The sequence below is a fragment of the Candidatus Ozemobacteraceae bacterium genome, assembly GCA_035373905.1.
In the GTDB taxonomy this organism is placed as follows: domain Bacteria; phylum Muiribacteriota; class Ozemobacteria; order Ozemobacterales; family Ozemobacteraceae; genus MWAR01.
On record DAOSOK010000003.1, the window covers coordinates 1 to 57,671 of the forward strand.

A 57,671-nucleotide genomic window follows, 5' to 3' on the forward strand; every position below is an offset into this window, starting at 1 on the left:
CCCTGTGCCATCCCAACCCGCTGCTGGCGCCATTGCATATCATGGGTGATATTTCACGCACCGTCGCGCTGGCGATCCGCCTGTTCGGCAATGTGATGAGCGAGAATTTCGTCGGCGGCCTCTTGATCTCGCTGGTGCCGTTTTTCGTCCCCGTCGTCATGAAACTGTTCGGCCTGCTGACCGGGTTCGTGCAGGCCTGCATCTTCTCCCTGCTGGCCGCGGTGTTTCTCGCCGCGGCGACCGCGGAGGAAGAACCCGAAAGCTGAAAGGAGTCTCGACATGGAACCGTTGACCCTGATCGCCATAACCTCGATGATCGCGGCGGGCGCCCTGATGTTCCTCGGCACGGTGGCCCCCGCCTTTTGCGAAATGAAAGCCATTCTTGCGGCGCTGGAAGCCCTGACAAAACAGCCGGACGAAGCCGGCCCGATCACCCGCACCTTGTTCGTCGGCCTCGCGATGATCGAATCGATGGCGATCTACTGTTTCGTCATCGCAATGATCCTCCTCCTGGCGAACCCCTTCTGGAACCACTTCATCACGAAAGCGGCCCACTGACCATGCATATCGACTGGTTCACGTTCGTGGCGCAGATCGTGAATTTCTTCGTCCTGGTCTGGATCCTCAAATATGCCCTGTATCAACCGATTCTCGACGCTCTCGAAACGCGCCGACGGACGGTCGAGGCCGCCGTTTCCGACGCTGCCGCGGCCCGGGAAGCTGCTGACCGTGACCGGAAGGCGCTTTCCGAGGAACGGGACGCCTATGAGCACCAGAAAGCCGCCATGCAGCGGCAGCTCACGGAAGAGCTCGAAGCGGAGCGTGTGCGGCGGCTCGAAGAGGCGCGGCGCGAACTCGAGGAGATGAGCACCGGCTGGAAACGCCGGATCGAAGCGGAGAAAGAGACGGCCGGCCGCCTGCTCGCGGACCTGGCAGGGACGGAACTGATGAACGCCGCGCGCAAGATGATGCACGATCTCAGCGACTCGGACCTCGACGAGGCGATGGCGCGGGCGTTTCTCCGGAGATGGCGCGAGACGCCCGCCGGCGAGCGGGGACACCGTAAGGAACTGATCGACGCGTGCAGAACCCCGATCGTCATCCGGACATCGTCTTCCCTGCCCGCCGGGCTTCGAGATGATATAGCGCATACGATTCTTCAGGATGCCGAACGGCCCGACGGGAAGAACCCGGCCGTCGCGTTCACGTGGGAAACGGCCCCCGACCTGATCGGCGGCATCGAGGTGCATATCGGCGACAGGCGCATCGCCTGGACATTCTCGGACTACCTGGCGATGCTCGAAGAGCGCATCCACGAACTTCTCCAGGAACGCACGGCATGAAGCGACGCCCCGTTGCCGAGGAGATGCGGCCGATCTTCGAGCGCACCGTGACCGCCCTCGAAAAAGCCGAAAAGCTCGTGTCAGGCAGTCTGGCAGACCGCGAATCACCTCCGCCGGTTCGTCCCGACAGCGAGCTGGGCCCGATCTTCAGTCGCACGGTGACGGCCCTCACGAAAGCGAAAGAGCGGGTTTCCGGCAGTCTCGCCGTCGTCGAAACCGGCCGGCTCGAGAGCGTCTCGTCCGGCGTCGCCGTGGTGCACGGCCTTCCCGACGTGAAGCTCGACGAACTCGTGCGCTTCGGAAACGGATCGGCAGGCGTCGCCGTCAACCTCGAACCGGACCGCGTCGGCTGCATCCTGCTCGAAGAGGCCGCCGGGATCTCGGCCGGCTCGTCGGTCAGACGCCTCGACCGCGTGATGGACGTGCCCGTCGGGGACGGCCTTCTCGGAAGGATCATGACGCCCCTCGGCAGGCCGCTCGACGGCCGCGGTCCCCTTCTCTTCACCGAGCGCCTCCCCATCGAGCGGCGGGCGCCGGAGATCGCCGACCGCGAACCGGTCACCGTGCCCCTTCAGACCGGCATCAAAGTGATCGACGCGCTGATCCCGATTGGCCGAGGCCAGCGCCAGTTGATCCTCGGCGACCGGCAGACGGGCAAGACGTCGATCGCCCTCGCCGCGATGATGAACCAGCGGGACAGCGGGGTGATCTGCGTCTACTGCGCCATCGGCCAGCGCGGCGCGAGCGTCGCGAAGGCGATCGAGGACCTGCGCTCGTCGGGCTCGATGGAACACTCGATCGTCGTCGTGGCCGAGCCGGCAGGCGGTCCCGGGCTTCAATATATCGCCCCGTATGCGGCGACAAGCATCGCCGAATGGTTCATGGAGCGCGGCCGCGACGCGCTCGTCGTCTACGACGATCTAGGCTGCCACGCGCGCGCCTGGCGCGAGATTTCGCTTCTCCTGCGACGACCGCCGGGCAGGGAGGCGTTTCCCGGCGACGTGTTCTACCTTCACTCGCGCCTGCTCGAGCGCTCCACGCACCTCAGCCGGAAGCGCGGCGGCGGCTCGTTGACGGCGCTGCCGATCGTCGAAACCGAGGCGCAAAATATCTCAGCATATATACCGACAAATCTCATTTCCATCACGGACGGGCAGATATACCTGTCGCCGCTCCTGTTTCAGAAGGGGACGCTGCCGGCCGTCGACATCGGCCGCTCTGTCTCGCGCGTCGGCGGGAAGGCCCAGCTGCCCGCCTACCACGCGGCGGCGGCGGAAGTGAAACTGCGATTTTCCCAGTTCGAGGAACTGGAGATGTTCGCGAGATTCGGCACGCGACTCGATGAACCGACCCGACGAACGATCGAGCACGGCCGTCGGATACGGGAATGCCTGAAGCAAGGGCCGACCGAGCGGCTCGACGTTCTCCGGCAGATCCTGCTGCTGCTCGCTCTGACGCGCGGCCTGCTCGAGGACCAGCCGCCTGACCGCCTGCGGGAGGTTCAGCAAGCCTTGTGCGAAGCCGCGTCGGCGATACCCGGCGAGATCCGCGAGCGAATCCTGCGCCGTGAAACGCTGAGCGGGGAAGACGAAGCCGCGCTTCTCGCCATTGCCGGAAACGCTCTGCCCGCGCGAAAAACGGCCGCATGAGCCGGACGATCGCCGACATCCGGCGCCACATCCAGAGCGCCGAAGGGCTGAAATCCGTCGTGAAGACGATGAAGACGCTCGCCATGGTGAGCATCGGGCCGTATGAGCGGGCCATGCCTTTCCTCGACGAGTACGAGACGTCCGTGGAAACGGGGTTCCGGGCCCTTCTCTGGAACGCGGATGCCGCCGTCCTGGAGCGGCTCTGCGAACCCGCCCCGGGCCCGACCGGCGCCATCGTGTTCGGCACCGATCACGGCATGGCGGCCGATTTCAACGAGACGCTCGCCAGCTTCGTCGCGAAGACTCTCCGCAGCCACGCTGACGGCTGCCACATCTGGCCCGTCGGGGAACTGCTCGCGGGGCGGCTTGAAGGCTCTGGCCTGCCGATGTCGGCGCCCGTCAAGGCCCCCGAATCCGTCGACGGCATTCCCGGCCTGCTGAGCTGTCTGCTGTATGACGTCGACCGCAGAAGGGCCCGCGAGGGACTCGGCCGTATCGTGGTTTTCCACCAGGTCCCCATCTGGGGCGCGGGTTGCGAACCGGCATCGAGCGCCCTTCTCCCGCTCGACCGCGCATGGCTTGACGGCATCGTGGCCCGGGCATGGCCGTCCCGAAGGCTTCCCGAGCCGATCGACGCGTTCCTGCCGACCGTCGAGGCCCTGCTGCGCGAGCACCTGTTCGCGAGCCTGTTTCGGGCCTGCGTCAGCTCCGCCGCCGCCGAGCACGCCGTCCGGCTCGCTTCGATGCAGCGCGCCGAACGCAACATCAACGACCTCCTCGATGCGCTCGGCCGGGAGTACAACGAACAGCGCCAGACCCTCATCTCTGAGGAACTGTTCGACGTGATCGCGGGCTTCGAGGTCCTCAAGACCAGCGATCGCCCCTGTTGAACGTCAAGACCGGGACGTTTATCATCCCGGGAAAGCGACATCCATTTCTCTCCAGAAAATCCTTCCGCCCGGAGGCAGACACATGGTTTTCCGTAACGCCCGCCCCCTGAGACTCGCGCTCGTCCTCGCATGCTCCATCTTCGTGTCGCAGGCGGTGTTTGCCGCGTCCGCATCGGTCTTCGAGTTCCCGGAGGGCGCCGGCGAGGGCGAGTTCGGAGTTTCCGCCCGCCTCGCGTCCGAAGGACCGGTCGTCGGGCCGGTTTCCCTTCAGCCCATACCCGATGGAATCGCGGTTCTCGACGGCATCAATTCACGTATCGTGAAACTCGACGCCGCTGGAAAACCGGTGGGGAGCGTCATTCTGCCGAAGGGCTCCTACACCGATCTGGCGGCAACGTCCGACGGTAAACTCTGGACGATCGAGACCGATGCCCGGGCGGTCTGCTGCGCGCTTGGCGACACCGCCGAGGTGCAGTTCCGGCTGCCGTCCGAAGACGGTTTTCCGAAGCAGATCGACGGTCTCGTCGCCCTTCCCGAGGCTCTCGTCGTCGCCGATTACGCGACGGCCAAACTGTACTGGTTCGGGTTCGACGGAACGCCGATCAAAACGGTGCCGTGGCCGACCGCCCTCGGCATCGCCGCCGGTCCCGACGCGAGCCTCTGCTTCCTTGCGCTCGGAGACGACGATCTCTATGATCGGTTCGTGCGCATCGACGGAACAGGCGCCTCGTCTGAAACGGTGATTCGGGGAACGGCCCTCGACGGCGCCCGGCTTCTCGGCTTTCTTCCCGACGGGCGTGCCGCCGCCTGCGGCTATGTGTCACGGGAACCCCTTGCACGGCAGGTGTTCGCGATCGAAGCGGACGGAAATACCACGCCTCTCGAAACGATCCCGACCCCCGGCGGCCTCCTGTTCTCGAACCGCATCGGGATCGTCAGCAACGGCGCGGTGTGGCTGAACCTCTCGCCGCTCGCCGCGCCGAAGGTCGTTTTCTCCCGATACGACCTGATTCCCTGACACCCGTTCGCATTTCGGACCTGTAGGGGCGGTTCGCGAACCGCCCCTATACCTGTTTTCGGGGGGATTTCCCATGGAGGTGTGACGAGAGAAAAAAATATTCTTCAGGATCGGCGCGCTCATGCCGATGAAAATAGAGCGACAGCGTTTTTCCTCCGCTCAGCCCCGACAGGGACGTCGGAAACGCGGAGGAGCCGGAAAACCGGCAGGGTCGCAGGATACCAAAGCAAGGAGCGCGCCCCGTGTGGAATAAACTCAGAGCTCGACACTATTCGATTCTCGTCCTGCTCTCGATCGTCTCCCTGGAAACCTCCGCCATCGCCATCGACCGGTATCTGAGCAAGGGGGACGACGCCGCCTTCGAGGTCGAAGGCCGCTTCCGCAACAATGCCTTCGTGACGCGTTTCCAGCAGGCCGATGCCCAGCACGGCGCGATTCCCGCCACTCTGTCCCAGGTGGCCCAGGCCGCCCAGGCGGCGGACATCCGTCTTGCGGCTTCGAAGTCGGTCGCCTCCCAGCGCAACGTCACCTTCGGCGTGAAGCCGGCGGGCAACGAACTGGCTCCGGCGAGCAAGGCGCTTCCCGACTGCGACACCTGGATCAGTTACGCGGTCAAGAAGGGCGACTCCCTCAAGGCCATCGCCGACATGTTCGGCACGAAGGCCGCCACCCTCGCGCAGGCAAACGGCCTCAACACATCCTCCATCAAGGCCGGCCAAACGATCAGGATCCCGGCCCCCGACAACCGCATCGTCTACACTGTCCGCGCCGGCGACTCCCTGAACAAGATCGCAAGCCGCTTCGGAACGTCGATTCCCGGCCTGATCCGCGAGAACAATCTGAAGAGCCACGTCCTGATCGAGGACCAGAAGATCTACATCCCGATCCAGAAAAAGACGCAGGACCTCACGATCGCGAAAAGCGGCGACGTCCAGACCGTCATCGCCCCGCCGCTGATCAAGATCGAGAAGGAAGCCGCGAAGATCGCGAAGATCGACGGCCCCACCCTCCAGATCGCCGCGGCAACCCCCGACAAACCGAGCGTCACCATCACCCAGCATGATGCGACGTCGAAGCCCGCTCCGGTCGCGGCTCAGCCGACCGTCGCCGCAGCCCCGAAAGCCGTAGCTCCGGCTCCGGCCCCGACCCCGGTGGCTGCATCGCTGGTCAAACCCGTCGTCGCCATGGCCCCGGCGGTGAAGCCGCAGCCCGCTCCCGCGCAGGCCCCCGTCCAGATCACGCAGGCCCCCCAGCCCGCTCCTCAGGCAGCTGCGCCCGCCGTCGATGCCGACACCCGCATCGTCCAGCACACCGTGAAGAACGGCGAGAATCTCGCGACGATCGCCCGCCAGTACAAGACCTCCATCGGAAACATCCTGGCCCACAACAAGCTGTCCAACTCGGCTCTCAAAACCGGACAGCAGGTCTGCGTGCCGGTCGACAAAAAATACTACCGCGTCATGCAGGTCACTTCCCGCAAGGCGGACGTCAGCACCCGGATGGTCATGCCGGTCCGAGGCAGCCTGTCGGATTCCTACGGCTGGCGCAAGCACCCGGTGTATCGCAAGCGCCTGTTCCACGCCGGCATCGACATCTCTGCCCCCCGCGGCACCCAGATCTCCGCCGCCATGCCCGGGACCGTCGTGTACGCCGGCTGGCTTTCGGGATACGGCAAACTCGTCGTGATCCGCCATGCGAACGGCCTCTCGACCCGCTACGGCCACTGCAGCAAGATCAGCGTCCGCAAGGGCCAGACGGTCAAGGCCGGCCAGGCGATCGCCAACGTCGGCGCGACGGGAGTCGCCACCGGCAATCATCTGCACTTCGAGGTTCGCCGCAACGGTCGCACGGTCAATCCGTCGCCGCTGCTGTTCGGCCGCTGATTCAAGGAGGGCTTCCGCCGCTCGAACCGACATGCAACGCCCACCGCCGACACAGCCGGGCATCACGCCCCCGAGAAACCCCTTCATCGCCAGAGGACTCCTGGGAGCCCTGGCGGTGTCGCTCTTTTTCCTCGGCTCCGGCTTTTCGGGAAACGGCGTGCAGACCTCGCGGCGCGACGATACCCTGATCAAGCAACCCCTGTCGGGACCTTCCGTTCTGCCGGGCGTGTTCACGAATTTCAACCCCCGCAACATCCCGGAACTGCAGCAGATGCGCACCATTCCGGAAACCGGACCCGACGTTCTTCCGGAGATGCGCATGGATCGGGATGACGAGCTGTACGGTTCGCATCGGGTTCCGTTTTTCCCGGCCTCGACCGTCCGGCCGCCCGAAACAGGAACAAGCCTGCCCGTCATCGATCGCCTGCCGCCCGGCTACACCGACCTGAACGAGCGCGAAGACCAGGTCGTCTTCAGTTCGAACCTGTTCACCGACACGAGCTTCTACGCGAACTCGGTGAACAAGGCGACATTCAACTCAAGCATCGACCGTGGCACCTTCTACGAGCAGAACCTGCGGTACGAACTGTTCACCACGCGCCATAACGGCGACTCGCTCTCGCTGGTCACCGACACGACGCACACGAACGACAAGCGCGCCTATAAGGACGGCTTCACCCTGAACCAGTTCACGCTGGAATCGCGGACGCCCCGGTCCCTGCTGGCGTTCGGCCACTCGTATCCCGAGTTTTCGAATTACACGATGACGCAGCAGGTCATGGGCCTGTACGGCACGCAGAAATTCGACAACACCGAGGTCCGCGGGTTCACCGGCTACAGGGCCGTGGAAAAAGACGACATCAAGAACCCCCGGTTCATCGGCGGCGTGCGGGTCGAGCACAGTTCGGACGAGTCGGCCGTCGTCGGCCTGAACGCCGTCTCGGCCAAGGACGTCCACGAGTATCCCGGCTCGGATCAGGACCTGCCGACGCAGGCGAACAGCGTGTATTCGCTCGACGTCGCGCTTCGGCCGACGGAGAACATCTTCGTCAGCGGCGAGTATGCGGGCAGCCGCACCGACTACGACCGGCGCGACGAGACCGGCAACCGGCAGGGCGAGGCATACCGGGCCTCCGCCGCGTACGGCCGCGAAAATTACAAGGTCGAAGCCGGCGTCGAGGCCGGCGACACGGATTTTTTGAGCGTCATCGGCGAGGGGCCGCGCGACGAACGTGCCTACTACGCGCGCGTGTTCTACGAACTGAACAGATACGTTTCGACGCGGTTCGGCGACCGTTCCTCGCGTGACAATATCGCAAACTATAAACGTGCGACGCTGGTGCGCGACCAGCCGGAGTTCCAGATCACCGTGAAGCCGAGCGACTATTATCGCGACCTCCGAATCGACCTGTTCTTCCAGCCGCTCCGCGAGTATTCCGACAACGGGAACTTCGTCGACCGGTACCGCGACCTGCTCTGGATGGAGCTGAACCACAAGGCCGGCGCCCTGCGCTACTACGCGGCGCTCAGCTCGACGATCGACAAGGACAAGGTCCAGACGCTCAACGACCGCGACGTCAGCAAATACGACGCGAAGATCGTCTGGGAATACGACGCCATGCGCCATCTTTACGGCCAGGTGAGCCGCGAGCAGGTCGACTACACGAAGGCCGGCGGAAGCGACATGACGCAAATCTACGGTTTGGGCGGCCGTTCGCAGTTTCACGAGGACGTGACGCTGAACCTCGACTACACGCACGAACGGGTCGACCCGGGCCGCGCGGCCGTCGATTCGACGCACGACCGGCTGAACTTTGCCCTGACGAAGGAATACAACAACATGTCGCGCATGATCCTCAGTCTCGAAGGCTCGAACAACACGTTCGGTGCAACCGGCCTGGAATACGCCGATTATTCGGCGCGCCTGCGGTATCTGAGGTCGTTCTGATGGCACACTTCCCGACATTCCCCCCCCCCGAACCGGAGAGGCGCGGAGGCGCACAGAGCACCCGAACGGCGTTTGCGAGACCCCCGCGCCTCCCGGAAAACGCGGAACGCAATCCCGTAAAATTGTATTTGTTATTATATATCTTCGCATTGATCTGTTTCACATCCTGCCTGCGGCCGGCGGCGGCGGTTGCGGCGGAGAATCCCGACCTGGCTGCGGCGGTCAGCACCGACGGGTACGTTCGCGACCAACTGGTCCTGGTGTTCTGCGACGGGCCGGTGTTTTTCAACCACGCGGGACAGTCGGGCTGGAAGCGCGCGGCCCAGCGCCAGGTGTTCATCGACGGCGACGGGATTCGCACCGGGTCCCGCGGATACGCGGTGATTTCCTGGTCGACCGATAACCTGCTGCTGTTGAAGCCCGGTTCGGGCGTCCGGTTCAACATCAGGCCCGCCGGCTCCACCCCGCGACTTCGCGTCCGGGTGCATGCGGCGGAGATCTTCGCGGCGGCGCGGGATTCGCAGAGCGTCGAGATCGAAGGCCGGCACGGGAATGTCCAAGTGCGGAACGGAGAAGCGGCGTTCGTGTCGGACGAAACAAACGACCGCCTGCGGGTCGTCAGGGGAACTGCCGATTACCGCCCGGTGGGCGCGGTCGAGCCGACCGTGGTCCCGGAGGGATACGGCATCGACGCCGATCACCACGGCCGGATCTCGGCGCTGACAGGGTACGACGTCCGCCGTGAATATGACGACTGGCGCCGGTTCAACACCTGGCTTCGCAACTTCGACACGCTGCACCGGCAGCTCTCGACCGAGGTTTCCTACCGCGTCGACAGTGTTTTGATCAACGACCGGTTCGTGGGAACGATGGAAACGGACGCCGATGGGTACCGCATCATCGACCCGGGTGCCGACGCGGCGCCCCGGACGCTTCACGTGAAACTCAAGCTGACCCCCTACCCCCGCCCGTCCGACCGGTTCGAACTGTATATCAACAAGGACCTGGTCTACGCGCTTCGCGAGGGGCGTGACGGCTACTACGAGGTGAAGATTCCGACCCCGACGTTCCCCGAGGTGTTCGCAACGATCCATTTCATCGATTCGCTCGGGCGACGCGACCGCATTTTCCACGAGAGGTTCGTGATCTACAACCGGCACAGGAAAATCGAGGAGATCCGGGTATTCCTGAATACCCTCTCGACGGCGATGGCGCGACGGGACAACATCTACCTGCGCGATCACATCTCGCGGGAGTATCGCGACTCGTTCGGCAACACCTGGTTCGACTTCGTGAAGATGTTCGACGACTCGCTGCGCGACTACCGGGACATCCGGCTGCTCCTGCACCCGCACACGTTCAAGTTCAAGGGCGAGCACGTGCTGGTGAATATGAACTACCGGCTTACGGCCCTCACGGGCAACTGGACCTGGAGATACGAGGACGCCGGCTCGGAGTTGATGACGCTGTCGTTCGAGGACGGCGAGTGGCGCATCCGGTCGAAGGCGAAGGGGCTGTTCTTCCAGCGACTGAAGGTCGCCGTCGATCTTCGAATGGGCATCCTGCGCGGCCGCGTCACCGACGAGCGGACGGGTTCGCCCATCGTCGGAGCGACGGTGAAAATCCGGCAGCGCGGAATGAAGACGGTCACCGACGGCATGGGGGAGTATGTCATTTATAATATACCTGCCGGCACATATGACATGGAGATCTCGAAAAACGGGTATGGAACGCTCACGGCGACGCGCGTCGAGATCGTCCCGACCGGCCAGAGATACTGACATCCTTACGGATGAAGTCTGATGAGTGGCGTTTGATCCAAGATTGCCGGAGATTCGTATGACTATTCGGAACAGATTCCTCGCGCTTTCAGTGCTGATGTTGAGTCTCACGGCCCTCATGGCCGGATGCGGCGGCACCGGCGGAGGCGGAGAAAGCGCATCCGCGACGGGCATGCTGACGGGCAGGGTGCCGATTGTTACCGGAAGCGTCGTCGTGATTCGGGGAGCGGACGGAGTCGAGCGGGAAGTGGCGGTCGATGCCGACGGGAACTATGCGGCCTCGCTCAGACCCGGGGCATACAGCGTCCTGTTGAAGACGGCCGACGGGAAGCTGACGCTCGTCTCCCGGACGGTCAATATCGAGGACAATATGACGGTGAGTCTGGTCGACGTCAGGCTCGTTCCGCTCCCGCAGGTGATTTCGGTTTCGGTGCCGCTGGTGGATCATGACACGGCGACGATCGAGTGGATCAGCGACATCGACGCCGACGGCCGCATCGATTACGGAATCGATACCCGGTACGGCTACTCGACCTACACGGATACCGAGCTCAAGACGAAGCATCGAATGCAGCTCCACGACCTGAGGCCCGACACCACGTATCATTTCAGGATCGTCGCGAGCCGCTACGGACTTGAAACAGCCGAAACGTTCTCCCGGGACTACGCTTTCACCACCGAGCCGCTGCAGTAACCCCGCAACGCGTTCCGATCTTCCCTCGAGCCAGGAAAAAGCCCATCCAGGGCCAATCCCGGGCAGTTCGTGATCCGCCAATTTCGCGTCCCCGTTCGTGCTGAGCCTGTCGAAGCACGAGAGGCTCTCGCCCTTCGACACGCTCAGGGCGAACGGCTGGTTTTCATCCAGCAGGCCTCAATAGATGCGGTATTCGGCGTGGAAAGCGAGGCGGAGGAGGTCGGTGTCCGAGAGGAGGGGGTCGCTCGTGCGGGTGAGCCACCCCAAGGGCGAGCCCCGCATCATGCGGCGCGGGAGATCCCAGAAGATGCGGCGGCCGATCGTCGATACGAGTTCCGGGCCGGGATCGAAAACCGGGTCGAGCTGCAGCAGCACGCCACGCAGCGTGAACCAGGCTTTTCTGAACAGTAGCAGGTCTTTCGGGAACCGAAACCCGTCGATGACGAGCCTGTCGATCAACGTCAGCGAGGCTTCGAACGCATCGCCGGCTTTCAACGGGCGCTTCCCGAGCGAGCTGCCGAGATGACGTTCGAGACGGCCTCCCGGCGCGGATGACGAGAGAAGCAGGCGAACGGCCCCGTTCACGACGCGTGCGTCGCAGATCATGAAGCCCAGCATCAGATCGCGCAGGCCTTTGCGCTGTTTCCGGTCGAGCAGGCCGGCCTGGCTCCAGTCGATGAGACCGACGGACCAGCCGGACCGGTCTTCTGCAGGCACGGCGAGCAGGTTTCCGGCATGCGGGTCGCCGTGAACGATGGCGAATTCACGCTCCGAGAGCATCGGGCCGATGATCAGCTCGCGGAAGGCAAGGCGCGCAAGCCGTCTTTTCTCCGTTGCGTCGGCGCTCACCTCTGGAAGAGGCATTCCGTCGAGTCGTTCCATCGCCGTGACGGACGGGGTCGAGAAGGGGAACAGCGTCGGAATGCGGATATCAGGGCTTTCACGGTATTGAGCCGCCGCCGTCCGGAGGTTGCGCTGTTCCATCCGGGGATCGGTTTCCGCTGCGAGCGCCTCTCGCACATCCCTGAGAACGCCGATGTAATCGATTCCGAGATCGCCGTAGACGCCTTTCCGTGCGGCGAGCCAGAAGGCGAGCCTGTCGAGAGCCGGCAGATCTTCGTCGAGGCGCGATGTGGCGGAGGGCTTGACCAGCTTTGCGACGCCGCGCCGGCCCGGCCCGCCGGAAAGCCCGAGCCATTCGAACGGGAGAACGGCTCCGACGCTTGCTTCGGCGAGCACGGTTCCATTCCAGGCGATCTCGACGCCGATGGGGCCGCGGGCGATGTCGGCGGCTGCCGTCTCAGCCAACGTCGTCACCGAAGAGCCGCCGGCCCACGACTCGAGGCCGAGGAGCCAGGTCCGGAATCCCTCGTCGACGTGTTCGTTCCGTGCGATCATCTGGCCGAGCTTGTGCAGCACGGGAAGTTCCCTGGCCAGTTCGGCAAGCCGCCTCCCGGCCGGCGCGTCGCCGGGCAGCTGGAACTGTCGCACGAGCAGGCGGACGAGCCGCCCTTTCCCGAGATGCATCAGGGTGAACCGGACGGCGTCGAGCACGAGGGGGCGGAAGCGACCGTAGACCTCCGGCACGACGTCCCGGAGGGCGCACTCGGATATCAACTGGTCGACGATCGCCTCTCGGCGCGAGTCGAAATCCGCCTCCGCAAGAATGTTTTGCAGCGCAACAGTCTGTTCATCTCGCGTCAGGTCTCCGAATCCGGGAATGGCTATCGGGGCCAACGATCTGAGAGTCGCCAGCGGCATCGTTCCAAGATATGGGGTCACGTCCATCATGAGAAAAAATGGTATCGGTTCCGCCGCCCAATATCAACATATTATTTTTGCAATGCAAAATTTCAGATGATTCACGCGTGCCACGCCTGGCGAAGCACGCACGGCCTCTCGCCTGTTGCAGGTTCAGAGCGAACCGCTGCATTGTTCAGCGCCGGAGGACGTCGACGAAGAAGGTCTTTCCGGCAACGATGGAACGACCGCGGGAAAACCCAGGTCAGGACATGGAACCTGAGGCGTCTATTGATTCCTGCAGAATGAAAGCCACCCGTTCGCCCTGAGCCTGTCGAAGGGCGAGAGCTTGCGTGCGTCGACAGGCTCAGCACGAACGGTATCGAACGTGCAAGTGATTGTCGTGAGGTTGTGGGCGAGGAGTGATCTCAATGACGAACGAAGTGCGATCGCGATTCTCTTTCCTGGAATGTCAGGAAACAACGAGCTCGTACAGAGTCATAGTTCCCTTGCCCTTGATCGTGATCGGATTCCTGGGAACGAAAGAAAACTCGTCCTTGACCAGGTTCCAGGTTATTTCGGTTGTCAGGAGCGACATGGGCTGAGCGGCGGCCTGGACGCGGGCAGCGGTGTTGACCGCATCGCCGAAGATGTCATACAAATAGCGGCTGTGGCCGACGATCCCTCCGACGACCGGCCCCGTATGAAGGCCGATGCGAACCTGCCAGCATTTCTGCTTCTCGCGGTTGTATATGTCAAGGTATTTCAGAAAATCCTTGCCGACCCGGACCATGACGTTGGCATGATCCGGATTTGTGGTGGGCATTCCGCAGACGGCGAGATACGCGTCCCCGACGGTTTTGATCCGTTCGGCTCCGTGCCTGATCGTGATGACATCAAGGATCGAGAACATCTCGGACAATTCTTGGATCAATTGCCTGGGAGAAATCTTCTCGGCAGCGGGGGTGAATCCGACCAGATCGACAAACATGATCGTGACGGGGTCGAAAAGTTCTGGAGTGCAGGATCCATGTTCCTTGATATCCTGGATGACTTTGCGCGGCAGGATATTTTCGAGAAGCCGCTCGACCTTTTTCTGTTCCTTTTGCAAGAGGAGATGGGTATAGACCCTGGCTTTCACGACACCCGGGTGGAATGGCTTCGTGATGTAATCCATGGCTCCCAGTTCGAAGCCCTTGAGTTCATTCGCGGCATCGTTCTTCCCGGTGACGAAAATTACGGGAATATGTGCGGTATCGGTGTCCGCTTTCAGGATCTGGCACATTTCGTAGCCGTCCATTTCCGGCATCATGATATCGAGAAGGATCAGATCTGGCTGAGGCTTGCTCTTGGCGATCTCGATCCCCTTCTGGCTCCTGGTGGCAACTTTTATCTGGTAATCCTTCCGGAGGAGGTTGCAGAGAATATCGATATTGTCGGGAGAATCATCGACGACCAGAATACATTGTTTCTCATCCTCTCCCACATACATGCCATCGATACCTGGCGGGAATCCGGATATCCGATTCTGATCTTCCATTGCGCAGAGTCCTTCCTGACGCAGCTTCGAGGCTGGCCGTCCCGTTGTGATGAACGCGCCGTCTCATTGTATCTCCACTCTCACGGCCATGCAAGAAAACCACGGTTTCCGGTGCCGGGGCGCCTCAGAAATTGTGCAATCAATAGATAACACGGTATAATGAGGCAAATTCGAGGCAATCGATAGATGTGTTGCCGATGAAATAAGGATCGATCACCGTGAGAGACTTGCGCCGTCGTTTCCCGTGGCGGACATTCCTGATCATCGTTTGTACCGGAGTGTTTTTTCATGCATCACACGTGCTGGCCCGCGAAAAACGCACCGCCAACGCAACCGACGTTCCGAGAACGACGGAATCCGGCAGGGTGAAGGATCTTCCCATCCACGCGTTCGTCTCGAGCATAAGCCTCGAAAAGTTACAGGATCTCGTCGTCACGGAATCCAAAATTTTCCAGTCCAGGGAAACCGTTACGCAGAAACTGGAAACGTTCAATGCGGAAAGCATATCCCGGGCTCCTGCCAACACCGGAAATATAGCAGAAATTATCCAATACTCTTCCGGACAGTTCGTAAACCCCCTTTCCCGCAACGACGCCAACTGGGGATCTTTCGGCGGCCTGGGTCCCAAATACAATGGCTACCTGCTCGACGGCCTCGGCATCGACTCTTTCGTCGACGGAATGAGTCTCGATCCTTGGGCTTTCGAGCGCATCGAGCTTCACAAAGGCCCTGCTTCCGTAATGTATTCCAACTATCTGACCATGGACTTCGCCGGGAATGAAACGCCCCTGGCCGGCATCACCAATTTCATTCTGAAGGACCGGATCGAACGACCTCTCACCCGCCTTTCGATCGGCGGCGGGACATACAGAACATTCCAGAACCGTCTGTATCACCAGAACCGCCGGGGAAACCTCCATTACTTTTTTGGAATCAACAAAGAAACTTCCAACTATACGAATTACGGCACCACCGGCTCCTGGCTGAATATGCTCGACAATCCCGGCTACCAGAGAACCAGGAGGTATGCCAAGCTGAGCTATCAGTTCGGCGGGGAAGACCACAACCTGTCGGTGTTCCTGCATCAAACCCGCCATGAAGGCGATTTCGGCCGTCCCAACCGCGACTTTGACAACGCGTATGATACCGTGAATGTGGATTACAGCAATCAGTTGTCCGACACCCTCAATCTCCGGTTCAAAACCGGCTATCGCGATAACGACCGCGAATGGGGAGAGGACGCATTCAATCCCGGCGCGACTCCCGTCGATCTGAGCCTGCGCGAGAAAGATGGGGTCGAACAGTCCATTCATCCGTCGGATCTGACCTTCAACCTGAAACATCATGAGCGCGGCCTTATAACCTTCGGCGCCGATTCACAAACCGCGACGTATAAAACGTATGCGCGGACGACCGGGGCAAAGACCTTCGGATCGTTTGTGAAAGCGGATTCCACCGGCTTCTTTCTCCAGGAAAAATACACCGTCGGGAAATGGGTTTTCAGAGCGGGAGGCCGACACAACACGGAGAATCATTCGTATGATCTCCTGAGCGGCATCATTCCGGAAACAACGGCGAAATCATGGAATAAAACCCTCTGGAGCATCGGCACCCGCTGGAATTACCGCCCCAAAGCGGCATTCTACGCCAATATGGGAACGAGCTTCGTGACGCCGACCGCCAAACAGCTCGGCGGGACGATACAGACAAAAGATGCGGGTGTTGCCGGAAAAAACGGTCAACTGCCTAATTTCCAGTTGAATCCGGAAACGGGCATCGGCATGGATCTCGGCGTGGATTTCCGCTTCTCGGACACCCTTTCCCTCAACATTCGCGGCTTTTCGAACCAGGTCGAAGATGCCATCGTGGAGAACATCGTCAGCACGACCCCCTCTCAAACCAAGTCCGAAAACGCAGCGAAAGCCGTTTCCAGGGGTATCGAAATCGACGTGGAGAACCAGGTCAGCGAGCGATTTCAATGGTTTTCCAACCTGACCTATACGAAATGCACCGTTGAAAGCGCTCTCGATCCTGACCAGAACGGGGTCGAAATCTCATTCGTCCCCCGGTATGTCGGCAATCTCGGTGCGACCATGCAAAGTCACGGAAACCTGATGGTTTCGCCCTATGTCCAGTTCGTCGGGGCATATTACGACAGCATTTCCAGAAAAGGCCGAACGAGATTTCCAGCCTACCAGGTGCTGAATATCCGGATACAGAGGAAGATCCTCGAGACTTCCGACCGTTCCGTGAACGGAATCATCGACTTGAACAATCTTACAGACAAGAAGTATGAAATGCCCTGGCAGTTCGGAAACCCCGGGTTCAATTTTTCAGGAAGCCTGGAAATGAACTTCTGAAAATGGACAAGAGAGTATTGTTTCCGGCCGTTTTCGCGGCTTTCCTTTGCATCGCGTTTCTTCAGACTCCATCTTTCTGCGATGGCAATCTCGATGCGAAGGTGAAAACCGCTTATATTTTCAACATTCTCAAGTTCATCACCTGGCCTGGCGCGACGGTTGAAGACAAGACCACTCCCGTCCGCATCGTCGTCGTAGGACAAGACCCGGTGGGCGATCTCCTGGAGGAGCTGGCCAAGTCAGCTTTGGAAGGCCGGACTCTGAAGGTCGAGCATTGCACGGATGAAACGAATCTCGCGTCAGAGGCTCACATCGTTTTCATCAGCCGTTCCATGGAACAGCATCTTCCCGACATCGTGCAGAACTACCAGGGAAAAATCGTTTTGACCATCAGCGATATCAGGCAATTTTCCAGGAGAGGCGGAATCATCGGTTTTTTCCAGGATCGGGGAAGGATCAAGATCGAAATCAATCTGCGGATGGCCAGGGAACTCGGATTCAAAATCGACGCCCGACTGCTTGAAATAGCACGCATTATTCAATAACTGGTTCGACTGGGACACGCGCAATGATGAGAAATCTATCCATCAGAAGGAAACTGATTCTGATTTCCATGGTGCCGAGCATCATCAGTCTCGTTTTTATCAGTTTCACGTTCTTCGCATGGGAGAAAAACTATACCCGCCAAGCCCTTTTGCAAGACATGACGGTCCTGGGAAAGCTCATCGCGGAGCGAAGTACCGCGGCGCTTTCATTCGACGATGCAAATCTTGCCGAAGAAAATCTGGCTGCGCTGCGCGTGAAGGACGCTATTTCCGCAGCCTGTATCTACGACAAAACCGGCTCGGTGATCGCTTCCTACTCGGCGAGAAAGAACATCGCCGTTTCCTTTCCGCCTTTTCGGAAAGAGAGTTGCAGCGAATTCGGGCCCAGCGAACTGCTTCTGTTCGAGCCGATTCTGCTGGATGGCAAAATATTGGGAACGGTCTATATCCAGGTCAGCCTCGATCAGCTCAACCTCCTCATGAAACGGCACTTCCTGTCGGCGCTCCTCCTGGTCATTTTCACCATGCTCGTCGTGTATCTCCTGGCTTCAAGGCTCCAGGGTCTCGTTTCCACTCCCATTTTCGGTCTTACGAAAATCGCGGAACATGTGTCCATCCAGAAAGACTATTCCGTGCGGGCCGTTCAAACCAGCAACGACGAACTCGGCATTCTGGTTCGTTCCTTCAATGGAATGCTGGATACCATCGAAGCCCAGAATACAAAGCTTCTGGAGAACAACAGGCTTCTCGAACAACACGTCGCGGAACGCACCCTCGAGCTGTCAGAGGCCAAGGAGCGCGCCGAATCGGCCACCCAGGCGAAATCAAACTTCCTGGCGAACATGTCGCACGAGATTCGAACCCCCATGAACGCCATTCTCGGCATGTCTCAGCTCGCGCTGATGACCAACCTCGATGCCCGGCAACGGAATTACATCGAAAACGTCCACCGCGCCGCGGAAAATCTGCTGGGCATCATCAACGACATCCTCGACTTTTCCAAGATCGAAGCCGGCAAACTGGCCTTGGAGGCGACGAACTTCTGGCTCGATGACGTGCTGGACAACGTCGCCAGCCTGATCGCCCTGAAAGCCGAAGAAAAAGGGCTCGAGCTGCTCTTCAGCGCCCCCCCGGACCTGCCCACCTCCCTGGTGGGCGACCCGCTGCGGATCGGGCAGGTCATCAGCAACCTGGGAAACAACGCCGTCAAGTTCACCGAACGGGGGGAAATCATCATCGGCGTTGAGCCGCAGTCGCAGACTGAGCACGCCGTTGAACTGCATTTCTGGGTTCGCGATACGGGGATCGGGATGACCGCCGAACAGCAGGCGAAGCTGTTCCAGTCGTTCAGTCAGGCGGATACATCCACGACCCGGAAATACGGGGGATCAGGACTCGGCCTGGCGATATCCAAGCATTTCGTCGAAATGATGGGCGGAACGATCTGGCTGGAAAGCGAGGCGGGAAAGGGATCGACCTTCCATTTCACGGCGCGATTCGGCCTGCAGGCAACCCCGCAGCGACGATGCGCATTCCCGGCCGAGGAGCTGGAAGGCCGGCGCCTGCTCGTGGTGGATGACAATGCCAGTGCCCGGGAAATACTGACGAACATCGCCCAGGGCTTTCACCTGGACGTCGAAACGGCCCCCGATGGCCCCCAGGCCCTGAAACTGACCGAATCCGCCTCGCGACAGGGCCGCCCCTTCGATATCATTCTGATGGACTGGAAGCTCCCCGACATGAGCGGCATCGAGTGCGTCCGGCATATCGAGCAGGAGCAGCACGCAAAAGCTCCGGTCGTGATCATGGTGACCGCCTATAGCCGGGAAGAGGTGCTCGCTGATGCCGTTCATTTCGGGGTAGCCGCCCCCAGGATTCTTTCCAAGCCCGTCACCCCATCGACCCTGCTCAACGCCATCGGGGAAGTATTGGGAAAGCGCCTGCCGATCGACATCACCCCAAAAAACAGGGTAGCAGATATATCATTTATTATGGATAAACTCGCCGGAGCCAGAGTTCTTCTGGTGGAAGACAACGCGATGAACCAGGAACTGGCCCGGGAGCTGCTGCAGAAAGCCGGCATCGAGACCGTTCTTGCCGCCGACGGCCGGGAAGCGCTCGAGATTCTGGCGCAGGACAAGCGGTTCGACGGCATCCTGATGGACTGCCAGATGCCGGTGATGGACGGCTACGAAGCGACCAGGGAAATCAGACGGAACTCCGATTTCGCGGATATTCCCATCATCGCCATGACGGCCAGCGCAATGGTTGGCGATCGGGAGAAGGTTCTGGCCGCAGGAATGAACGATCACATCGCGAAACCGCTGATGGTGCAGCCGATGTTCTCCACCATGGCCCGATGGATCAAACCGAAGGCGACACCTGAAAAAACAGCCCGGACTCCCCCTCGTTCCGAACCCGCCGCTGCATTGCCCGCCCTCTCGGGAATCGATGTCCAGCGGGCCCTTGCCGCCATGATGGGCGATGTCGGTCTTTATCGACACCTGGCGATCAGGTTTTGTCACGACCTGAAGGATTTCCGGGCCGAGTTCGTAACCGCTCAGACTTCGATCGACCGGACGGCGGCGACCAGGTGCGCCCACACGCTGAAAGGGACCGCCGGCAATCTCGGCGCAACCGATCTCCACGACTTGGCCGCCAGGCTGGAACAGGCCTGTCAGACCGGAGCCGAACCGGCCGCGGTAGCACCCCTGCTCGACCAGACGGTTCAGGAGCTGTCACGCGTGGTAAAGGAGCTGGAAAAACTCGGAGAGTTCCCGGCCAAGGTTTCGGAGAGGGCGGGACGTCAGCCTGACGAGGCCTCTCTGACCTCGGTTTGTGGCCAGTTGCGAAAACTTCTGCAGGAAGCCGATGCCGATGCCGTCGGACTGTTCGATGAACATGCCGAACTGCTGAACATGGCGTTCCCCGGGCAGTTTTCCTCACTGGACAAGGCCATTCGGGCCTACGACTTCAGCGAGGCGCTGACCACTCTGGATCGCATGCTTCCCGAAAAGAAGAACTCATGAAAAAATGAAGGGCTGGGTCGGGATCGAGCGCGATACGTGTTTCGACCGGGTCGACGCGAGATGCCGGGCGAAGTCGTCTTGTTTTTCGGCAGGCCCAGGACGATTCAACGACGGAGCCGGCCGATGGAGAAGAGCCTGAGGGGCTCGGTCTTTCCCTTCAGGGTGATGGGCTCCAGCGGCTCGAGGGATATTTCCGACTCCAGGCGGTCGACGACGGCCTCGGAAATGATGATCGAAGGGCCGGGACGGGCGGCGGCGGTCGTGCAGAGACGGGCGGCCGTATTCACCGAATCGCCGATGACGGTGTAGTCGATGCGTCCCTCGCGCGAACCGACTTTCCCGGAAATGGCGGGACCGTAATGGATGCCGATGTCGGTGCGAAGCGGTGCGAGACCCGCACCGGCGCGCTCGCCGTTCATCGTCTCCTGGGCCGCCATCATGTCCCGAGCAGCGGCGACGGCCCGTTCGGCCGGGTGGGGCGCGCCCTCTCGCGCGAAGAAGACGGCCATGACGGCGTCGCCGATCAGCTTGTCGATGCTTCCCTCGTTGGCCCTGATGACGGGGTCGAGCCGGGAGAAATACCCGTTCAGCAGGTCGATCACCGCTTCGGGAGAGATGCGTTCGAGGAGCGCGTCGAAGCCGTGGAGGTGGGAAAAGAGAATCGCCACGTCGCGCCGTTCCCCGCCGAGCTCGAGACTTTCCGAATCGTCTTTGCGCACCTCGTCCCATACCTGGTCGGAAACGAGCCGGCGCATGCGCTCGCGATGCCCCAGCTTCTCGGCCATCTGATTGAAGGTCGCGGCGAGCCTGCCAAGCTCGTCGTCGGAAGTGACGGGCGTCCGAGCGTCGTAGTTTCCGCGGGCGATGTCGCCGACGAACGCCGTGAGCGCGCCCACCTGGTCGACGAGGCGCCTCGACAGGAAGAGGGCGCAGCCGATCATCCAGATGACGCTCCAGGCCAGCATCAGCCCCAGGAACTGGAGAATGGTGCGGCGGCCTTCGTCGAGCAGGGCCGCATCGACCCAGCCCGCCAGCAGGTAGCCGCCGATCTGCTCGGGGAAAAAGCCCGTGACCAGCGCCTGCTTCCGGCTCAGGCTGCAGAAAGCCGTCTCGTGGGCCCTGAAGGACTGGACTCTGTAGAACAGGTTCATGAGCTCCGGATCGCGCCGCATGCCGGCGGGCAGGAGAGTCCCGTCGCTCCTGAGCACGCAAACACGCACGGCCCCGTATTCCCCCGCTTTCGAACGCCCGATCATCCGCTCGATGAACGGACGAGCGAACTCGGTTTCATCGAACGCATAACCGATGAGGCCGAGGATTCGCCCGCCCCTGTCGGCAAGCCAGGCATACCTTGCGACCATGTTCCGCTTGCCGATGCGCATCTTGTTGAATTCGCCGATCTCCCTGGAGGCGTTCGCCAGGGCGCGTTCGAGGTCGTCGCCCTGGACCAGCGGCTGGCTGCGATACAGCGCGTCCGGCGCCTTTCTCCCCGTTGCCTCGATCATGCGCGCGAGGAGAAGGCGAAGAATGACCGGATAGTCCCCTCCCTTATGGATCGGCGGAATCCCCCTGCCCCGGTGAATCTCCCTGCCGTCCGCCAGGATGACGAGCATTTCGTAACGCCGGAGCTCCGACGCGAACGATGCCACGCGGCCCTCGACTGAATTTTTAGATATAATATCGTTTACAATAACAGACTCGAATGCTTCGAGTTCGTGTCTGCGACTTTTCTGGAATTCCCGATAGGAGGAGTCGATCGAGGAGAGGCTGCTCTTGAGCAGACCCTCCCATCTGTTCTTTTCGAGCCGGGCCGTTTCCCGGGATCGTTCCCAGCCGAAGCCGCACAGCATGACGACGGGCAGAACCGCCGTGACGAGGAACATGATGACCACCTGGGTCCGAAGCGACAAAACGGGCGGATGCTCCCGCATCCAGCTCATCCAGCCGGCGAAAGTGGCACTCGCCGCGATCAGGCACGCCAGGAACCTGATCGCTCCGGCCCATTCCGCAAGCCGGCCATCGATGCGGTCCCGGCGGATTCCCACGAGGGCGTATCGACCGTTTTCGTGGGGGATGTAGCGCGCCATCCATAATCCGTCGGGTGTTTCGATCTCGGTCTGGTTCCAGAGCAGCCGCGAGACCACCTGCTCCGGAGGGCGGAGCCGGGTGAGGCGGGCCTCGCAGACAATGCCGCGGGGAGATTTTCTGACGATCATCGCCTGGTCGGGGACGAAGGAGAGACGCGAGATGGAATCACGGGCGATACGGCGCGAGGGAAGCTTCAGCGGGTCGATGAACAGCCAGAGGCCGCCGCTGCCTCCGGAGCCGCACGGAATGGCCCAGGAGAGGCGGAGCCGGTACCGGTCGAGGAAATACTGCGGCATCCCGTCCGAGCCCGCCAGGTCCTGCGGGGACGTGAAGCTTCCGTGCATGCTCCGGCAGATCCGCTGCGCCCGGTCGCCGCGCGCGGCAGAGGCCTCCTCGCCGGATTCCCCGGTGACGAGCGCCACGACCTCGGCCCAGAGCATTTCCCGGGTCCGGGCCGGCTCGTTGCCGGACTGCCAGGCGATCCGACCGGCCGCATCGAACGCGAACACGTCGGCAGCGGGAAACAGGCGTTTCATCGCCCTGCCCGCGGTCCTCGCGGTCTTCGCATCCCACGGCCGCGCCCGGGCCGCCCGGAGCACCGGTTCCGCGCTTTGCCGCATCCAGCGGTTCCGGTTGAACCGCTCGGCCATGTCGAGAACCGTCGATGTCAGCGAGGCCGCCATATCGTCGCGGTTCTCCCGCATGGCGCGGTCGAGATACAGGTTGAACGCGCCCCAGAACACCGCAAGACCAGTCAGGACGACGACGACGCAGGCGGCGAAGATCCAGGGTCTCCGCCGGCTCGAACCTGCAACAGTCATGTCGTTCATACGTCCGCCTCAGTATACCCCACCGGGTCGCGGGCGATTTCATATGCCCGCCCGTCCTCGACCCCTTCGAGCGGTTCGCAGGGGAATTCACGTGCGATGAGGGCGGCGGTTTCCGCAGAAACGATGACCTTCGTGCGCTCTCCCCAGCGACTCACGGCCTCGAGTTTCGCCGCGAAGGCGACCGCGGAACCGATGACGGTGAAATCCTGCCGGCCGCCGGCAGCGCCGACCTTGCCCGAGATCATCTTTCCGAAATGAATGCCGACGCCGTTCTCGATGGGAAACTCGCTACGAAGCACCCTGGCGCGATTGAGCTCGACGAGCATCCGCCGCATCGCCAGGCCTGCGCGCGCCGCGCGTATCGCGGGATGTTCGATTCCCACACCGTCCTTGAACACCGCCTGGATGGCGTCTCCCACGAGCTTGTCGATCTCGCCGCCGAAACCGCGTATGACGCCGTCCATCGCCGTGAAGTATTCGTTCAGCATCGCCGTCACCTTCGCCGGCGGCTGTCGTTCCGAGATGCCCGTGAAGTTTCGGATGTCGGAACATAATATAGCCGCATAAATATATTTACTCCCGTCCCTCTCTCCTGTCCGCTCCGCCTCGGTCCCGGCCCAGGCCGATTCGGACAGGAACCGGCGCATCCGCTCGCGCTGCTTCAATCCATCGGTCATATCGAGGAACGAACGGCCGAGCATGGCCAGCTCGTCCCGGCCGCGGACAGGAAGGCGGATGTCGAGATTGCCTTCTCCGACGGTTTCCGCCGCCTTCTGCAGCATCCGGATCGGTTCGAGCAGTCGTCTGGAAAGATACATGCCGACGCCGACCGCCGTCGCGAGGGCGATGAGGACGCCGGCGCAGGCGAGCGCGAACATCCACGCCGTCTCCCTTTTCAGGTTCCGAACGGGGATCCTCGCTGCCAGGACGCCAAGACGGAGATAGCTCGGCCGGCTCGTCTGAACGATGTACGGCCCGTCGGAGAAATCGACCCGGGCCGAGACGGCCGATCCTGTCTGCTGCGTGCGAACGGCAAGCCGGAGAAACTCCCTCGGAATGAAGGGAAGCTTCGGATCGACGACGGTCTTGTTGACGCGGAACAGGTCCCAGCCGGGGGCGTTCCAGCGACCGGGAACCACGTTCCGGTCGAAATACTCGCTCGAGTCGATGCCGAGCGTCGTTCCGCCGGCGAGCATCCCCGCCACCGCTTCCCCGCGCAGGGAATATGGCAGGCAGAACAGCAAAACCGTCTTTTCGGCAAGCATCATGTACGTGATGCGGCCGACGTTGTTGAACAGCTCTTTCAAGGGAACGGCATCGCCGATCAGCTCATGGATCGGCAGCTCGAGTTTTTCTTTTCGTGAGGAGCCTCCCGCCAGGGCCGGGAACCCCGCCGCGGTGCGCAGTTCCTGAAACACCCCCTGCATCGCCTTGCGTACGACGGGAATCATGATCAGTCTCTGCCCTTCGGTCGACCTGATGACGACCTCCTGGGAAGTCGTCGCAGCCGGGTCGCTCGCCTCGATGACGAGGATTTCCGTGCAACTGGCGATCTTCGCCGCGATGTCCGCGACATTCCGTTCCGGTTTCCCGGCGACGGTGCGCGCGACCGATGTGAATACTTCCTGATATCGTTCGAGGGTATCGCGAAATCCGCGATCGAGAGCGGTCATGAGCCGCAACGCTTCGTTCTGCCACTCGATCCGACGAACCGTTTCGAGGTCGAGAAGCCGCATGACGCCCTGCATCAGGGAGAAACCGACGGGGACCATCCCGGCAAGCAGAAAGACCACCGCCGTCCGCGTGCGAAGCGAGCCCGACAGCCCAACCGCACTCCCCGGGGTCGGGGTCGTGTCGGTTTCCGCCGCGCCGGAGCCGGCCAGGAACCCGGCCAGCAGCCAGGAAAAGCCGCCTGCAAGGACGACAAGCCCGGCGGCGAGAAGGCGGAGGCCGGCCCCTCCACCCGTCCAGAACGATTCGGGGCGGAAGAGCACCAGCTTTCCCGAGGCATGGGGCGGCAGGTTCCGAAGCAGGGCATATCCGCCCGGTACGGGCAAGACCCGGCCTGGCTGTTCCAGTAGCGCTGGAAGGGCGAAGCCGGGCAGGTCGCCGGCGCGGTCAAGCCAGGTCGTTCCGGATGCGTCGAGGATTCCCAGGCCCGAAACCTCTTCCTCGGATGGTCGGCTGAGGATCGCCCATCGATGATAGGAGGCCGGCGGTATCGCTTCGAGCGGTATTCGGAACAGCACGCCGAACTTATAGACGCTCTTCGTCTTGGCGACGGTGGGGCGGGACACCGCGACCGCAGTCGGCCGGCCCCTGTCGTCAGGCACCGTGAGGGCGAACATGGCCGCGGTTTCGAGTTCGTCCAGTGTTGCACCGCTTCCGAACCAGCGGAACAGGGCGGCGGAGGCGCTGGCGAGAACGGCGGGGTCGGCTGGCCGCGACTCTTCGATGCTGTCGGTCCGAATCTTCTCGTTCAGACCGTTCCAGATGGCGCGTCCAATGTCGGGATCTTCGTCGGGAGGCCAGCAGAAAGGCCGGCCGGATTTCGAGAAGAGGTTGATCCGAACAACCAGGGGATCCTGGGCCGCAGGAATCACTTGTTCGAACGCTTTCCGGACGATACTCTCGACCCTGTCGACGTCATAGCCGTAGCAGTTGCTCATTTCCTCGGAGAGGATTGATTCGAGAGGGGCTGTCGGGGCGATCGAGGCTTCCACCCGGTCGGCGGCCATGGCTAGGATCTGTCTGGCATCCTCGAGCTCGCGGCCGCGCGCCTCGCCTCGATACGAGACGAACCAGCCGAGCATGACGAAGACCGGCAGCATCGCAAAAAACGCGAGAAGCGGCCGCATGGTTCCAGAACCGGGGCGTTTTCGGTTCATGGCAGTCCCTCCAGTTCGAACAGGTCCGCCCCCGCTTCCTGCACGGCGAGCCTGTTCCACGTGAATCCGGACCGTAACCGATCTGCGACGCCTGGGGAGACGACGATCTTCGTCGCCGCCCCGAACCTGCTCGCGGCTTCGCACGCGGCGGATCGGGCCATGATGTTTCCGATGATGGTGATATCGCGCCGTCCTTCGGCGGCGCCGACGAGACCGCGCACGGCAACGCCGACATCGACGCCGACGCCGTTTTCGATCGTGAACAGCCCCGCCGCCTTCCGCGCAGCGTTGAAGCCCGCCAGCGCAGAACGCATTTCGGCGCCGGCCAGGACGGCGCGCCGGATGTGTCCGGCCTCGTCTTCGCCGGCCGTCCGGGTGAACACCGCCGTGATCGCATCGCCGACGAACCGGTCGACATCCCCGCCGTGACGCCGGATTACCCGCTCCATTCCGGTGAAGTAGTCGTTCAGCATCGCGACGATCTCGCCCGCCGGATGTCGCTCGGAAATCGTCGTGAAGCCGCGGATATCGCTCGACAGCACGGCCACCTCGACCTGCTCGGCCGTGACGCCGCCGGCCGAGGCCTCCCAGGCTGCCGCAGAGAGATACCGTCGCATGCGCTCACGCTGGCGAAGTCCCTCGACCATGACGTTGAAAGAGGTCGCAAGCGTCGACAGCTCTGCGGGTCCCCCGATCGGCAACGGAGGCGCATCATTGCCGGCCGCCACCATTTTGCCTGCTTTCGTCAGGGCCGAAATGGGGCCGGCGATTCGCCGGTTCAGAAAAACCGCGATCACTACGACCGGCAGCAGGGCAAGCATGAGTCCCTGGAGGATCGCACCGGAACTGCGTCGGAAGCTTTGCTCCACCGTTTCATACGAAACCATGCTCAGGAGCGCCATGTTGGAGTTGAACGACGAGGGCCTCACGGCAACAAGATTTTTCCCATCTCCGCCATCTCCAACGATGCCCGCACCGTCACAGCCCCTTCTGATGAGATCCTGGCACATTCGGATCAGGTCGGGAGAGTTGCCTCTGTTGTCGGGATACAACACCGAATTGTACATCTGCTTCACCCGGATGCCGTCCGCATCACGATGCCTCGTCAGAGTATTTCCGAAGCGGAGAGACTCGTCATCCACCATGATATTGACGAAAAGAATGCCGATGGCCCGTCCGGCCGCGTCCCTGAGGAGCTCCCAGAAAATCGAGGTTTCTCGGGAGAACAGGTTGCCCCTCATGACTCTTCCGCGGCCATGAAGCCCGTGCAGGAGGGGATGCCCTTCCCCGACGATGTCCGCCGCGTCCAGCCTGACCGTCTGCTCCTGCTTCGCCGGCTGATCCGGCTCTCCACGAGCGGCTTCGATGATGCGTTTGAAGACGAGTTTTCCGAACGCCTGCATCGCTTTGTCGAGCCCCCCCGTGTCCTGCCGTTTGATCTCCTTGCGCCAGATCTGCCCGTCGGCCCCGAAACAGACGGCGAAGTTGCCATGCGTCTCTTCCGCCAGGATCCGGCGAAGGGCGCTCCAATCGCCTGCGGCAAGATGACCCGCAACGCGCACGGCAAGGTCCGACATGTCTCTCTGCACGCTTTCGAGCTGGTTTCTGAACCGGCGGTCCGCCGCATCCACGCGTTGGAACAGGCGCGAACGCCAGAGCCGCAGGGACGCGTCCTTCGAATCGGCGGCTTCAGACAGGCCTATTCCAAGAAATGCGGTGAATGGCACCCACGAGGCCAGGAAAAACATGGCGAATATCTTGACCTGCAGTCCGATTCCGGAGGCCTGTCGGGCGGTGAGGAGACGTGCGAGGCCGCGACCGCCGACCAGGGCGAAGGCGATGCAGCAGCAGCCTGCGGCGAGCCGCAGCCAGCCTGGGATCGATGCGATACGCCCCGGTTTGCAGCCGAGCGCCAGAATATGGCCTTCGCCAAGCCGGAATGCGGCAAACGTACCGAACCGGTTCGTCAGAATCGTTCCGTCACTGCGCGGGAGCCGCAGATCCCGCCAGCTCGTTCCACTCAGGCGCTTCGACGCGGGAACCATGAGACGCGTTCGATACTGAATGGCACAGTAATCGACATTTTCGTAGGAAAGCACTGAAGCGATCCGGCGCTCGACGAACAGCGGATCGAAGGCGTCCTCCCGAACGTATCCCATCCATCCGCTCCTGGCCGGGCTCATTTCATCGAGGGTTTGCCTGAGGAAGGAGAACCGGAATTTCCGCCCCTCCGCATCGACTCCTCCGAGGAGAAACGTCGATGAATGCCAGATGTCCTCGAGATTCATGAAGGGCGAAAGGCGGCTCTTGGCGGCGTTCGAACCCCTTTGTATCAGGGCAAGTTCCTCGGGCGACATCTTCCTGCCGTTGCACTGCCAGGTTTTCAGGATCGTCGCATTCCAGACGTGCTCGATATCCTCGGCTTCGGAAGCCGGACCATGGAAATCCATCAACCGGCCGTCCTCATCGAACCGCCAGACCCGGACTGATTCGGAGGAGTGATCCGCCCACGGTCGCCAGGGGTGGCCGAGGATTTTTTCGAGACCGATGAAGAACCTGTCCTTCTCGTTCTGTGCGAACGTGGCCTGGGAAATGGATGTGAAAAATCGTTTTTGATCCGTCGCGTTCTGGAGCCGGGTCGCAGCTTCGGCGATACGGACGGCGGCCTCGTAGGCTTCATTCCGGGCCGCATTTCCGATGGCCCATTCCGCCAGCCAGAGAAAACACAGGGTGACGAGCAGGATGCCCGCCCAAATCACGGTTCCTGCCAACCGATGGTCTGGCCGACCGTCGCCGGTGATGGCCGGATCGGCCGCGTCCTGCGCGGAATCGCCGGGTTCATTGTTCAAGATCATCGCCGACAATTCTACCCCGCGCCGGTCCGTTCGTCATTTCCGTGGAAACGGCCTTCAACACCGCACCACAGGTTGCGGCTCAGGGCCGGGGGCGGATCGGCCGATACTAGGATAAGGAAGTCCGACATCCCGTCGGTCTTCCTCAGACACTTTTTCCGGAGGCAGACACAGCTATGAACGCATTCTTCGTCGGCATCGGCGGTATGGGCATGAGCGGCCTGGCCAAGATCCTCCATACGGCAGGGAACAGGGTTGCCGGCTCGGATCGCGCGCTCGACGGAGACTACTGCCGCCGGCTCCGGGATCTGGGCGTCACGATCTATCCGCAGGATGGAAACGGCCCCCGCCGCTTCCTCGAGGAAGCCGGGCTGAAGGCCGAAGACGTCGTCATCGTCAAGTCCACCGCCGTCGAGGACAAGGTGCCTGACATCGTCACCGCGCGGGAATTGGGCATCCGCGAGATCATGCGTTCCGATCTGCTCGCCGACATGGTCAACACGACCCGCGGCATCGCCGTCGGCGGGACGGCGGGCAAGACGACCACCACCGGCCTGATCGCCTGGGTGCTGAAGCACGCCGGTCTCGACCCCTCCTGCGCCGTCGGCGGCATCATGTCGGGCCTCGAAACCAACGCGTTCCGCGGCGCCGGGCCCCACTTCGTCATCGAGGCCGACGAATCGGACGGCTCGATCGTCAAATACACGCCATATATATCGATTATTACAAATATATCGCGCGACCACAAGTCGCTCGACGAACTCAAGGAGCTGTTCGGCCAGTTTCTGGCGAACACCGATCCGGCCGGCGCCTGCATCATCTGCGGCGACGACCCGTACCTGCCGGAACTCGCCGGCAGGGCCGCCGGTCGCGTGATCAAATACGGCCTGGGAGCGGGCAACGACCTTCGGGCGGACCATATCATCGTCGGAGCCGGGAAGGTGACGTTCACGGTCGACGGAACGCATTTCGAGATCAGGCTTCCTGGTCAGCACAACGTTTTGAACGCGCTCGCCGTGATCGCCGTCGCTCGGTTCGCCGGCGTTTCCGACGAGAAGACGGCCGAGGCAATGAAGGCGTTTCCCGGCATGAAGCGGCGGTTCGAGCACGTCGGAACGGCGCGCGGCGTCACGATCATCGATGACTTCGCCCACAATCCCGCCGAGATCGCCGCGGCGATCCGAACGGCGCGTCAGGCGTCGCGCCGGCGATTCATCGTCTATCAGCCGCACGGATTCGGTCCGACCAGATTCACCCGCGACGACCTCGTGCGCGTCTTCACCGATCTCACTCACGACGAGTATCTGTATCTCGACGACATCTTTTACGGCGGCGGAACAGTAGAGAAGGATATCTCGTCGAAAGACATCATCGACGAGGTCCGGCGGCGGTTTTCCAACGCCTATTATCACGGGAGCCGAGATAAGATAGTTAGCGATATTGTAAAAGAGGCCCGGGACGGCGACATGGTTCTCGTCATGGGTGCGCGCGACGTGAACACGATCTGTCGCCGCATCCTGGACTGCCTTCAATAAGGCCGAACACGCGATGGAAGGATCGAACATGTCTCTCTCCCTCCTGTTCGCCCTCCCGCCCGGCCCCCTGCGGATCGGTCTCGTCGAAGCGGACGGCGTATGCGTCGGCGCGTCGCGCCCCGAATACCTGCGGTCCGTCTCCGAGGAGATAGGCGACCGCATCGATCCCGGCTATGTCTATCCCGATCCGCTTCAAAAAGGCATCCGAAGCCTTCTGAAGACGTACGGGTTCCACCCGTCCGGACGCAACAGGCCGGCCTCCGAGTTCCTGGTCAAGGATCTCCAGGTCCGCGGCGAGTTCCATCCGATCAACGTCGTGGCCGACATCAACAACCATCTGTCGCTCGTGTCGCACCTCCCGATCAGCATCTTCGACCGGGACAAGGCCGGCGACAAGCTGTCCGTTCGTCTGGGCATGGAGAACGAGTCCTATGTCTTCAACAGGGAAGGACAGGAACTCGCTCTCAAGCACCTGATCGTCGTCGCTCGCTCCGACGGGAACCTGCAGGCAATCGCAAGCCCGGTCAAGGATTCCCAGGAGACGAAGGTGTTCGAATCGACGAAACGGGTGACGGGCATTGTCTATACTACACGCAATATTTCACCCGACGAGGAGTTCGAGCCGTTCCTCGAACGGTTCTGTCGCCTTCTCCGCGCCGAAGCGGGGGCGTCCGCCGCATCCTGGCGGATTCTGGACCAGCCGCGATGATGCGGCACACAGATCGATCTGCATGGGAGACTACACCGTGAAACGAAAACTCGGGGCCCTGTTCCTGTCGTTCCTTCTCGCGTTGGCGACGTCCGGCTGCACCGAAGAGGGCCGCCTGGAAGACCGGATGAACTCGAAGGATCCGTCGGTCCGAAAGGAAGCCGCGCTGAAACTGGGCGATCGGGGCACGCCAAACGCCCTTCGCATTCTCCAGCTTCACGAGGACGATCCCGACTTCACCGTCCGCAACGTCGTCATCGAGCAGGTCAAGCGGATCAACAAGCAGACGTTCATGAAGTGACGCCCGTTCGGAGGATCAGAAGCGGATCTCGAACCCTCCCGCCGACGGAAGTTCGATGAACTCGTCTTTCAGGATCGCGACCTGTTCCACCTCGGAGTAGCCCGGCCCGCGCCGCATCGCGGTCAGATACTCGTCGACGGCGGCAACGCTGCCTTCGGCACAGAACTCGACCGCTCCGTCGGCCCGGTTCCTGACCCAGCCCGAAACCCCGCATGTAGCCGCCTGCCGGCGCGCGTATGCGCGGAAGCCGACCCCCTGGACGAAGCCGTGGACGACCCCGTGAACGCGGCGAAGCCGCTCCGCCGACATGGTCAGGGCCGCCCGATCGGCATCGACGGGCCGTCCCAGAACCGGATCAGGTCGCGCTGGTAGAGGAACAGCAGCGCCGACCGGGTTCCGGTGCGCGTGTGCAGAAGCCGTGCGAGGCAGTAGGTGTCGTTCCGGTGCCGCACGCCGGCCGCGGCCTGATACAGCCGCTTTTCGAGCGAATCGGCCACAGCCGGATCGACCTTTCCCTGAGACATCGCGAGGAACTTCCGGAGATTGATCCGTTCGGTCGTCAGGTGCAGGATCGAATCGGAAACCCCCTGCCATCGCGAAAGCAGATCGAGATCGACCGCGTCGATGAGGTGCGGCCGCTGGATCTGCGCCGCCGGAACGTGCGCGGACGCCAGGACGGTGAACCGCTGGGCGGCCGCCCGATGACGCAACTCCTCGAGAAACCGTCCGAGGCGTTCACCGGCTTCGGATGCGAGGGACTCGACGACGAGCACACGGCCGGCCCCTGCGGGGATCATCTTCATCAGTTCGGTGAGGGCATCCGCATCGTAGGGCGGAATCGCGCTGTCGGATCCGCGAAGGTACAGCGAATCCCGGACGGCGTTCGCCACGGCCTCGTAGAGGCTTTTCAGTTTCGGCCGGGCGGTGTCGCCTTCCGGCCCCTGGAGCGACGCTCCGGCGGCCAGTTCCGCCGCCGGCACCCGGCCGAGCCAGGAGGCGACCCGGGTCATCAGCTCTGCCGCCGTGTGTTCCATCGATATATATAGAACGCCATATTTCGACGAGAGATGAAGCGCCTGCTGCAGCAGGAACGCGCCTTTTCCCTCTTCCCGGGCGCCGGCGACCAGGTGCACCCGGTTCGGCTGCCAGCCGCCCCCGAGTTTCCGGTTGAGTTCGGTCCAGGGGGTGGCCAGCGCGCCGTCGGCGGAAACGCCCGCCGCGGCCCGTTCCGTCGCCTCGACCTTGAAGGGCCGGAACTCCGCCGGTCGTTTCCCGGCATCGAGAACCTGCGGCGCAGCCGGCCGCTCCGGTCTCGGCGCGGGAGCAATGCCGAGGCCCGTTTCGAAGCCCGCGGCAAAGCCGCCGCTCCCCGGGGGGGGAGGGAGCGGGGTTCCGCTTTCCACCGTCGCCTTCGCTTCGTCGAGGGCCTGTTTCGCCGCCGGAACGACGGCGACCTTCGCATCGACGAACTTCAGCCAGGTCTTCACTTCGCGCACGCACTCGTCGAGCGTCCGCTTCTTCCCGCAGAAGTCCGAGAACGCCGCGGTCCCGTAGGCGAAGTGCGAGGGGCCGACCCCGACCTTCGGCCGGTGAAGCGCGGGATGCACCGCGCCGGGAAGGAGGACGGGGATATCCCAGGAACAGGTCGTAAGCAGTAGCGTCCGGTCGACGGTCCTGACCAAACGGCCGTCTCCTCCGCGGATGCCGCCGATATTCAGAAGAAACTGGCGGTACCAGCTGGGCAACGCCGTGTCGAACGCCGAGCCGAAGACGCCGGGGTGCACTTCAATGCTGATCTCCTCGGGCGTCGCGAGAATCGCCATCGCCTCCTGCGGGACGCCAAGCTTCTTCAGGCTGTCGATGAACCGCACCGTGTCGTCATACACCGTCTGAAACCCGAGGACCTCGCCGGCCGGCTTGTAAGCCTTGCCGTCGACGACGATGAGCGTCCGCTCGTCACGTAGCAACCCCTCGAGCTCGGCGCGGGCCGGAAGTTCGGGAAGCCGTTTCCCGGCGGCCTCCAGCTGGATCGTCATCCCGTCGCAGGCGCACTCGTCGAGAAGCAGGTCGGACGCCCGCCGGACGGCGTGGGTCACGATCAGCGGCCCCCCGAGCGGGAGGATACCCGCTTTCAGGTCGAGCTCGACCTTGCTCTGATCGTCTTCCTCGAACCAGAAGGGGCTTCTGCAGAGGCCCTCCTGGTGCACTTTCAGCAGGTCGGGCAGCGTTTTGAGCTCGAAAACTTCCGGCTGTTTGCCGGATTCGGCCTTGAACGATACGAGACAGTGCAGAGACATCATCCCCTCCCGTCGTTACGGAAATTTTATTCCGATCGCTATACCAATTCTCCTGGGTATCTCCCAGCTCCGCAGCACGCCGCCGAACAGGTTCTGGTGGGCGCCCATGGCGTGGATGAACAGGTCCTCCCCGGTGTGGCCGTGGGTGTCTTGCATCGCATCCTCCACTTCGGGAGCGTGGAAGGTCAACCCGAACTTGGCGAAAACCACCGAGCCGAGCTGCAATTCGAACGTCCGCGACTCGTGGGCGGCGACGAGCCGGTCCAGCTCCGCCTTCGAAAAATCCACGCCGGGAAATGCGGCTTTCAGCCGCCCCGGAATCGCGTCCCCCTTCCCCTTGAGCTCGGCCGCGAGGGCGATCGTCGAGGTGGCGAGCGCGTTGAAGCGCGCGGGATCGAACGTTTCGATCACCTGCAGGCCGCCCGTCGCGTGGTCGGAAACCACGACGAGAAGGGCATCGTGGTTCGTCTTGACGAACTCGACCATCTTTCGAAGCGCCTCGTCCATCGCCCGCATCTGGGCTACGCCTTCGGCAGCGTCATGGGCGTGCATCGTGGCGTCGATTTTTCCGGCTTCGACCATCAGCAGAAACCCTTTGTCCCCGCGGTCGAGCAGGGAAACGGCCGCCGCCGCCATCTCGCTCAGCGTGGGCGTTTCGTCGCCCTTCCGCTCGAAGGAATACGGCAGGTAGGAGTCGGCGAACAGCCCCAGGAGCTTCGCGGAACGCCCGGCGACCGCCGAGAGCAATTCGCGCCGGTTGCTCACGACCCGGTATCCGCGCTTCACCGCCTCGTCGAGCTCCTTGCCGAACTTCTTCCGGCCGCCGCTCAGGAGCACCTCATACTCGCTGCGCACCTGTTGGGCGGCGATCGCTTCCTCCTCGTCACGGTCGTTCTGGTGTGCGGAAAACGCGGCCGGGGTGGCGTGCGTCAGGCGGGTGTCCGAGACGACGCCTACGCGGAACCCCCGCTTGCGCGCGGCCTCGAAGATCGTCTCGAGCGGCTTGTACTGGTCGTCGACGGCAATGCGGCCGTTGATCGTCTCACGCCCGGTCGAGAACTGGGAACCGGCCGCAGCGGAATCGTTCACCTGGCCGCCCTTGGGATAGCCGATCATGCGGCCCACGACGGGCAGCTTGTCGAGCGCCAGCATACCGTCGCGACCATGGAGGGCGGCGCGGCCGAGCGTGAGCATCGATGCGCTCATTCCGTCGCAGACGAACAGAATCACCTTCCGGGCAGGCTTGCCGATGATGCCCACGCGCCGCCGGATCGCCTCGTCGATCGTGATCGGCTCGGGATTCACCGGTGTGATCAGATCCGCAGGTCGGGCCTCCACGGGCGCCACAGTCGGTATCGCCTGCTGCCCAAGAACCGGTTGGAAAAATGCGAAAAGAAAGGCCCCCGCCAGAACGTATCGAATGGTTCGAAGCATGATTGTTTCCTTTCCTGTATCCCCGGGAGGATGATGTCCGGTAGATGATACCACAAGCCATCCCTCCGGCCGATTCCCGCTTCGAACCGGTGCAATCCATCCCCGCCCGTCCTTCGTTTTGCTCATCCGAATCGTGCCGCTGCTCGTCCGCCTGACTGCCCAAAAGTGATATACTTCCGGACAAGCCCGCTCGATATCAGGGCATTGCGACGCAAGGAGGGTCTTCTCTCATGCACACTTCGCGTTTCCCGTCATCCGGATTTCGGACATGGCTGCTGATCCCGTTCCTCACGCTGCTCCTCGCGGCAGTCATGGCCGGAACGGCCCATGCCGCACCTCTCGAGGTCACATGGAAACTCGTCCAGGAAGGCGATCTTCAACCCCTCGACTGGCGCCTGACCCTCGATTTCAGCAGGCCCGTCTCGGTACTCGAGCTGTCGAAGAAGATCAAATGTCTCACGGCGTCGGCCACGACCATGTTCACCGTCATCAACGCGACGGATACCGGGGCCCCCCTGCTGTCGCAGCCCCTGCCGAGCGAGCGGACTCGCTTCATTCTCGGTCCGAAACAGCCGGCGAAAAATCTCAATGACTGCCTGATCACCATCGCCCAGGGGCTTGCAGCCCCCGGAGGCGAGCCTCTCGAATCCGCCGTCCAGATCAAATTCGAGTGCCGCGAGACGGTGGACGTGCTCTCGGTGGAACCCTTCTACTCGCCCAGCGAGGGCCGAGGCATCGCCGTGACGGTTTCACGGCCGATCAATGCCGCCGCTCTCAAGCGCAAGCTCAGAATCCTCCCGCCCGTCGGCCGCATCCGGGTTCGAAAGACGGATGACGAAACGGCCAACGTATTCCACGTCACCGGCGGCCTCGAAACGGGAAAAACCTACCAGGCCGAGATTCGCGGCGGCGAAATCGAAGGCGACTCTTACATCTTCAACAAAGTCTCCGTCCCCTTCACCGCGAAAGGCCCGGCGGCGGACATCCGCTTCGAAGCCGACCGCTCCGTCATCGAGCTGCACAGCCGCCAGTTGGTGCCGGTCTCCGTCACCAACCTGTCCGGCGTGAGATGCCAGCTGACCCGAATCCCCCCGCTGTTCGCCCCGGAGTTCGCCGATCTGACGGCCCTGGCGCTCAATGACGCCAGACGGCCCCGCACGAGCTCCGCCATGCGCGCATCGGACGAGGTCGAAGAGGGAATCGCCTCCGCGGCCGTATTCGCCGAGCAGAAGATGGTCGAAGGCGTGGCCCGCCTCGAGGAAATGCGGACGCTGACCGCCCCCGCCGGAAGCAACACGAACCTCGCCTGGTTCACCGGCGATTTCGCCCAGTCGTCCGAGCCGTTCTTCGCGAACGGCGCCCCCGACAAGGTGCACCGACTCTCCCTTCCGCTCTCCTTCCGGAAGGAGGCAGCGAAGGGCGGCGCGTTCCTCGTCCAGCTGCTCGATCCCGAGCGGCCGGAGCTGAAGCACGCGACGCGCCTCTTCCAGATCACCGACCTTTCGATCACCTACAAGTTCAGTGCGACGCAGCTCCTGGTCTGGGTCACGTCGGTCGAAACCGGCAAACCGGTTCCCGATGCGGCTATTCTCCTGTTCACGCGCGACGACAAGCGGCTCGTTCTCGGCGCGACCGACCGCGACGGCCTTCTGGTCGCGACGAACGGGGCGAACTTCCCCGCCATCGACCTGTCCAGCGGGCCGGCGCATCTGACCGTCTTCCCCTTCAACGTCGCAGACTCGGCGATCGTCGTCGCGGCAAACGGCGACGACGCCGCGTTCATGCAGCTCGACACGAACCGGTTCCGCCCTTACAGCGTCACCCAGGCCCCCCCCGGCAACGTCACGCTCAAGTCCCGCAACGCGCATGCGTTCACCGAGCGCGGCATCTACAAGCCCGGCGAAACGGTCCACTTCAAGGCGACCCTCCGCGCCTACCGCGACAACGCGATCGTAGCCCCCCAAGGCGAAACCGTGACGATCGTCGTCACCGATGCCCGCGACGAGAAAATCCTCGATACCGACCTGGTCCTGAACGAGTACGGCACCTGTTCCGGCAGTCTGAAACTCAAGGAGTTCGCACCTCTCGGCCAGTACAATCTCAAGGTCATTCACACCCCTCCGGCGGCGCTCCCCACCGCCGCGTCCCTGACGGCGTCCGTCTGGAACTGGTTCTTCGGCGACAAAGAGGAAAAGACGACCGAAACGAAGCCGGGAAAGACCGAACTGGTCTCGGTCGGCTTCCAGGTCCAGCAGTTCGAGCCGCCGCGCCACTTCGTCGAAATCGAAACCGAGACGAAGAGCCGCGAGATCGAGCGCGTTCCCGGACGGCGTGAGACCGAAGAGTATCTGGAAGCGCGGATCGTCGGGAAATACTACACCGGCGGCGTCCTGCGCCACGCGAAAGTCCGCTGGACCGCGCGCATGGTCACGATCGAGCCGTTCGTCGAAGGCTACGGCGGCTACCATTTCGGCGGTTCCGGAAATGATTCGACCCTGATCGAGTCGGGCGAATCCCTGCTCGACAAGGAAGGGAGGCTCGCCGTTTCCCTGCCCGTCGACCGCGCGTTGATGAACGGCCCCTACGGCATCGAGATCAGCGCCACCGTCATGGACGTCGACGCCCGGCCGGCCACCCAGGTGACGACCTGGGAACCGAAAACGGCCATTCATGTCGGCATGACGAGGCTTCCCGATCTGAACGAACGCGACGAGGCGTCGCTCGACGTCATCGCGATCGGCGCCGACGGCAACCGCCGGGATTCCGGCTCCGTCAGGCTCGACATCCTCCGCAAGCGCTGGTTCTACACGCAGAAGCGCGACGAGGACGGCAACATCTTCTACCGCTGGGACCAGGGTTGGATCCGGACCCTGACGACGACCCAGCCGATGTCGGGCGGCAAGGCCACGTTCGACCTGTCGTTCGACGATTCCGGCGAGTATAAATTCGAAGCGATATATATTTGCGATGACGGTGAGTTCAAATGCAGCCAGGTCGCCGAGGTCGGCTACGTGTATGAGAGCGGCGATGACGACGAGGACAGCCGCACCCGGCGCCGCAGCGACAGCGAGCTGGTCCTCTCGGTCGACCGCGCGGCGCTCAAGGTCGATGAGTCGGCCCGTGTCGACTTTTCCCTGCCGCGCGCGGCTTCGCATGCGCTCATCACCTGCGAGCGCGACCGCATTTTCGAATGGCGCGTGGTGCCCCTGAACGGGCGTCGCGGCTCCTTCGAGATGAAGTTCGGCGCCGACTGCCGGCCGAACGCGTTCGTCACCCTGACGGTGCCGTGCGGCCGCACCTCGATGACCACCTACCGCAGCCAGCTCGACGTGGGAGCTCCCCGCATCTTCTACGGCGTCGCCTCCGTCGATGTCCGCAACGCGGTCGAAGGGTTGAAAGCGATCATCGCCCCCGACGAGACCGAGGGTAAGGGCGACCTGCGCGGCCGGCCCGGCGAACCCCGGCGCCTGACGTTCCGCGTCACCGACGAGAAGGGTCAGGGAACGACGTGCGAGATGGCCGTCTGCGTCGTCGACGAAGCGGTTCTCGCGCTGACGGGCTACGTCACGCCGGTCCTCTCGCGCCTGCTCAACTTCTCGCTCCCCCTCTCCGTCTTCACGGGCGACCTGCGCCTGTCCCTCCTGACCCAGGAACTGTTCAAACTGTTCGCGACGAATCCGCTCACGGGCGGCGACATGGGCAGCGGTGCGCTTGCCTCCGACATGGCCCTGCGCAAAGATTTCCGGCCGGTCGCCTACTGGAACCCCGCGTTGTATACCGATGAATCCGGAAACGCGGCGATCGACTTCACCCTCCCCGACTCGACGACGGCCTACCGCGTCTACGTCGTGGCGCTGAGCACAGGCACCGCGTTCTGCACGGCCCAGCGCAACATGATCGTCACGAAGGAGTTCTACCTCCAGCCCGGGATGCCGCGCTTCCTGACGGCGGGCGACGAGGCGTTCTTCCCCCTGTCGGCCTGCAACAAGACCGATACCGCGGGCAAGGCGAGCCTGGCCGTCGCCGAGACGACCAACCTGACGGCGACGCTCGATGCGCCCGAAGCCGACCTGGCACCGCTGACCAACACCGTTGTGCGCACCCGCCTGGCCGCCGAGAACGGCCCCGGTGAGGGGGCGATCACCCTCAGCGGCCGGTACGGCGATTACAAGGATGCAATCCGGCTGCCGCTGCCGATCGTTTCGAAACACACGGTCCTCACGAAAACCCAGCAGGGCTCGGGCACCGGGAAACAGGAAATCGGATTCGACCCGCCCGCCGGCGTCGCCGAGATGCCCGCCCAGGAACGGAAAAACACGCTCCGGGCAACGCTGACCCTTACGACGACCCAGCTGTCGCGCCTGACCCCCGGCATCAAATATCTGCTGCAATATCCCTACGGCTGCATCGAGCAGACCAGCTCGGGCATCATCCCCCTCGCGGCGATCCGCGCCCTGGTGAACCAGGGACTGATGCCGGGAATCACCATCGCGGAAGTCGACAAGTTCCTCCAGAGCGGCGTCGACCGCGTCCTGCGCATGCAGACGCCGGGCGGCCTCTTCGCCTACTGGCCCGGCGAACGCACGGGAAGCTGGTGGGGCACCCACTACGCGATGTTCGCCCTGTCCCTCGCGAAACAGGTCGGCTTCGACGTCCCCCAGGAGCGGCTCGACAAGGCCGTCAAGGCGGTTCGCGACCTGCTTCTCGGCAAGGAGCAGAGCGGATGGCGCAACTACAGCATGAACGACCTCGCGGCCGTCAATCTCGCCCGAAACGGGGCCCTGTCGGCGGATGAACTGACGTCGCTCATGACCGGAATGACGAACCGCGAATTCGAGTCCCAGGCCCTGCTGCTCTGGGCATCGGCGATCGTCAAGAACCAATCGGTCGACCAGCTGAAGAAACAGCTCAAAAAACTCACTCCTACGATCTCCGACAGCTACAGGGACTGGACGAACTCGAGCGTCCGCGAGGTCGCGGCGACCCTGCTCGCGACGCTGATCATCGAAGGCGCCACGAAAAAGGCCGACGAACTGGCCGGCATGCTCCTCAGATCGGTCAGCACCGAGGGCCGCTGGAACTCCACCGCCGACACCGGCTGGGCGCTCTTCGCCTTGGCCCAGTATTTCGAGAAGAAGGACGTGATGTCCGACAGGGAACTCCCGGTCAGGATCCTCCACGCCGGCAAGCCCGCGATCGAAGCGACCGTCGGGAAAACCGGCGCAGAACTCGTGCTCGACGCCGAGGCCCTGCTGGCGACCCCGTCCATCGTGCTCGAGGGGCCGGAAAAGGCTCTCCTTCACTGGGCGTTCCGATTCGAACATCCGGACCCCGCCTCGCGATCCGAAGACCTCGACAAGGGCTTCCGCGTCGTCAAACGCGTCGTGAACCTCACGGGCAGCGAAACCATCCGGGTCGGCGATCTCCTCAAGATCGTCGTCGAGTTCGAAGATTCGTTTCACCGGTCCAACCGATGGTGCGACTTCCAGTATGTGGCCCTCGAGGATCCCCTGCCGGCTGGTTTTATAGCGATCAATACGGCGCTTCGCACCGAAACCCCGGCGAGATCCTCGTCCGACGACGAGGAAGAGTCGGACGCCGATGACGACAACCCCGAGTGGTATTCCGCCTGGGAGGACGGCTGCTACAAGCTCCAGCCGGACCATTTCGAAATGCGAAACGACAAGGTCCTCGCCTTCAAAAACCGACTCTGGAGCAACCGGTTCAGGTTCACCTACTTCGCCCGGGCGGTCTGCGAAGGCACGTTCTGGATGCGCCCGACCCACGTCTCGCTGATGTACGAGCCGGATTATTTCGGCATGACGACCGGCGAGAGCATCCGCATCGAGCCCGCCGCGAAATGAGGCGGGCGGCGTTCTGAACGTTCGGGCCGGCCGCCTCAGGGCGGCCGGCCGTTCTTTTGCCCGAACCATGCGTTTCCTCGAACCTCCGCAGGAACGGCCCCCCGTTCCGTTCGCCCTGAGCCTGTCGAAGGGCGAGAACCCGTTCGTGCTTCGACAGGCTCAGCACGAACGGAGTCCAAAAACCTGACGGGGATATAGTATCTTTTGAAATATATCAAATATATTTTATTCATCGCCGTCGCATGTTTTCTTTTCGCGGCGATCTGCTGGAAACCGGCCGTGCGCCTGCTCGTTCCGGACGCCGCCGGCTTCGTCCGGGCGGCGCTGGCGGCCGACGGCGGTGCCTTTCTCGCGCGCGACGGCACCCTGCTGCGCCTGTTCACCAGCCCGTCGGGAGACATCCGGCTCGACACCCCGCTGGCGAGTTGTTCCCCGCTGCTGATCGACGCTCTGCTGGCCGCGGAGGACCGCTCGTTCTTCCGTCACGGAGGCTTCGACCTCGCGGCAATATGCCGGGCCGCATGGGACAATCTCCTCGAGCGACGCATCGTTTCGGGAGCGAGCACGATCACCCAGCAGGTGATGCGCATTTCCCGGCCGCGCCCGAGGACCCTGGCGGCGAAGGTATCCGAACTGTTTCTCGCCGCGCGCCTCGAGCAGCAGATGAGCAAGCGGGAGATCCTCTCCGCCTACCTGAACCTGGCCCCGATGGCAGGCAATCTGCGCGGCAGCTGGGCCGGCGCATACCTGCTGTTCGGCAGGGAACCGGCGGCTCTCGATCTCGCCCAAGCCGCGACGCTCGCCGCCCTACCCCAGTCTCCTTCGCGCCTCAATCCGTGGCGTCCGGAAGGCGCAAAGCGGCTGAAAGCGAGACGAAACTGGGTCCTTTCGCGCATGGCGAAGCTGAATCTCGCCGATCCGAAAACGTGCGCGGCGGCGGCCCGAAAGCCCCTCGGCATCCGTCCCTGGAAACTCCCCCTCGCCTGCCCGCATTTCACGGACTGGCTGTTCGCCGAGACCGGCACGCCGACCGGCCGCCTGACGACGTCCATCGACGTCGACGTCCAGCGCCGTCTCGAAAACGTGCTGAAATCCCACCGGAGCCGGCTGGCCCGGTCGGGCGCCCGCCAGGCGGCGGGGCTCGTCATCGACACCCCGACCATGTCGGTGCTCGCGATGGCCGGCTCTCAGCAGTGGGGCCCGGAAACGGGCGGGTTCAACAACGGCTGCACGGCCCGCCGATCGGGCGGCTCGATTCTCAAGCCATTCCTGTACGCACTCGCGCTCGAAAAAGGGTTTTCCGCCTCGTCGGTCATCTCGGACACCCTCCAGACCTTCCGGACGCCGCAGGGCGATTATCTCCCCGTCAACGCCGACCGCCGTTCGTACGGCCCCATCACCGTGCGAAGCGCCCTCGGCAACTCGCTGAACATCACCGCCGTCAAGATGCTGAACGCCCTGGGAGGCAGGACGTTTTACCGTCTGCTCGCCAGCCTCGGCCTCCTTCCGCCCGATGAAGCGCTGGCAGACGTTTACGGCCTCGGTCTCGCCATCGGGAACCCTGAACTGTCGATGACCTCCGTCGCGGCCGCCTACGGCATGCTGGCACATGCCGGCCGCCGGGTCGCGCTGCGGGCGACGCCGGGGCCGGCTTCTATATCTTTCGAAATTGTATCTGCCGCTACAGCCTGGATCACCCTCGAAATGCTCGCCGATCCATCGGCCAGGCTTCTCACGTTCGGCAATCCGCAGTTCTTCTCCTACCCCTTTCCCGTCGCCATCAAGACCGGTACGAGCACCAATTATCGCGATGCGTGGCTGTTCGGCGTCACCCCGCGGTATATCGTGGGGCTGTGGGCGGGCAACTTCGACGGCGCGCCGACCTACGGCCTTTCCGGGGCGACCGCCTGCGGCCCGATGGCGCACGATCTCCTGACGGAACTTCAGTCCGGCGGCATGAGCGGCTGGTTCCGGCAACCGTCCTCCGTCGTGACGGCCCCCGTCTGCGGCATCTCTGGGAAACGCCCGACCCGCTTCTGCCCCGTCAGAACGACCGAACTCTTCGTCCGCGGCTCGGAGCCATTCGAGGACTGCAGGTTCCACGAGCGCCAGGGCCGCTTCCACGAACTCCCCCCCGAGTATGCCGGCTGGCTCCAGGCCCGCGGCATCTCCCGGACGGCTGATCCGTTCGTGCTCGCCGGCGGCCTTGAGCTCGGAGATCCCCTCGCCCCCCTTCCGGGCAGCCACCCCGACGGCCCGGGCGTTCATCTCAGAAACTCAGCGTCCGGCTCTTCCGAGATCGCCTCTTCGGCGATAATTCCGGCGCCGCCGGTCGCCGCGACCGCCGCGGGGATCCTCCGCGTCTCCCGCCCGGATACAGACGCCGTCGGCTGGGGACGAATCAGCATCGTCTCGCCGCACGACGGCGACCGGTTCGTCCGCTCCACGGACGAGGACAACCTCGTCCGCCTGCGGGCGATTCCCGAGGCCCCCCTGACCGAAGTCATCTGGCTCGTCGACGGCCTCGAAACCGCCCGGGTCGGCCCGCCTTACGAAGCGTTCTGGCCGATGCAGCCCGGCGCTCACACGATCACCGTCCTCTCGCCCGGCGAGGAGGCCGCCCAGATCCGCATCACCGTCGAGTGAAACACCCCCGCCCGTTCCTGTATAATGGGTACACGTTCAAGCAGGGACGAACTCGATCTGCCGGAGCACGCACATGGATTATATGCATAAATATATAACTCCGTCCGTTTTTCTGTTCATCGTCTTTTCGTGTTTCCTTCTTCCGTTCTTCGGCGGCGTGGAAACCAGCGCGGAGTCATCGAATGAAGCCGGATCGCCGAAAACCGCTCGCGCGCGGAAGGCGCCGCTTCCCTCCGGCTGGATGGAAGTCGCCTTCATCGATGTCGGCAAGGGCGACGCGGCCATCGTCCGGCTGCCGGACGGGAGAACGTGCCTGATCGACACGGGCTACGCAAAATCGGCCGACACGCTCGTCGGGAATCTCGAGAAACGCGGCATCCGCACGCTCGACCTGGTCGTACTCACGCATCGGCACAAAGACCACGCGGGCGGCTATCCGGCGATCGCGGAAGCGTTCCCCATCGCCAGGGTTGTCGAGCCGTATGATCCGCGCGACCCTTCTCGGACGCTCCGCGTCAAGCCCGGAAACGTCCTCATCGAAGGCAAGGGATACAAGCTCACCGCGCTCGGTCCGTCGCGGTCGCATCCCGACGAGAACGAAGGCTCTCTCGTGCTGAAGCTCGAGTTCGCCAATGTCTCTTTTCTCTTCGCAGCCGACGTACTCGCGGCCGGGCAGGAGGATCTGCTGAGGCGGGGCATCGACCTGCGCGCCGACGTTCTCAAGGTTCCCCATCACGGCACGTATAAAGGCGGGTCGGCGACTCCCTTCTTCATGGCCGTCCGGCCGAAATACGCGATCATCACCTGCGACGCGGGAGAGGGCGACGTCCCCGACGACGGCGTCGTGGAAAAGCTCCAGAATGTCGGCGCCACAGTCCTTCGGACCGACGAAACCGGGAACGTCGTGTTCCGCAGCGACGGCAGCGATCTGCTGATGAAGCCCTGACGGCTACGACCACGAACCGGGCTCCCGCCTCGCAGACGGGAGCCCGGTTCGTTTCAGCCGAGCGTCTCGAGGTAGGCCATCAGCAGGTCGCGCGTGGCCTTCAGTCCCGTTTCGTGGGTGCGCTCGCAGCCGTGCGAGGCCGAGACGCCAGGGCCGATCAGCCCGACGCGCAGGTCGTGACCGGCGCGAAGCGCTGCCGAACCGTCCGAGCCATAGAACGGAAATACGTCGACCTTGTGAGGAATCTTGCGTTCTCTGGCCAACGCGACGAGCTTGCGACGCATGCCGAGATCGTAGGGCCCCGACGAGTCCTTCGCGCAGATCGAGACCGAGTATTCGTCGCCCGCGACGCGGTCGCCCACGACGCCCATGTCGACGACCAGCATCTCGCGCACCGGCGCCGGAATCCCGGCGCAGGCGCCATGACCGACCTCTTCGTAGGTCGTGAAAAAGAAGCAGACCGGCAGTTTCTTCAGCTTCGTCGGGCCGAGCTCGAGCAGGGTCGACAACATGACGGCCGAGCCGGCCTTGTCGTCGAGAAAGTGCGCCTTCACGAAGCCCGTGTCGGTGCGCTCAAACCTGGCGTCGAAACAGACGAAGTCGCCCACCCCGATGCCGAGCTTCTCGACGTCGGCCGCTCGCCGCACCTGAGCGTCGAGCCGCACATGCATGCTCTCGGGCTTCCGCTCGGTCGTCTCGGCGGCCCGATTCACGTGGGCGGCCGGGTTATTCAGCAGGAGCGTCCCGCGGTACCGCTTTCCGCCGTCGGTGCAGACCGTCAGGTAGTTCCCCTCGAACGACGGCAGGAGCGGGCCGCCGATCTTCGTGATGGCGAGGGTGCCGTCCCCGTTGACGTGGGTGACCATCGCCCCCAGCGTATCCACGTGGCCCGACACCAGGAGGGTCGGCGCCGCGTGACAGCCAATGAGAACCCCGCCCTTATTGGTCAGACGCCCCGGAATGCCATTTTTCGCGGCGGTTTCCAGGAGCCAGCGGGCGATCTCTTCGGTGAACCCAGAAGGTGAGGGAATCTCCTCGAGTTTCTGGAGAAGGGAAACGATATGTGCCGGTTCACTCGTGATGCGAGCCATGCTTCAATCTCCGCGATGCTGATGAGATGTTGTTCCTGAAACAACGTCACTTCTTATTGAATACTTCAGGATATATCTTTTTGGCGCACTCGGGGCAGATGCCGTGGCTGAAATCCGCACCCGAGTGTTTGGCAATATACTCTTCGATATGCTCCCAGTATCCCGTGTCGTTGCGGATTTTCTTGCAGGCGGAGCAGATCGGCAGAAGACCGCTCAGCGTCCTGACGTTCGCCAAGGCATCCTGGAGTTCCCTGATCAGCTTTTCGCGCTCCGCTTCCGCCTGTTTCTGGAAGGTGATATCGCTGATGGTCGAAAGGAGCGAGTCCTGGCCATGGATCGTCAATTTCTCGGACGAAAGCAGGATCGTCCGGAGCTCCCCCGACTTTCGCCGCATCGTCACCACGAAATCATGCACGGCGCCCTTCGCCTCAATTTTCTGGACGAAAGCAACCCGCTCGCTTTCCGACAGCCAGAGGTTCAATTCCAGCGTCGTCTTGCCGATCATCTCCTCCGGAAGATAGCCGCTCATCTTCGCGTATCCTTCGTTGACCTCGAAGATCCGGCCGTCCTCGATCCTGGTCAGCATGACGCCGTTGGGCGACGAGTGAAACGCTTTGGAAAACTTTTCTTCCTGCAGGGTCACGTCGATGAGCAACCGCTTGTTCACCATGAGCATAAGCGTATAGGTAAGAAGAATGAGAATGAGCTTATAGAATAACAATATATATTCTTCAAACGCCCCCGCGCGCAGCCAGTCCTGTCCAACGCTTCCAAACGCGAGGGCATGCACGATCCGGCAGAAATTGAGCAGGTTCAGCGCCCCGTAGACAAGTCCGACGCCCAGCGTCACGGATCTCATTTCCTTCTCCACCCGGAATATCAGCAACCAGGAACACTGAAGGCCGATGATCAGCCAGAAAGTGCAGAGATTCAGATTTCTCATGTTCAGATCGGGCTGAACAGCGGTAAACCAGGCATGGATCACCGCGAATATGCCGATCAGGACGACGTTGTGACCATGCCGGCCCGGCTTCCCGGCGAATCGTTCCAGGCCGATGAATCCGAGCAGGGTTCCGATCAGAAAGATGGCATTCGTCACGACGAGGGTCACCCAGCTGACGGTTGAGCCTCTCGTGAAGAGAAGAATCAGCCCGCCGGTCTGGCAGAGAAAATCCAGTACGTTGAAGAAAAGGCCGTCATACCGCTGCCGGTTCCGGTACCACAGCAAGCCGACGATCCCGGTGCAGATGCAGTTGGTGATCAGCGTCGTGAAGACGATCGTTCGCATGTCGAGAAGGCTCATGGATCACTCTTTTCCCTAACACGCCTGCGGCGAGATGCCAAAAATCCCGACCGCTTCAGCCCTGCCCTTCACCTGAACGGCTCCGAGCCCGGCGAACCGGCTTTTCATCTCGTCAGAAAGCCTCGAAAGCACCGCTTCGGAAATGACGATCGGCCGGTCGTGCTCTTTCGTGAGGGTCTCGAGCCGCGACGCCGTGTTGACGACGTCGCCGATGACGGTGAACTCTCGTCGCTGCTCGCTGCCGACCGGGCCCAGCAGGACCGGCCCGTGATGGATGCCGATTCCCGACCGGAGCAGGGGCAGCTGCCGGAGCGTCCATTCGGAACGCAGGATCGCCAGTTCCTGCTGCATGCGCAGAGCCGCTTTCACGGCCGCCTCGCACGGAGATGCCAGCGGCGTGAGACCGCCGAACGTGGCCATGATCGCGTCTCCGATGAACTTGTCGACCACCCCGCCCTCGGCCTGGATGCAGCCGACCATCTCGTCGAGATACCGGTTGAGGTGGTCGACGACGGCGGCCGGCGCCATGCTTTCGCAGAGGGTCGTGAACGATCGGATGTCGCAGAACAGAACGGTCACGTCGCGCGTCTCGCCGCGCACGGCTTCGGACGACATCAGCCGGTCGCGCACTTCCGGGCTGACATACTGGCCGAACAGCCGGTCGAGATAGGCGCGCTCGCGTTCTTTCTCGATCATCCGCCCGATCATGCGCCGCACCGACCTGGACAGCACGCCGACGGCGATCCCGGTCAGCACGAGCATCATCGCCTTGAACCCCCACAGGAGAGGGTCCTTCAGGTCCTGCAGGAACAGCGCGTCTGGCCCGGTCACATGCTGGAGATGCGCCCGCGCGAACTGGTAGGCGGCGAAAAACTGGCCGGCGGCAAATATACTTGACAGAATAGATACTCGCGCCTGCATCCAGAACCCGGTCAGCACGACCAGGAAGAAGTACAGGTACGACGGCGGCCCGGTGAGATACGTGGCGGTGCCGGCCGGCAGCAGGGCCCACGAAACGACGAAGATGATCGTCGGAAGCGAAACCAGCGGCAGAACGACCATCCAGGGTTTCTCCGCCGGAATGGCGTCGCGCCGGGCGAGCAGATACAGACAGAACACCGCGAAGCCGCAGATGAACGCCCAGACCGCCGGAATCATCATGCCAGGCACGAGACCGAAGTGTCCGGCACCCGCCAGCACCCCCCCGGCCATGAACCCGAACAACGCCCCGGCCAGAAACGCCGGCCTCAGCGTCGCATTGATCTCCCGCCGCACCTCCGGCAGCAAGGTATCGCCCGACAGGCACAGGCTCTCGGGGCCGCGCTCAATCGAAGCGGTCTCACCCGTCATACCGAAATCCTCATCACCGCCCCATCATACCACACCCGCCCCAAGCCGATGATTCGCAGGGGAACCCCGCATTTCTTCTGTAGGGGCGGGTTTCAAACCCGCCCTCCCCGGATCACCTCATCATCCGCCGCTGATCAGGTGGATGATGTCGATGGCAGCCCCGTCCGGGACGGGGGTGACGTCGTAGTTTTCGCGCGGGATGTAAACCCCGTCGATCTTCACGATGAGCAGCGGAAACGAGTATTTCTTCGCCTTGATGACGTCCGAAACGGTCATGTCTTTCACGTATTTCAGCGGTTCGCCGTTGACTTTCAGCATGTTTCGTCGAATCTCCCCGTTACGAGTTTTGGACCGAGACCTTCATCCGGCCCCAGCAGCAGTTCCATGACACGATTGGCCTGCATGTGCGCGACGATGCCCACGCGCGGGGCCATCAACCCGCGGCCGGGGACGGCCTCGCTCGTCTCGTCGCCGCAGACGGTCATGCTCCCGGAAACGCGGGTGCGCAGCCGGTCGTTCCCGCCCCACCCCGCCATGCCCGAGCCCAGCACGATCGGCTTGTCGGGAAACGCCTTCATCGCCGCATCGACGAGCATCGCCTTCTGATCGGCCCGGTCGAACGCCTCGACCAGCACGTCGACGCCGACGAACACGGACGCCACGGTCCCAGGAACGAGCTTCTCGCCCCAGGTTTCGACCCGGACCGCCGGGTTCACCCGGGCGATCGTCGCCTTGAGCGCCTCGACTTTCGGCATGCCGAGCTGATCGATAAAATATTGCTGTCTATTCAGATTGGTCGGCTCGACGATATCGAAATCCGCCAGGACGAGCCGCCCCACTCCCACGCGGGCGAGCGCCAGCGCAACCGTCGAGCCCAGCCCGCCGCAGCCCGCGATGCCGACCGAGCCCTTCTTCAGCTTCGCATGCACCCGCGGCGTATGTCGCGCCGCGAGCAACGCATCGAGCCGTTCCGGCGTCGGCACGATCCCGCGCCTGACGAACACGATCGAATCGCCTTCTTCGGGAACCGTCTCCCCACTCACAGGATACCCGTTCAAGACGAACAGATCCGCACCCGGGCAATACGCCTCGGAGATGCGTTTCAGGTTCATCCCGCGTTCGATATCCGCATTCTGCTCATTGACGATGCATTTCATATCCCGCCCCTTCAAACCATACCGTAAGGGCGGGTTTCAAACCCGCCCCTACACATGCGCTATTCAGGAAAAGATCTTCTTATCGCCATCGATCGCGAACAACTCCCCGAAAACCACCTCGTTCTCCTCGTCGAGTTCATACGGCAGGAAAACGATCACCGAGTAGTCATCCACATGATCGAGCGCGAACGCCACACAGTCCCGCTCCTTCTTTTTCCCGGGCGGCACCGCCCGCACATCGCTGACGATCGCCGTAGCGACAGCCTTGTTCGCATCCGCAAACCCCTGCATCTTCTCCTCGAGAAACGCCGTCAGCACATCCTGGTCGCTCTCCTCATCCGCCTTGGCCGCAACCTTCTTCACCCGCCGCGCCTTGTCGAGATACGCCCCAAACGGAAGAAATCCCCCCTCCTCCCGAAGCATCTCCCGCACCGGCTCGATCAACGCCTTCATCAACAACTCCACATCCGCCTGCGTATCGCCCATGCAATCCCTCCCCTGCAACGTTTTCCAACACCCCTCCATCATACTCCCCGGCGCCGCCGAGAGAAAGCAACCTTGTCTTTGCCAGCGTCCCTGCTATCAATATCAGAAAAAAATATGACCGTTTTGATATATATATTTATATATATTTCATACCACTAAGGCTTGTGTCATGCATTTGAAAATGCCAGGCAGGGATTGCCAGGGAAGCGCGATGACGCGGTGGCTCAGCTTCAGTTTTCGAGGTGCGCGGCAGATCACAAATTCTTCTTTCGCCAACGGGTATTCGTCGAGGAAATCCTCGAGATGCCGGATATCCGCGGCGGGATGTAGCGCATACGCGCAATTTTCGCCGAAAATGGAGTCTATGTCCACGAAATTCCATCCTCAGACCTGGTTCGACATCTTCACACGATACTATACTGATACACATATAACATTCCATCATTTTCGTATTGATCGATCACAAATGGGAAAAAAGTTCGTCGAATCCACTGGTATTCGGGATCGTTGCTTAGGCGCTATTTTTGAACAGGGTCTTTCCGGGCGTGGCGGTTGAGCATGGCGACGAGCTCTTCTTTTCGGTATGGCTTGCGGATGCTGTCGGTGAAGCCGTATTCGGCGGGCACGGCCATGACGGGGTCGTCCGAGTAGCCGCTCGAGGCGTAGACCGGCATCTCGGGATACGCTTTCCGGAGCCGGACGATCGCCTCTTTGGTGTCCATTCCGCCCGGAACGGTCAGGTCGAAGAACGCCCCGTCGACGGGGGCGCCGTTTTTCGCGGCCTCGGCACAGATCTGCAGGGCTTCTTCGCCGTCTTTCGCCTCGAGAATCGTGTAGCCCATTCCCTCGAGGAAACGGCCGAGGATCTCCCTGATGGAGGGCTCGTCATCCATGATCAGTATTCTTCCCCTGCCCTGATGGGAAACCGCGGTCTGGACCGCTTCGGTAACGACGTTCTGTTGCGAGGCGGGCAGGAACACATGGAACGTCGATCCTTTTCCCACCACGGATTCCACCTCGATACATCCGTCGTGCTTCTGGACAATGGCGTAACAGGTCGCCAGTCCCAGCCCATGTCCCTTCTGCTTCGTGGTGAAGAAGGGATCGAAGATGCATTTGAGGTGTTCGGGCGGGATGCCGACCCCGGTATCGGCAACGGAGAGCCTGATGAACTTTCCGGGCTTGAGAAGCCTGTTCTCACGCTCTTTCACGACGCAATTCTTCGCGGATATGACGATGCGCCCGCCCGCCGGCATGGCCTGCTGGGCATTGATCACGATGTTGTCTATCACCTGCCCGATCTGGCTCTTGTCGAAATCGGCCAGCCAGAGGTTTTCATCGATGTCATAATCGCAGGCGATTTTGGATCCTGCGAGAGCGAACGAGGCGCTTTCCCTGATGAGAGGCCCGAGTTCGGCCGTTTTGCGCTGGGGCGAACCGCCCTTGGAAAACGCGAGCAACTGCCGGGTGAGGTCCTTGGCGCGGCTGAAGGCGGCCATCGATTTTTCGAGATACAGGGCAACCGTCTTGTCGGCCGTCATCTCGCGGGCAAGATCGATGTATCCGAAAATCCCGGCCAGCATATTGTTGAAATCATGGGCGATGCCGCCGGCAAGCACGCCGAGAGAGTCGAGCTTGTCCGTGCGCTGAAGGACGTCGAGCAGTTTCTGCTTTTCCGTCATATCGCGGAACACCAGCACCACGCCGATGGTCACGCCGTTCTGATCCATGATCGGGGCGCCACTGTCTGCGACAACCCGCTCAGTTCCGTCGCGAGCGATGAGAAGCGTGTGGTTGGCGAGCTCGATGATCCGGCCGGTCGCCAGCACTCGTTCGGCCGGGTTTTCGCACGGCTGGCGGGTTCCCTCGTTGATGATCCGAAAAACCGTCGACAGCGGGCGCCCCTGGGCCTCGCTCTGAAGCCAGCCGGTAAGCTCTTCCGCCACCTTGTTCATGATGACGACGTTACCCTGCGTGTCGGTGGTGATGACCCCGTCGCCGATGCTCCGCAGGGTCACCGCGAGACGCTCCTTCTCGGCGGCGAGCGCCGCTTCGGCCACCATGCGTTCGGTGATGTCCTGCGCGATCTCGACGACGCCGACGACGTTGCCTTCGGTGTCGAAAACCGGCTCGCCGCCTTCCTGCCAGATCTTTCCGTTCGGGCTGTGCACGATGATATGCTCCGACTTGCCGGTCTGAATCGCCTTGAGCGAAGGGCAATTGGCGCACGGCCTGACGGAGTCGCCCCAGATCGAGTAGCACGGGCGGCCAACCATATCCTCGGGCCGCTTGTTGACGGACTCGGCGGCGGCCTTGTTCGCCCAGAGGATCTTCAGCCCCTTGTCGACGAGGGCGATATTCGTGGTGATGCCGTTCAGAATCGCATTTTTCTGGGCTTCGCTCGCCCGCAAAGCCTCTTCGGCCTGCTTGCGCTCGGTGATGTCGATGAAGCTGGTGACGATTTCGACGATTTCACCCGCGCCGTCAAGGGCCGGAAAGCCGTTGAGAGCGATCCATACGATTTCCTGAGCGCCGCCTTTGGAAATACCCATCAGGAGGTTATGAATCGGCTGTTTTGTGCGTGAAATGCGGTTCACGGGATACTCTTCGAGCGGCAGGGGCAATCCCGCCTCATTCACAAATTTCCATGCCGGATCGAGAGCCGTTTTCCCTCTCATCTGGTCATCGGTCAATCCGAGTAATTCCGATGCCCTCGGATTGCTCATGATAATCGAGGTATCGGGCGCATGGACGACGACTCCGGCTTCGAGACTCGACAACAGGGTGCGATACCGCTCTTCGCTCTTGCGCAACGCCTCTTCCGCCCGTTTGCGCTCGGTGACATCCGAGAAAATGCCGCACACGCCGGTTACCAGGCCGTTCGCGTCCCGAATCGCACTTTTGATCGTCCGTATCCAGGTCTCCTGGCCGCCCAGCAGGTATTTCTCGATCAATTCTTCCGATTGTCCGGTACGGATGATTCTCAGATCATCAGCCCGATACTTTGCGGCGAGCTCCGGGGAAAACAGATCCTCGTCGGTTTTTCCCACCACGTCTTCCGGCCGCACCCCGAGATCGCCGGCCAGGTTGGCGTTGATAAAGATATAGCGGGAGTCCAGATCCTTCATGAAAATCTTTTGCGGAATGTTCTCCAGCAGGGTGCGATATCTGGCTTCGCTTTGTCGTAAAGCCTCTTCCGCCAGTTTTCGCGTCGCTTCCGATTGTTCCAGTTCCTGAATTTTTCGCATCAGGAGGGTGTTTTCCTCGAGCAGTTCCTGGTTCGTTCGGTGTAGCCCCTGCATCTGGTTCTCCTGTAACGGACAAAATCATCGGTGCGGTTCACTATACCACAGAGTTTCATGCCCCCCGCTTCGGCATCACCATTCGGCCCGCACCAGCATTTTTATTGAGTCCTGCTGAATGAAAACCAACCGTTCGCCCTGAGCATGTCGAAGGGCGAAATGAGGAACCATCGGCAAGTGGCTGTTCGTGCTTCGACAAGCTCAGCACGAACGGAGACACGAAGCTGGTTTTTGATATGCAGGACTCAATAACAGTCCCGCGCATCGGCCGCACCCGTGCGAGCCGGGCGAAGCCCTGGAAACGAAAAGCGGGAGAGGAGCGGTTTCAGCCGTCCCCTCCCGCTTTCCTTCGTTTTCTAGAGGAACTTTTTGACGACGTCGACGACCTCGGGGAAATCGATGCCGAGTTTTTTCAGCGTTTCGAGAGTCGGGACGGCATCCTTTGTCCAGCCGCGGCGTTTGTAGACGGCGTCGCATAGTTTCTGATATCGATCTTCGCGCCATTTCCGGTGAAGGGCGATCTTCTCATCGACCGACTTTCCGGACGGATCGACGCCGATCTGCTCTTTCAGCTGCTTGTCGTAGCGCTCGGCGCGCGACTCGTACTCCTCGCGGGTGACGGGGCCGGTCGAGCGGTACGGCGCCTGGTCGAACTTGCGGAGGCCCTTTCCCATGCGCAGGTTGAAGACGCGCTGGAAGTTGTAGACGCGCTCGGACATGAAGACCAGCTCGTCACGGTTCATCTCGCGGCCGGTGATGCCCGAGAAAAGATCGCAGTAGTTCTGCAGGTGAGAGGGCACTTTCGCGGCCTCCATCGGGCTGTTCGCCTTGCGGTTGTCCTCGGGCTCGACGTCGTTCCATGGCAGTTTGCACAGCCCGTTCAGGCCGAACCAGGTGCGGAACATTGGGAAATAGTGCAGAGCCTCGGCCTTGTCCTCGAAGGTCGGCAACTGGTTGTTCACCATATCCATGAAGATCAGCCAGGCTTCGTCGTGCTGGGGCCCCTTGTTGGTGAGCGCGTAGCCGCCCTGCTGGGCCAGCGACTCCTTCGACAAATACTGCGAGTATTCGAGGCCTTTCGCTTCCATGCCGATATCTGCAAGCAGTTTCGGGTCGCCCCACCCCTTTTCGGCGAACAGTTTTTTCATGCGGGCTACGCCCTGACCGACGATCGCGCCGAACCCTTCGTTGCGGGCCATCTGATGCAGCAGCTCCATCTGCGCCGCGCCATTGCCCCACGTCAGTTCGATGCCGCCGGTGCGTTCGGCGTTCAGGATTCCGCGTTGCCAGCATTCCATCACGAAACTACAACTGGTGCCGAACGAGATCGTGTCGATACCATAGGTATCGCAATAGAAATTGCCCTCGAGGATCCAGTCCCGGTCGAAAATGCCGCAGTTCGAGCCGAGGCCGGCCGCGGTCTCGTATTCGGGGCCGTCGACCGTGACCGAGTGGCCCTTGTAGGGACCGGTTTTCACGATATGACCGTCGGCGCCCTTCGAACATCCCATCGAACAACCCAACCAGCAACCGTCGGGGATGCCCTGCGTGAACCGTTCGCCCCATGTGTATGATGCGATATTCTTCACGTCTTCATGCGAGCCATACTGGAAGTTGCAGACGGGCAGAAGGTCGTAATCGCTCATCACTTCGACGAGGTGCGCCGTGCCCTGCGTCCGCATGTGGCACTGTTTGTCGTCGTTGTCGTGGATCTCGCGATGCAGGCGGATGCCGGTGTTGCGCACGCGGTCAATGTCGGCCGGGCGGTTCATGTCGCCCTTCACGGTCGGACCCCGAACGACGACGGCCTTCACCTTCTTATCGCGGAACACAGTCCCGATGCCGCCGCGGCCGGCCTGTTTCAGGCGGGCGACGCCGCGCCGGATGTCATACCACGAAAAGTTCAGACAGCCCATCAGCGCGTGGTCAGCTCCCTTGCCGGAGGCGATGACCGAGATATTCCGCCGGTCGAACTCGTCGGCAGCATACATATGTGTAAATATATCGGCTGCGATATGGCTGTCGACGCTCTCGAGCGGCGCTTCCTCGACGCGGATGATTCCCTTCTGGCCGTCGATGAAGATGACCACGTCTGACTCGGCCTTCCCCTGAATTTCCAGCGCGTCGAAACCGCTGAACTTCATCAGCGGCCCGAAGTGGCCGCCGACGTTGCTGTCGATCGGGATGTCGGTCAGGGGCGACAGCGACACGACGAGCGACTTGCCGGAGCCGGGATACTGGGTGTTCCCGCCGAGCGGGCCGGGGCTGATGATGATCTCGTTCTCGGGGTCGTTCCATTTCGTCGTCGGCTTGACCGCGTTCCAGAGATACCAGAGGCCGAAGCCGCGGCCGCCGATGAAGATCTCCTTCATCTGCTCCGTGACCGGCTTTTCCTTGATGGTGCGGGTCGACAGGTTGATATACAGCGTGCGGTTATTGTAGCCGCGCTCGGGAAGGCCGGGGTTGAAACTGCCTTCGAAGACCAGCTTGTGGGCACTGCGCTGTTTTTCGAGGTCGCCGAGATAGGAGGTGCGCTTGGTATAGTCGATCATATCGTTCATTCCTCTCCGTTTCGTCCGCGTCAGGCCGGCAGATTCGCGTGGTCGCTCTCGGTCAGCGCCAGAGCGCAGCTCCGGCAAGCCTTCGCGCACGCGCCGCAGGAAACGCACTTGAACGGTTCGCGGGCACCGGGCGCCACCCGCATCGACAACGTCGGGCAGAAGCCGACGCACATGAAACAGCCGACGCAGGCGGCCTTGTCGATCATGACCGTGCCGGCCTTGTTGCGATAGAGGGCCTTCGCCGGGCAGATCTCGATGCATTTGCCGCACTGGTTGCAGACGTTGATATCCCATCCCTCTTTCCTGCGGGTGATGCGGATCGCCGAGTAGGCGACATCCTCGTTTTTGAAGAACGTCTTCGCGCACACCTTCTCACAGCTTTTCGCGCCGACGCATTTCAGCGGATCGGGCTTGATGAATTTCATGTTCGACTCCTGGCAGAAATTTCCGGGGTACACGAACCTTCCCTGGATTGTGCCCGACCAGTATCGTGCAAGTCAAGCATCAGTCCACATGCAGGATTCTCATTCGTGATTCTTCATGAGCATGGATCATGCGCCGTTACGCGTTCCGCAGCATCGCGAATTTTTCCAACGCCCCTTCCCTGTGATACACTCACCTTCTCGAGATGGGAGGACACAAGATGACACGTTCCATTCTGAGGCTGCTTTTTGCCGCTTGCGCGGCCGTCCTATGCGTCACCCTTCCGCCCCCCGGATACGCAGCCGATGCCGGCTTTTCATCCGTCGTCGAGCATGTCACGGCGATCGATTTCCCGAAGGTGCGCGTCACCATGCGGGTCTATACGCCCGATGCGACGGAACTGACGTTCGATGCGTTCAGGTTGAGCGAGCGACAGAGCCCCATCGCCACGTTCACGGTCGAACTCGTCCGGAAGGAGCCGTACGTCGCCCTTCTCCTCGACCGTTCCTCGAGCATGGAACCGGTCGTCGGAACGGTGAAGGAGTCAGCGGCGGCGTTCGTGAAGGGCATGAACGGCCCGGCCCGGATTTCCCTGATCACCTTCGCCAGCGATATCGATCTCGTCACCGAGTTCACGCGCGAGCAGGGGAAGCTCCTGGAAGGCATCCGGAAGATGCGCCCCTGGGGCGGAACGGCCCTGTTCGACGCCCTGTATCAGAGTTGCGAGCAGCTCCGCTCGGCCGCCCAGCTCGACGACCGCAAAACGATCGTCCTGCTGACGGACGGGCGCGACGAGAGCCCGCAGGGAACGCCGGGTTTCTCGACGCACAAGGCGGACGAGGTCATCGAGCACGCCCGGAAGAACAACATCCGCGTCATCTGCGTCGCCCTCGGCACCAACATCGACGAGACCTTCCTCAAACAGATCGCCGGGGAAACGAAAGGCGCCCTGCTCCGCGCGCCGTCGGCCGATCAGCTCGCGGGCATTTTCCAGGCGATCAGCGCACGGATGATGCTCGAGCGAAGATATAAAATAAGCTATACGACTCCTTCGCCCGAGCGCGACGGCTCGCGTCGAGAGTTGACCGTCACGAGCGAGCTGAAGGGCAGAAAAGACCAGGGAACCGGGTTCTACGTGGCACCCGTCGATCCCGTCAAAGCCGAGGCGCCGACGACCGCCTCACGCAA

Annotated in this window: 38 protein-coding genes (1 of these 38 running past the window's edge); 20 read left to right on the plus strand and 18 right to left on the minus strand. The window is 62.2% G+C overall.

Going from position 1 to position 57,671, the window contains the following annotated elements; genetic code table 11:
* The 10 genes from PLU72_01765 to PLU72_01810 all read left to right on the plus strand — a co-directional run.
* The coding region (locus tag PLU72_01765) for a F0F1 ATP synthase subunit A (protein ID HOT26883.1) at positions 1-266 on the plus strand (266 nt) is incomplete at its 5' end.
* A 13-nt stretch (positions 267-279) separates the two neighbouring features.
* Positions 280-558: a F0F1 ATP synthase subunit C gene (locus tag PLU72_01770; protein ID HOT26884.1), complete on the plus strand. Its 279-nt coding sequence runs from the start codon at positions 280-282 to the stop codon at positions 556-558.
* A gap of 2 nt (positions 559-560) precedes the next feature.
* Complete coding sequence (locus PLU72_01775) at positions 561-1,343, plus strand: hypothetical protein (protein ID HOT26885.1); 783 nt, start codon at positions 561-563, stop codon at positions 1,341-1,343.
* The gene (locus PLU72_01780) at positions 1,340-2,992 is read left to right on the plus strand and encodes an alternate F1F0 ATPase, F1 subunit alpha (GenBank protein HOT26886.1); all 1,653 of its coding nucleotides are present in this window, start codon (positions 1,340-1,342) and stop codon (positions 2,990-2,992) included. The genes PLU72_01775 and PLU72_01780 overlap by 4 nt, the downstream gene beginning before the upstream one ends.
* The gene (locus tag PLU72_01785; GenBank protein HOT26887.1) at positions 2,989-3,882 is read left to right on the plus strand and encodes a F0F1 ATP synthase subunit gamma; all 894 of its coding nucleotides are present in this window, start codon (positions 2,989-2,991) and stop codon (positions 3,880-3,882) included. Before PLU72_01780 ends, PLU72_01785 begins: the two co-directional genes overlap by 4 nt.
* Positions 3,883-3,964: 82 nt before the next feature.
* Complete coding sequence (locus PLU72_01790; GenBank protein ID HOT26888.1) at positions 3,965-4,900, plus strand: hypothetical protein; 936 nt, start codon at positions 3,965-3,967, stop codon at positions 4,898-4,900.
* A gap of 242 nt (positions 4,901-5,142) precedes the next feature.
* Positions 5,143-6,783 (plus strand): LysM peptidoglycan-binding domain-containing protein, encoded by a 1,641-nt coding sequence (locus tag PLU72_01795; protein ID HOT26889.1) that lies wholly within the window; start codon positions 5,143-5,145, stop codon positions 6,781-6,783.
* Positions 6,784-6,814: 31 nt separating this feature from the next.
* Positions 6,815-8,731 carry a hypothetical protein gene (locus PLU72_01800; GenBank protein ID HOT26890.1) on the plus strand — a complete coding sequence of 639 codons (1,917 nt, stop codon included), beginning with the start codon at positions 6,815-6,817 and terminating at the stop codon, positions 8,729-8,731.
* Positions 8,732-8,880: 149 nt separating this feature from the next.
* Entirely contained in the window at positions 8,881-10,512 is a 1,632-nt protein-coding gene (locus PLU72_01805; protein ID HOT26891.1) for a carboxypeptidase-like regulatory domain-containing protein, read from the plus strand.
* Between the two features lie 58 nt (positions 10,513-10,570).
* Positions 10,571-11,206, plus strand: a complete 636-nt coding sequence (locus PLU72_01810) for a hypothetical protein (protein ID HOT26892.1) — start codon at positions 10,571-10,573, stop codon at positions 11,204-11,206.
* A gap of 177 nt (positions 11,207-11,383) precedes the next feature.
* On the opposite strand, the gene PLU72_01815 is transcribed toward PLU72_01810, so the two are convergent.
* Complete coding sequence (locus PLU72_01815) at positions 11,384-12,988, minus strand: AarF/UbiB family protein (GenBank protein ID HOT26893.1); 1,605 nt, start codon at positions 12,986-12,988, stop codon at positions 11,384-11,386.
* Positions 12,989-13,418: 430 nt separating this feature from the next.
* On the minus strand, positions 13,419-14,486 hold the full coding sequence (locus tag PLU72_01820; protein HOT26894.1) for an adenylate/guanylate cyclase domain-containing protein: 1,068 nt from the start codon (positions 14,484-14,486) through the stop codon (positions 13,419-13,421).
* A gap of 218 nt (positions 14,487-14,704) precedes the next feature.
* Here PLU72_01820 and PLU72_01825 point away from each other — a divergent pair, with 218 nt between their 5' ends.
* The 3 genes from PLU72_01825 (at position 14,705) to PLU72_01835 (ending at position 20,420) form a co-directional block, all read left to right on the plus strand.
* A complete protein-coding gene (locus PLU72_01825) occupies positions 14,705-16,846 on the plus strand; it encodes a TonB-dependent receptor (GenBank protein ID HOT26895.1) in 2,142 nt (713 codons plus the stop codon).
* 101 nt (positions 16,847-16,947) lie between these two features.
* Positions 16,948-17,391: a YfiR family protein gene (locus tag PLU72_01830; GenBank protein ID HOT26896.1), complete on the plus strand. Its 444-nt coding sequence runs from the start codon at positions 16,948-16,950 to the stop codon at positions 17,389-17,391.
* 23 nt (positions 17,392-17,414) lie between these two features.
* A complete protein-coding gene (locus PLU72_01835; protein HOT26897.1) occupies positions 17,415-20,420 on the plus strand; it encodes a response regulator in 3,006 nt (1,001 codons plus the stop codon).
* Positions 20,421-20,524: 104 nt separating this feature from the next.
* Here PLU72_01835 and PLU72_01840 read toward each other — a convergent pair whose 3' ends face one another.
* Genes PLU72_01840 through PLU72_01850 form a run of 3 tightly spaced genes read right to left on the minus strand, consistent with a single transcriptional unit; the run spans position 20,525 to position 29,081 of the window.
* Positions 20,525-23,338 (minus strand): adenylate/guanylate cyclase domain-containing protein, encoded by a 2,814-nt coding sequence (locus PLU72_01840; protein ID HOT26898.1) that lies wholly within the window; start codon positions 23,336-23,338, stop codon positions 20,525-20,527.
* On the minus strand, positions 23,335-26,226 hold the full coding sequence (locus tag PLU72_01845) for an adenylate/guanylate cyclase domain-containing protein (protein HOT26899.1): 2,892 nt from the start codon (positions 26,224-26,226) through the stop codon (positions 23,335-23,337). Before PLU72_01845 ends, PLU72_01840 begins: the two co-directional genes overlap by 4 nt.
* Positions 26,223-29,081 carry an adenylate/guanylate cyclase domain-containing protein gene (locus PLU72_01850; GenBank protein HOT26900.1) on the minus strand — a complete coding sequence of 953 codons (2,859 nt, stop codon included), beginning with the start codon at positions 29,079-29,081 and terminating at the stop codon, positions 26,223-26,225. Before PLU72_01850 ends, PLU72_01845 begins: the two co-directional genes overlap by 4 nt.
* A gap of 173 nt (positions 29,082-29,254) precedes the next feature.
* Between PLU72_01850 and murC the strand changes: the two genes are divergently transcribed.
* The 3 genes from murC to PLU72_01865 are packed head-to-tail and all read left to right on the plus strand — an operon-like array spanning position 29,255 to position 31,623.
* On the plus strand, positions 29,255-30,613 hold the full coding sequence (gene murC / locus PLU72_01855; protein HOT26901.1) for a UDP-N-acetylmuramate--L-alanine ligase: 1,359 nt from the start codon (positions 29,255-29,257) through the stop codon (positions 30,611-30,613).
* Between the two features lie 28 nt (positions 30,614-30,641).
* Positions 30,642-31,322, plus strand: a complete 681-nt coding sequence (locus tag PLU72_01860) for a phenylalanine--tRNA ligase beta subunit-related protein (GenBank protein HOT26902.1) — start codon at positions 30,642-30,644, stop codon at positions 31,320-31,322.
* 37 nt (positions 31,323-31,359) lie between these two features.
* Positions 31,360-31,623 carry a HEAT repeat domain-containing protein gene (locus tag PLU72_01865; GenBank protein HOT26903.1) on the plus strand — a complete coding sequence of 88 codons (264 nt, stop codon included), beginning with the start codon at positions 31,360-31,362 and terminating at the stop codon, positions 31,621-31,623.
* A gap of 15 nt (positions 31,624-31,638) precedes the next feature.
* Here the strand turns inward: PLU72_01865 and PLU72_01870 are convergent, their stop codons facing one another.
* From PLU72_01870 to PLU72_01880, 3 genes are read right to left on the minus strand one after another with little or no spacing between them, the layout of a single operon-like run.
* Positions 31,639-31,932 carry an acylphosphatase gene (locus PLU72_01870; GenBank protein ID HOT26904.1) on the minus strand — a complete coding sequence of 98 codons (294 nt, stop codon included), beginning with the start codon at positions 31,930-31,932 and terminating at the stop codon, positions 31,639-31,641.
* A 2-nt stretch (positions 31,933-31,934) separates the two neighbouring features.
* On the minus strand, positions 31,935-33,920 hold the full coding sequence (locus tag PLU72_01875; GenBank protein ID HOT26905.1) for a DnaB-like helicase C-terminal domain-containing protein: 1,986 nt from the start codon (positions 33,918-33,920) through the stop codon (positions 31,935-31,937).
* A gap of 15 nt (positions 33,921-33,935) precedes the next feature.
* Complete coding sequence (locus PLU72_01880; protein ID HOT26906.1) at positions 33,936-35,354, minus strand: alkaline phosphatase; 1,419 nt, start codon at positions 35,352-35,354, stop codon at positions 33,936-33,938.
* A 230-nt stretch (positions 35,355-35,584) separates the two neighbouring features.
* Here PLU72_01880 and PLU72_01885 point away from each other — a divergent pair, with 230 nt between their 5' ends.
* The 3 genes from PLU72_01885 to PLU72_01895 all read left to right on the plus strand — a co-directional run bounded on the left by PLU72_01885 (position 35,585) and on the right by PLU72_01895 (position 44,810).
* Positions 35,585-41,218, plus strand: a complete 5,634-nt coding sequence (locus PLU72_01885) for an alpha-2-macroglobulin family protein (GenBank protein HOT26907.1) — start codon at positions 35,585-35,587, stop codon at positions 41,216-41,218.
* 204 nt (positions 41,219-41,422) lie between these two features.
* Positions 41,423-43,864: a transglycosylase domain-containing protein gene (locus PLU72_01890; protein ID HOT26908.1), complete on the plus strand. Its 2,442-nt coding sequence runs from the start codon at positions 41,423-41,425 to the stop codon at positions 43,862-43,864.
* A gap of 73 nt (positions 43,865-43,937) precedes the next feature.
* The gene (locus PLU72_01895) at positions 43,938-44,810 is read left to right on the plus strand and encodes an MBL fold metallo-hydrolase (GenBank protein ID HOT26909.1); all 873 of its coding nucleotides are present in this window, start codon (positions 43,938-43,940) and stop codon (positions 44,808-44,810) included.
* A 53-nt stretch (positions 44,811-44,863) separates the two neighbouring features.
* Here the strand turns inward: PLU72_01895 and PLU72_01900 are convergent, their stop codons facing one another.
* The 10 genes from PLU72_01900 to PLU72_01945 all read right to left on the minus strand — a co-directional run bounded on the left by PLU72_01900 (position 44,864) and on the right by PLU72_01945 (position 56,485).
* Positions 44,864-45,901, minus strand: a complete 1,038-nt coding sequence (locus PLU72_01900; protein ID HOT26910.1) for a M42 family metallopeptidase — start codon at positions 45,899-45,901, stop codon at positions 44,864-44,866.
* 46 nt (positions 45,902-45,947) lie between these two features.
* Positions 45,948-47,204 (minus strand): PAS domain S-box protein, encoded by a 1,257-nt coding sequence (locus PLU72_01905; protein ID HOT26911.1) that lies wholly within the window; start codon positions 47,202-47,204, stop codon positions 45,948-45,950.
* A 15-nt stretch (positions 47,205-47,219) separates the two neighbouring features.
* Positions 47,220-48,554, minus strand: coding sequence for an adenylate/guanylate cyclase domain-containing protein (locus tag PLU72_01910; GenBank protein HOT26912.1), 1,335 nt, complete (start codon positions 48,552-48,554; stop codon positions 47,220-47,222).
* A gap of 120 nt (positions 48,555-48,674) precedes the next feature.
* Positions 48,675-48,872, minus strand: coding sequence for a sulfur carrier protein ThiS (gene thiS, locus PLU72_01915; GenBank protein ID HOT26913.1), 198 nt, complete (start codon positions 48,870-48,872; stop codon positions 48,675-48,677).
* Complete coding sequence (gene thiF, locus PLU72_01920; protein HOT26914.1) at positions 48,866-49,711, minus strand: sulfur carrier protein ThiS adenylyltransferase ThiF; 846 nt, start codon at positions 49,709-49,711, stop codon at positions 48,866-48,868. Before thiF ends, thiS begins: the two co-directional genes overlap by 7 nt.
* Positions 49,712-49,774: 63 nt before the next feature.
* Positions 49,775-50,197, minus strand: a complete 423-nt coding sequence (locus PLU72_01925; protein HOT26915.1) for a hypothetical protein — start codon at positions 50,195-50,197, stop codon at positions 49,775-49,777.
* 147 nt (positions 50,198-50,344) lie between these two features.
* Positions 50,345-50,569: a hypothetical protein gene (locus PLU72_01930; GenBank protein ID HOT26916.1), complete on the minus strand. Its 225-nt coding sequence runs from the start codon at positions 50,567-50,569 to the stop codon at positions 50,345-50,347.
* Between the two features lie 146 nt (positions 50,570-50,715).
* Positions 50,716-53,499 carry a PAS domain-containing protein gene (locus PLU72_01935; protein ID HOT26917.1) on the minus strand — a complete coding sequence of 928 codons (2,784 nt, stop codon included), beginning with the start codon at positions 53,497-53,499 and terminating at the stop codon, positions 50,716-50,718.
* Between the two features lie 356 nt (positions 53,500-53,855).
* On the minus strand, positions 53,856-56,060 hold the full coding sequence (locus PLU72_01940) for an aldehyde ferredoxin oxidoreductase C-terminal domain-containing protein (protein HOT26918.1): 2,205 nt from the start codon (positions 56,058-56,060) through the stop codon (positions 53,856-53,858).
* Between the two features lie 20 nt (positions 56,061-56,080).
* Positions 56,081-56,485 (minus strand): 4Fe-4S binding protein, encoded by a 405-nt coding sequence (locus tag PLU72_01945; GenBank protein HOT26919.1) that lies wholly within the window; start codon positions 56,483-56,485, stop codon positions 56,081-56,083.
* A 218-nt stretch (positions 56,486-56,703) separates the two neighbouring features.
* Here PLU72_01945 and PLU72_01950 point away from each other — a divergent pair, with 218 nt between their 5' ends.
* Positions 56,704-57,671, plus strand: the 5' portion of a protein-coding gene (locus PLU72_01950; protein HOT26920.1) for a VWA domain-containing protein. The gene runs 640 nt beyond the window's last position; only the first 968 of its 1,608 coding nucleotides appear in the window; the start codon lies at positions 56,704-56,706; its stop codon lies beyond the right edge, outside the window.

Excerpts from the sequence above, each read along its gene's own strand:
- PLU72_01770 (HOT26884.1), top strand. The coding sequence starts at position 280 with ATGGAACCGTTGACCCTGATCGCCATAACCTCGATGATCGCGGCGGGC.
- PLU72_01775 (HOT26885.1), top strand. The coding sequence starts at position 561 with ATGCATATCGACTGGTTCACGTTCGTGGCGCAGATCGTGAATTTCTTC.
- PLU72_01780 (HOT26886.1), top strand. The coding sequence starts at position 1,340 with ATGAAGCGACGCCCCGTTGCCGAGGAGATGCGGCCGATCTTCGAGCGC.
- PLU72_01785 (HOT26887.1), top strand. The coding sequence starts at position 2,989 with ATGAGCCGGACGATCGCCGACATCCGGCGCCACATCCAGAGCGCCGAA.
- PLU72_01790 (HOT26888.1), top strand. The coding sequence starts at position 3,965 with ATGGTTTTCCGTAACGCCCGCCCCCTGAGACTCGCGCTCGTCCTCGCA.
- PLU72_01800 (HOT26890.1), top strand. The coding sequence starts at position 6,815 with ATGCAACGCCCACCGCCGACACAGCCGGGCATCACGCCCCCGAGAAAC.
- PLU72_01810 (HOT26892.1), top strand. The coding sequence starts at position 10,571 with ATGACTATTCGGAACAGATTCCTCGCGCTTTCAGTGCTGATGTTGAGT.
- PLU72_01820 (HOT26894.1), bottom strand. The coding sequence starts at position 14,486 with ATGGAAGATCAGAATCGGATATCCGGATTCCCGCCAGGTATCGATGGC.
- PLU72_01835 (HOT26897.1), top strand. The coding sequence starts at position 17,415 with ATGATGAGAAATCTATCCATCAGAAGGAAACTGATTCTGATTTCCATG.
- PLU72_01840 (HOT26898.1), bottom strand. The coding sequence starts at position 23,338 with ATGAACGACATGACTGTTGCAGGTTCGAGCCGGCGGAGACCCTGGATC.
- PLU72_01845 (HOT26899.1), bottom strand. The coding sequence starts at position 26,226 with ATGAACCGAAAACGCCCCGGTTCTGGAACCATGCGGCCGCTTCTCGCG.
- PLU72_01850 (HOT26900.1), bottom strand. The coding sequence starts at position 29,081 with ATGATCTTGAACAATGAACCCGGCGATTCCGCGCAGGACGCGGCCGAT.
- murC (HOT26901.1), top strand. The coding sequence starts at position 29,255 with ATGAACGCATTCTTCGTCGGCATCGGCGGTATGGGCATGAGCGGCCTG.
- PLU72_01860 (HOT26902.1), top strand. The coding sequence starts at position 30,642 with ATGTCTCTCTCCCTCCTGTTCGCCCTCCCGCCCGGCCCCCTGCGGATC.
- PLU72_01870 (HOT26904.1), bottom strand. The coding sequence starts at position 31,932 with ATGTCGGCGGAGCGGCTTCGCCGCGTTCACGGGGTCGTCCACGGCTTC.
- PLU72_01875 (HOT26905.1), bottom strand. The coding sequence starts at position 33,920 with ATGTCTCTGCACTGTCTCGTATCGTTCAAGGCCGAATCCGGCAAACAG.
- PLU72_01880 (HOT26906.1), bottom strand. The coding sequence starts at position 35,354 with ATGCTTCGAACCATTCGATACGTTCTGGCGGGGGCCTTTCTTTTCGCA.
- PLU72_01885 (HOT26907.1), top strand. The coding sequence starts at position 35,585 with ATGCACACTTCGCGTTTCCCGTCATCCGGATTTCGGACATGGCTGCTG.
- PLU72_01895 (HOT26909.1), top strand. The coding sequence starts at position 43,938 with ATGGATTATATGCATAAATATATAACTCCGTCCGTTTTTCTGTTCATC.
- PLU72_01900 (HOT26910.1), bottom strand. The coding sequence starts at position 45,901 with ATGGCTCGCATCACGAGTGAACCGGCACATATCGTTTCCCTTCTCCAG.
- PLU72_01905 (HOT26911.1), bottom strand. The coding sequence starts at position 47,204 with ATGAGCCTTCTCGACATGCGAACGATCGTCTTCACGACGCTGATCACC.
- PLU72_01910 (HOT26912.1), bottom strand. The coding sequence starts at position 48,554 with ATGACGGGTGAGACCGCTTCGATTGAGCGCGGCCCCGAGAGCCTGTGC.
- thiS (HOT26913.1), bottom strand. The coding sequence starts at position 48,872 with ATGCTGAAAGTCAACGGCGAACCGCTGAAATACGTGAAAGACATGACC.
- thiF (HOT26914.1), bottom strand. The coding sequence starts at position 49,711 with ATGAAATGCATCGTCAATGAGCAGAATGCGGATATCGAACGCGGGATG.
- PLU72_01925 (HOT26915.1), bottom strand. The coding sequence starts at position 50,197 with ATGGGCGATACGCAGGCGGATGTGGAGTTGTTGATGAAGGCGTTGATC.
- PLU72_01935 (HOT26917.1), bottom strand. The coding sequence starts at position 53,499 with ATGCAGGGGCTACACCGAACGAACCAGGAACTGCTCGAGGAAAACACC.
- PLU72_01940 (HOT26918.1), bottom strand. The coding sequence starts at position 56,060 with ATGAACGATATGATCGACTATACCAAGCGCACCTCCTATCTCGGCGAC.
- PLU72_01945 (HOT26919.1), bottom strand. The coding sequence starts at position 56,485 with ATGAAATTCATCAAGCCCGATCCGCTGAAATGCGTCGGCGCGAAAAGC.